At 45.9% G+C, this 56,263-nt stretch carries 62 protein-coding genes and 1 other annotated feature (2 of these 63 running past the window's edge); of the genes, 28 read left to right on the plus strand and 34 right to left on the minus strand.

Translation table 11 applies throughout. The annotated features are described in order from the left end of the window. The 5 genes in view from AC58VC_RS30515 to AC58VC_RS30535 are tightly spaced (at most 16 nt apart) and all read right to left on the minus strand, a layout consistent with a single transcriptional unit that may run on beyond the window. Positions 1-232: the start of a GerAB/ArcD/ProY family transporter gene (locus AC58VC_RS30515; protein ID WP_497374437.1), read on the minus strand. 845 nt of this gene lie to the left of the window's left edge; only the first 232 of its 1,077 coding nucleotides appear in the window; the start codon lies at positions 230-232; its stop codon lies off the left edge, out of view. Between the two features lie 16 nt (positions 233-248). After that, positions 249-476, minus strand: coding sequence for a hypothetical protein (locus tag AC58VC_RS30520; protein WP_497374439.1), 228 nt, complete (start codon positions 474-476; stop codon positions 249-251). Further along, positions 473-1,684: a Ger(x)C family spore germination protein gene (locus AC58VC_RS30525; RefSeq protein WP_497374441.1), complete on the minus strand. Its 1,212-nt coding sequence runs from the start codon at positions 1,682-1,684 to the stop codon at positions 473-475. The genes AC58VC_RS30520 and AC58VC_RS30525 overlap by 4 nt, the downstream gene beginning before the upstream one ends. After that, entirely contained in the window at positions 1,681-2,769 is a 1,089-nt protein-coding gene (locus tag AC58VC_RS30530) for a GerAB/ArcD/ProY family transporter (RefSeq protein WP_497374443.1), read from the minus strand. The genes AC58VC_RS30525 and AC58VC_RS30530 overlap by 4 nt, the downstream gene beginning before the upstream one ends. Continuing rightward, positions 2,762-4,282: a spore germination protein gene (locus AC58VC_RS30535; protein WP_497374445.1), complete on the minus strand. Its 1,521-nt coding sequence runs from the start codon at positions 4,280-4,282 to the stop codon at positions 2,762-2,764. The genes AC58VC_RS30530 and AC58VC_RS30535 overlap by 8 nt, the downstream gene beginning before the upstream one ends. Positions 4,283-4,519: 237 nt before the next feature. On the opposite strand from AC58VC_RS30535, the gene AC58VC_RS30540 reads away from it, so the two are divergent. The 8 genes from AC58VC_RS30540 to AC58VC_RS30575 all read left to right on the plus strand — a co-directional run bounded on the left by AC58VC_RS30540 (position 4,520) and on the right by AC58VC_RS30575 (position 9,511). After that, positions 4,520-5,119, plus strand: coding sequence for a TerD family protein (locus AC58VC_RS30540; RefSeq protein ID WP_497374447.1), 600 nt, complete (start codon positions 4,520-4,522; stop codon positions 5,117-5,119). 28 nt (positions 5,120-5,147) lie between these two features. Beyond that, the gene (locus AC58VC_RS30545) at positions 5,148-5,729 is read left to right on the plus strand and encodes a TerD family protein (protein ID WP_497374449.1); all 582 of its coding nucleotides are present in this window, start codon (positions 5,148-5,150) and stop codon (positions 5,727-5,729) included. A gap of 32 nt (positions 5,730-5,761) precedes the next feature. After that, on the plus strand, positions 5,762-6,349 hold the full coding sequence (locus AC58VC_RS30550; protein ID WP_145666616.1) for a TerD family protein: 588 nt from the start codon (positions 5,762-5,764) through the stop codon (positions 6,347-6,349). A gap of 85 nt (positions 6,350-6,434) precedes the next feature. Further along, positions 6,435-6,578: a TerD family protein gene (locus tag AC58VC_RS30555; protein WP_497374451.1), complete on the plus strand. Its 144-nt coding sequence runs from the start codon at positions 6,435-6,437 to the stop codon at positions 6,576-6,578. A 34-nt stretch (positions 6,579-6,612) separates the two neighbouring features. Beyond that, the gene (locus AC58VC_RS30560; protein ID WP_497374453.1) at positions 6,613-7,356 is read left to right on the plus strand and encodes a TerC family protein; all 744 of its coding nucleotides are present in this window, start codon (positions 6,613-6,615) and stop codon (positions 7,354-7,356) included. 278 nt (positions 7,357-7,634) lie between these two features. Beyond that, positions 7,635-8,243, plus strand: a complete 609-nt coding sequence (locus AC58VC_RS30565) for a sigma-70 family RNA polymerase sigma factor (RefSeq protein WP_497374455.1) — start codon at positions 7,635-7,637, stop codon at positions 8,241-8,243. Between the two features lie 33 nt (positions 8,244-8,276). After that, positions 8,277-8,921: a pentapeptide repeat-containing protein gene (locus AC58VC_RS30570; RefSeq protein ID WP_497374457.1), complete on the plus strand. Its 645-nt coding sequence runs from the start codon at positions 8,277-8,279 to the stop codon at positions 8,919-8,921. 26 nt (positions 8,922-8,947) lie between these two features. Continuing rightward, the gene (locus AC58VC_RS30575; RefSeq protein ID WP_497374459.1) at positions 8,948-9,511 is read left to right on the plus strand and encodes a 5' nucleotidase, NT5C type; all 564 of its coding nucleotides are present in this window, start codon (positions 8,948-8,950) and stop codon (positions 9,509-9,511) included. A 16-nt stretch (positions 9,512-9,527) separates the two neighbouring features. Here the strand turns inward: AC58VC_RS30575 and AC58VC_RS30580 are convergent, their stop codons facing one another. From AC58VC_RS30580 to AC58VC_RS30595, 4 genes are read right to left on the minus strand one after another with little or no spacing between them, the layout of a single operon-like run. Further along, positions 9,528-10,829, minus strand: coding sequence for an MBL fold metallo-hydrolase (locus tag AC58VC_RS30580; protein ID WP_497374461.1), 1,302 nt, complete (start codon positions 10,827-10,829; stop codon positions 9,528-9,530). Continuing rightward, positions 10,826-12,484, minus strand: a complete 1,659-nt coding sequence (locus AC58VC_RS30585; protein ID WP_497374463.1) for an ABC transporter permease — start codon at positions 12,482-12,484, stop codon at positions 10,826-10,828. The genes AC58VC_RS30580 and AC58VC_RS30585 overlap by 4 nt, the downstream gene beginning before the upstream one ends. 24 nt (positions 12,485-12,508) lie before the next feature. Next, positions 12,509-13,615 carry an ABC transporter substrate-binding protein gene (locus AC58VC_RS30590; protein WP_497374465.1) on the minus strand — a complete coding sequence of 369 codons (1,107 nt, stop codon included), beginning with the start codon at positions 13,613-13,615 and terminating at the stop codon, positions 12,509-12,511. A 35-nt stretch (positions 13,616-13,650) separates the two neighbouring features. Further along, a complete protein-coding gene (locus AC58VC_RS30595; protein WP_497374467.1) occupies positions 13,651-14,616 on the minus strand; it encodes an ABC transporter ATP-binding protein in 966 nt (321 codons plus the stop codon). 169 nt (positions 14,617-14,785) lie between these two features. On the opposite strand from AC58VC_RS30595, the gene AC58VC_RS30600 reads away from it, so the two are divergent. The 3 genes from AC58VC_RS30600 to AC58VC_RS30610 all read left to right on the plus strand — a co-directional run bounded on the left by AC58VC_RS30600 (position 14,786) and on the right by AC58VC_RS30610 (position 18,341). Next, positions 14,786-15,685 carry a LysR substrate-binding domain-containing protein gene (locus tag AC58VC_RS30600; RefSeq protein ID WP_497374469.1) on the plus strand — a complete coding sequence of 300 codons (900 nt, stop codon included), beginning with the start codon at positions 14,786-14,788 and terminating at the stop codon, positions 15,683-15,685. Between the two features lie 106 nt (positions 15,686-15,791). Then, entirely contained in the window at positions 15,792-16,655 is an 864-nt protein-coding gene (locus tag AC58VC_RS30605) for a hypothetical protein (RefSeq protein ID WP_497374471.1), read from the plus strand. A 45-nt stretch (positions 16,656-16,700) separates the two neighbouring features. Continuing rightward, complete coding sequence (locus tag AC58VC_RS30610) at positions 16,701-18,341, plus strand: fibronectin type III domain-containing protein (protein WP_497374473.1); 1,641 nt, start codon at positions 16,701-16,703, stop codon at positions 18,339-18,341. 83 nt (positions 18,342-18,424) lie between these two features. On the opposite strand, the gene AC58VC_RS30615 is transcribed toward AC58VC_RS30610, so the two are convergent. Beyond that, complete coding sequence (locus tag AC58VC_RS30615; protein ID WP_497374475.1) at positions 18,425-19,276, minus strand: transposase; 852 nt, start codon at positions 19,274-19,276, stop codon at positions 18,425-18,427. A gap of 301 nt (positions 19,277-19,577) precedes the next feature. Here AC58VC_RS30615 and yunB point away from each other — a divergent pair, with 301 nt between their 5' ends. Beyond that, positions 19,578-20,369 (plus strand): sporulation protein YunB, encoded by a 792-nt coding sequence (gene yunB / locus AC58VC_RS30620; protein WP_497374477.1) that lies wholly within the window; start codon positions 19,578-19,580, stop codon positions 20,367-20,369. Between the two features lie 8 nt (positions 20,370-20,377). Here yunB and AC58VC_RS30625 read toward each other — a convergent pair whose 3' ends face one another. Continuing rightward, positions 20,378-21,436: a M23 family metallopeptidase gene (locus AC58VC_RS30625; protein WP_497374479.1), complete on the minus strand. Its 1,059-nt coding sequence runs from the start codon at positions 21,434-21,436 to the stop codon at positions 20,378-20,380. 104 nt (positions 21,437-21,540) lie between these two features. Here AC58VC_RS30625 and larC2 point away from each other — a divergent pair, with 104 nt between their 5' ends. Next, positions 21,541-22,029, plus strand: coding sequence for a nickel pincer cofactor biosynthesis protein LarC2 (gene larC2, locus AC58VC_RS30630; protein WP_497374481.1), 489 nt, complete (start codon positions 21,541-21,543; stop codon positions 22,027-22,029). A 23-nt stretch (positions 22,030-22,052) separates the two neighbouring features. Here larC2 and larC read toward each other — a convergent pair whose 3' ends face one another. Genes larC through larE form a run of 3 tightly spaced genes read right to left on the minus strand, consistent with a single transcriptional unit; the run spans position 22,053 to position 24,551 of the window. After that, positions 22,053-22,970 carry a nickel pincer cofactor biosynthesis protein LarC gene (gene larC / locus AC58VC_RS30635; protein WP_497374483.1) on the minus strand — a complete coding sequence of 306 codons (918 nt, stop codon included), beginning with the start codon at positions 22,968-22,970 and terminating at the stop codon, positions 22,053-22,055. Beyond that, on the minus strand, positions 22,930-23,706 hold the full coding sequence (gene larB / locus AC58VC_RS30640; protein ID WP_497374485.1) for a nickel pincer cofactor biosynthesis protein LarB: 777 nt from the start codon (positions 23,704-23,706) through the stop codon (positions 22,930-22,932). Before larB ends, larC begins: the two co-directional genes overlap by 41 nt. Then, positions 23,703-24,551, minus strand: coding sequence for an ATP-dependent sacrificial sulfur transferase LarE (gene larE, locus AC58VC_RS30645; RefSeq protein ID WP_477499240.1), 849 nt, complete (start codon positions 24,549-24,551; stop codon positions 23,703-23,705). Before larE ends, larB begins: the two co-directional genes overlap by 4 nt. A 156-nt stretch (positions 24,552-24,707) precedes the next feature. Between larE and lipA the strand changes: the two genes are divergently transcribed. Continuing rightward, a complete protein-coding gene (gene lipA / locus AC58VC_RS30650) occupies positions 24,708-25,583 on the plus strand; it encodes a lipoyl synthase (RefSeq protein ID WP_497374487.1) in 876 nt (291 codons plus the stop codon). Between the two features lie 39 nt (positions 25,584-25,622). Beyond that, the gene (locus AC58VC_RS30655; protein WP_497374489.1) at positions 25,623-25,949 is read left to right on the plus strand and encodes a YutD family protein; all 327 of its coding nucleotides are present in this window, start codon (positions 25,623-25,625) and stop codon (positions 25,947-25,949) included. Positions 25,950-26,006: 57 nt separating this feature from the next. Here AC58VC_RS30655 and AC58VC_RS30660 read toward each other — a convergent pair whose 3' ends face one another. The 4 genes from AC58VC_RS30660 to ylbJ form a co-directional block, all read right to left on the minus strand. Then, on the minus strand, positions 26,007-26,819 hold the full coding sequence (locus AC58VC_RS30660) for an NAD kinase (protein WP_497374491.1): 813 nt from the start codon (positions 26,817-26,819) through the stop codon (positions 26,007-26,009). Positions 26,820-26,830: 11 nt separating this feature from the next. After that, complete coding sequence (locus AC58VC_RS30665) at positions 26,831-27,502, minus strand: PilZ domain-containing protein (protein ID WP_497374493.1); 672 nt, start codon at positions 27,500-27,502, stop codon at positions 26,831-26,833. A gap of 127 nt (positions 27,503-27,629) precedes the next feature. Then, positions 27,630-30,185, minus strand: coding sequence for an alpha-glucan family phosphorylase (glgP, locus tag AC58VC_RS30670; protein WP_497374495.1), 2,556 nt, complete (start codon positions 30,183-30,185; stop codon positions 27,630-27,632). Between the two features lie 57 nt (positions 30,186-30,242). Further along, the gene (ylbJ, locus tag AC58VC_RS30675) at positions 30,243-31,481 is read right to left on the minus strand and encodes a sporulation integral membrane protein YlbJ (protein WP_497374497.1); all 1,239 of its coding nucleotides are present in this window, start codon (positions 31,479-31,481) and stop codon (positions 30,243-30,245) included. A gap of 277 nt (positions 31,482-31,758) precedes the next feature. On the opposite strand from ylbJ, the gene AC58VC_RS30680 reads away from it, so the two are divergent. Then, on the plus strand, positions 31,759-32,151 hold the full coding sequence (locus AC58VC_RS30680) for a globin domain-containing protein (protein ID WP_497374499.1): 393 nt from the start codon (positions 31,759-31,761) through the stop codon (positions 32,149-32,151). A gap of 43 nt (positions 32,152-32,194) precedes the next feature. Then, positions 32,195-32,899 carry a DUF2225 domain-containing protein gene (locus tag AC58VC_RS30685; protein WP_497374501.1) on the plus strand — a complete coding sequence of 235 codons (705 nt, stop codon included), beginning with the start codon at positions 32,195-32,197 and terminating at the stop codon, positions 32,897-32,899. Between the two features lie 163 nt (positions 32,900-33,062). Here AC58VC_RS30685 and AC58VC_RS30690 read toward each other — a convergent pair whose 3' ends face one another. Both AC58VC_RS30690 and AC58VC_RS30695 read right to left on the minus strand, forming a co-directional pair. After that, positions 33,063-33,305, minus strand: a complete 243-nt coding sequence (locus tag AC58VC_RS30690; protein ID WP_497374722.1) for a hypothetical protein — start codon at positions 33,303-33,305, stop codon at positions 33,063-33,065. Between the two features lie 6 nt (positions 33,306-33,311). Next, entirely contained in the window at positions 33,312-33,476 is a 165-nt protein-coding gene (locus AC58VC_RS30695) for a YycC family protein (protein ID WP_145666680.1), read from the minus strand. 142 nt (positions 33,477-33,618) lie between these two features. Between AC58VC_RS30695 and AC58VC_RS30700 the strand changes: the two genes are divergently transcribed. After that, the gene (locus AC58VC_RS30700) at positions 33,619-35,439 is read left to right on the plus strand and encodes a M3 family oligoendopeptidase (protein ID WP_497374503.1); all 1,821 of its coding nucleotides are present in this window, start codon (positions 33,619-33,621) and stop codon (positions 35,437-35,439) included. Between the two features lie 74 nt (positions 35,440-35,513). Here AC58VC_RS30700 and AC58VC_RS30705 read toward each other — a convergent pair whose 3' ends face one another. Beyond that, complete coding sequence (locus AC58VC_RS30705) at positions 35,514-36,764, minus strand: methyl-accepting chemotaxis protein (RefSeq protein WP_497374724.1); 1,251 nt, start codon at positions 36,762-36,764, stop codon at positions 35,514-35,516. A gap of 286 nt (positions 36,765-37,050) precedes the next feature. On the opposite strand from AC58VC_RS30705, the gene AC58VC_RS30710 reads away from it, so the two are divergent. Next, positions 37,051-37,419 carry an O-methyltransferase gene (locus AC58VC_RS30710; RefSeq protein ID WP_497374505.1) on the plus strand — a complete coding sequence of 123 codons (369 nt, stop codon included), beginning with the start codon at positions 37,051-37,053 and terminating at the stop codon, positions 37,417-37,419. A gap of 70 nt (positions 37,420-37,489) precedes the next feature. Here AC58VC_RS30710 and AC58VC_RS30715 read toward each other — a convergent pair whose 3' ends face one another. Together AC58VC_RS30715 and AC58VC_RS30720 are read right to left on the minus strand one after the other, a co-directional pair. Next, on the minus strand, positions 37,490-38,539 hold the full coding sequence (locus AC58VC_RS30715) for a FecCD family ABC transporter permease (RefSeq protein ID WP_497374507.1): 1,050 nt from the start codon (positions 38,537-38,539) through the stop codon (positions 37,490-37,492). Continuing rightward, positions 38,536-39,558, minus strand: coding sequence for a FecCD family ABC transporter permease (locus AC58VC_RS30720; RefSeq protein ID WP_497374509.1), 1,023 nt, complete (start codon positions 39,556-39,558; stop codon positions 38,536-38,538). Before AC58VC_RS30720 ends, AC58VC_RS30715 begins: the two co-directional genes overlap by 4 nt. A gap of 182 nt (positions 39,559-39,740) precedes the next feature. Here AC58VC_RS30720 and AC58VC_RS30725 point away from each other — a divergent pair, with 182 nt between their 5' ends. Further along, a complete protein-coding gene (locus AC58VC_RS30725) occupies positions 39,741-40,742 on the plus strand; it encodes an ABC transporter substrate-binding protein (RefSeq protein ID WP_497374510.1) in 1,002 nt (333 codons plus the stop codon). Positions 40,743-40,865: 123 nt separating this feature from the next. Here the strand turns inward: AC58VC_RS30725 and AC58VC_RS30730 are convergent, their stop codons facing one another. Further along, a complete protein-coding gene (locus AC58VC_RS30730) occupies positions 40,866-41,105 on the minus strand; it encodes an alpha/beta-type small acid-soluble spore protein (RefSeq protein ID WP_497374512.1) in 240 nt (79 codons plus the stop codon). Positions 41,106-41,262: 157 nt separating this feature from the next. On the opposite strand from AC58VC_RS30730, the gene AC58VC_RS30735 reads away from it, so the two are divergent. The 3 genes from AC58VC_RS30735 to ilvD all read left to right on the plus strand — a co-directional run bounded on the left by AC58VC_RS30735 (position 41,263) and on the right by ilvD (position 44,216). Further along, positions 41,263-41,748: a hypothetical protein gene (locus tag AC58VC_RS30735; protein WP_497374514.1), complete on the plus strand. Its 486-nt coding sequence runs from the start codon at positions 41,263-41,265 to the stop codon at positions 41,746-41,748. 13 nt (positions 41,749-41,761) lie between these two features. Further along, positions 41,762-42,415 (plus strand): ribonuclease H, encoded by a 654-nt coding sequence (gene rnhA, locus AC58VC_RS30740; protein WP_497374516.1) that lies wholly within the window; start codon positions 41,762-41,764, stop codon positions 42,413-42,415. A gap of 115 nt (positions 42,416-42,530) precedes the next feature. Continuing rightward, positions 42,531-44,216 (plus strand): dihydroxy-acid dehydratase, encoded by a 1,686-nt coding sequence (gene ilvD / locus AC58VC_RS30745; RefSeq protein ID WP_497374518.1) that lies wholly within the window; start codon positions 42,531-42,533, stop codon positions 44,214-44,216. Between the two features lie 47 nt (positions 44,217-44,263). On the opposite strand, the gene AC58VC_RS30750 is transcribed toward ilvD, so the two are convergent. Then, entirely contained in the window at positions 44,264-45,334 is a 1,071-nt protein-coding gene (locus tag AC58VC_RS30750; protein ID WP_497374520.1) for a permease, read from the minus strand. A 126-nt stretch (positions 45,335-45,460) separates the two neighbouring features. Beyond that, positions 45,461-45,732: a binding site (T-box leader), on the plus strand. Between the two features lie 75 nt (positions 45,733-45,807). Here AC58VC_RS30750 and trpS point away from each other — a divergent pair. Next, positions 45,808-46,791, plus strand: a complete 984-nt coding sequence (trpS, locus tag AC58VC_RS30755) for a tryptophan--tRNA ligase (protein WP_497374522.1) — start codon at positions 45,808-45,810, stop codon at positions 46,789-46,791. A 68-nt stretch (positions 46,792-46,859) separates the two neighbouring features. On the opposite strand, the gene AC58VC_RS30760 is transcribed toward trpS, so the two are convergent. Continuing rightward, complete coding sequence (locus AC58VC_RS30760) at positions 46,860-47,042, minus strand: DUF5325 family protein (RefSeq protein ID WP_497374524.1); 183 nt, start codon at positions 47,040-47,042, stop codon at positions 46,860-46,862. A 153-nt stretch (positions 47,043-47,195) separates the two neighbouring features. Here AC58VC_RS30760 and AC58VC_RS30765 point away from each other — a divergent pair, with 153 nt between their 5' ends. Continuing rightward, positions 47,196-47,423: an alpha/beta-type small acid-soluble spore protein gene (locus AC58VC_RS30765; protein ID WP_477498664.1), complete on the plus strand. Its 228-nt coding sequence runs from the start codon at positions 47,196-47,198 to the stop codon at positions 47,421-47,423. Positions 47,424-47,551: 128 nt separating this feature from the next. Here AC58VC_RS30765 and AC58VC_RS30770 read toward each other — a convergent pair whose 3' ends face one another. After that, positions 47,552-48,535 carry a metal-dependent hydrolase gene (locus tag AC58VC_RS30770; protein WP_497374526.1) on the minus strand — a complete coding sequence of 328 codons (984 nt, stop codon included), beginning with the start codon at positions 48,533-48,535 and terminating at the stop codon, positions 47,552-47,554. An 86-nt stretch (positions 48,536-48,621) separates the two neighbouring features. Between AC58VC_RS30770 and AC58VC_RS30775 the strand changes: the two genes are divergently transcribed. Beyond that, a complete protein-coding gene (locus AC58VC_RS30775; RefSeq protein ID WP_497374528.1) occupies positions 48,622-48,915 on the plus strand; it encodes a hypothetical protein in 294 nt (97 codons plus the stop codon). Positions 48,916-48,974: 59 nt separating this feature from the next. On the opposite strand, the gene gerQ is transcribed toward AC58VC_RS30775, so the two are convergent. From gerQ to urtA, 7 genes are all read right to left on the minus strand, one after another. Continuing rightward, on the minus strand, positions 48,975-49,415 hold the full coding sequence (gene gerQ / locus AC58VC_RS30780) for a spore coat protein GerQ (protein ID WP_497374530.1): 441 nt from the start codon (positions 49,413-49,415) through the stop codon (positions 48,975-48,977). A 138-nt stretch (positions 49,416-49,553) separates the two neighbouring features. Next, positions 49,554-50,246, minus strand: a complete 693-nt coding sequence (locus AC58VC_RS30785; protein WP_497374532.1) for a response regulator transcription factor — start codon at positions 50,244-50,246, stop codon at positions 49,554-49,556. A 229-nt stretch (positions 50,247-50,475) separates the two neighbouring features. Continuing rightward, positions 50,476-51,171 carry an urea ABC transporter ATP-binding subunit UrtE gene (gene urtE, locus AC58VC_RS30790; protein WP_497374534.1) on the minus strand — a complete coding sequence of 232 codons (696 nt, stop codon included), beginning with the start codon at positions 51,169-51,171 and terminating at the stop codon, positions 50,476-50,478. Then, entirely contained in the window at positions 51,164-51,955 is a 792-nt protein-coding gene (urtD, locus tag AC58VC_RS30795; protein ID WP_497374536.1) for an urea ABC transporter ATP-binding protein UrtD, read from the minus strand. The genes urtE and urtD overlap by 8 nt, the downstream gene beginning before the upstream one ends. Positions 51,956-52,001: 46 nt before the next feature. Then, positions 52,002-53,054 (minus strand): urea ABC transporter permease subunit UrtC, encoded by a 1,053-nt coding sequence (urtC, locus tag AC58VC_RS30800; protein WP_497374538.1) that lies wholly within the window; start codon positions 53,052-53,054, stop codon positions 52,002-52,004. Between the two features lie 45 nt (positions 53,055-53,099). Next, the gene (gene urtB, locus AC58VC_RS30805) at positions 53,100-54,005 is read right to left on the minus strand and encodes an urea ABC transporter permease subunit UrtB (protein ID WP_497374539.1); all 906 of its coding nucleotides are present in this window, start codon (positions 54,003-54,005) and stop codon (positions 53,100-53,102) included. A 97-nt stretch (positions 54,006-54,102) separates the two neighbouring features. Continuing rightward, positions 54,103-55,365 carry an urea ABC transporter substrate-binding protein gene (urtA, locus tag AC58VC_RS30810; RefSeq protein WP_497374541.1) on the minus strand — a complete coding sequence of 421 codons (1,263 nt, stop codon included), beginning with the start codon at positions 55,363-55,365 and terminating at the stop codon, positions 54,103-54,105. Between the two features lie 284 nt (positions 55,366-55,649). On the opposite strand from urtA, the gene AC58VC_RS30815 reads away from it, so the two are divergent. Both AC58VC_RS30815 and ureB read left to right on the plus strand, forming a co-directional pair. Then, positions 55,650-55,952 (plus strand): urease subunit gamma, encoded by a 303-nt coding sequence (locus AC58VC_RS30815; RefSeq protein WP_145666723.1) that lies wholly within the window; start codon positions 55,650-55,652, stop codon positions 55,950-55,952. Positions 55,953-55,986: 34 nt separating this feature from the next. Beyond that, positions 55,987-56,263, plus strand: the 5' portion of a protein-coding gene (gene ureB / locus AC58VC_RS30820) for an urease subunit beta (RefSeq protein WP_497374726.1). Its footprint extends 92 nt past the window's final position; 277 of the gene's 369 nt are visible here — the first part of the coding sequence; the start codon lies at positions 55,987-55,989; its stop codon lies off the right edge, out of view.

The raw sequence follows: 56,263 nt of genomic DNA on the forward strand, positions 1-56,263 counted from the left end.
TGTATCGACCCAATAACCGCTTGGAAAATTCCATCATGGTTTGCCCTGGATGAGCCAGGTTCAACCGAGAACTAACAAATGCGACCCCTACACCTATCCCGGTTGCGCAAATGGTTGAAAGCCAGGCGTCTTGCTTCGCAGTTTGGATAGACGGATTAATCGTCAGTAGAATGGTCATACCCAGCTGCATGGTCAATATCATCCAGAATAATTGTTTCCCGCCGATCTGCATGTCCGTAAGTGCTCCTTTAACGATCTAAGAGTTTACCGAGAGGGTAGAAAATGTAATTCACGAGCTGCGTCGGACCCGGCATGCCCGGATTCATGACTAATGAGATCGCAAGAATCCAGCATAAAGCCAAGATAGAGAGATAAGCCGCTTTCTCCTTGTTTGGCGTGTTTTTCATGCGAAACCACTGAAATAGAGTGATGAGCAAACACGCGGCCATGCACATGGGAATGTCTTTGGATGTCATTTTGTATATTCCTCTTCCTTTTCTTTCTCCTCTTCGGGTCGAGAAGACTTGATGCTGGATAGTCCTGGACGCAGCATTCTGGCGTCAGATTGTACGGTGACCTCGACGTTCGGGAAGATTTCGTTCCAACGCTTTTGGTTTTGCCGCCACTGCTTAGGGTATGCTCGGTGGAATTCCCCAGCGAAATCAAAAATGTCTGCTTTGAAACCTTGCTGCACCTTTCGAAGTGCCCCCGCGACACGCTCTTCGATGTCATCATTCATAGCGGCTTCCACACGCTTAACAGCTTGATGATCGGAGGCTAGATCCAATGAAGTCGTATTTTGCAGCGCATCGTCTTCCGTATGAATCCAGACGTTCATGCGCCATTTGCCGTTTTCGATGAGAGGCTGCAGTTTCGTCTCGCTCTTCAATAGTCGAAGGGAGACATGGCCGGATGCACCCTCCGGTGTTACGGTTACAACGGCTGTTTTAATCTCGTCTCTGAGCCAAAGCAGGCCGCGGGTTGTTGGATCATCAATGGTGCCGACCATTCTGTCGTCTCTGAATACAGCTGTATAATTGGTGAAGCTTCCTGTTGTGTCATGATTTCTTGGAGTGTTTGCGGCTAAGAGTTCAATAAAAGGCAAGGCAGCTGCGCCAGACTGATTCGCTAGCATTTGTGCCAAATCAGCCAACGTTACACTCAGGATGATTCTGCTCTTGCCAATCTCCCTCATGATCTCTGAGGAGTTCCGCTCCAGCTTTGTATTCATTTCAAGGATTTCGCGCGCTTTTCCTTTGCAAACATACATAAAGGCACGCTCTCTTGGCTGAGGCGCTCTCATTAAGTAATCTACATCGTCTCGAACGCCTCTTCGTGCAGTAGACTCACCAAAAATAATAATTTCGGTATGTCCCCAGAAAATTTTGCGTGGCATCTTCTCTTGAATCTTAGAAATCGCATCAGCAATATCCACGCCAACCGCGGATTTAACGAGGGAAGTTTGAATGCTGCCCCCTTTGTTACTGCTTTCTAAGCCGCCGCCTCCTCCGGGACCTCGGGGAATAAAAATTTGTATGGTTAATTCAATCGATTTATCGTCATATTGATCAATTGCAGCTCCGGTGACGAGCGCCAAATCGTTCACTTCCGTCCGATCCCAGCAGCCTGTCAGCAAAAGCGTGAAGAGACTTGCTGTTAACAACAGATTTAGCATCGCCTTCATCCATGCTGCCCCTTTCTGAAAGAAGCCGCAATAAGAAGCATGCATGGAACACCAAGCTGCGTGATTAGTGCCAAAAAAGGGATGTTAGTTCCCAAAGCATGCATGAGCTCCTGGAAATTAGGAGAAACCCAATAGCTGAGCAGCAGCATCAGAAAGCCAACTGGAATAATGAGAGGCCGGTAATCAGAGAGACCTAGGTACTGCGCCATACCGAGCACAGTGGCGTAGTAAACCAGAGAGACTTTAATAAATATCCCAATAATCCAGATGGTCATCAGCAGCGATTCCACATGTTCCAGAAAGTCAGCGATGGAAATATACCGTACTGCAATGAGGAAAGCGTAGTTGAATTGGACCGTAAGCGATCCGAACATTAATAAGATTGTCAGATTAATCGTTAGCAAGGTGATCATCACGATGCCGACACTGAGGAAGCTCCACCGCAAAACATGCTGCTTTTTGTTCAAAAATGGAAAAAGAAACGACAACATGAAAAACTGGGAAAACCATGAGGAAGGTACAAGCGACCCCACTAGTAATGGCAGCGGGCCATCTCCCAGAATAGGAAACATCTCCTTAGGATGAAGAGTAGGTATCATCAATATAAGCATAATGAAAATGATGAGCACAGCGGAAGGGATAAGGATTTGAGAGACTCTGGCAAGCACCTCGATCCCCTCATATAAGACATAGGCACATACAGCCACCATGAAAAAAATGACGAGTGCCATCGGTGTTTCATGCAAGAAATTACCGATGACAAACTCCCCGTATTCGCGCAGAACGAGCCCATTCGTAAAGATAAAGGACACGAGGAAAAAGCCGGAGAGCACTTTCCCTGCATACACGCCTAGAATTGATTCCGTATATTGGATAAAGGTCAGATTCGGATATTTGATATACAAACGATACATGACAATCACCGACAATAGTCCTACCACTGCCGAAAGCATGGGGGTCATCCACATATCAATGCCAGCGGTTTTCATGGTTATGGACGGAACGGATAAAGTGGCGGTAGCGAGGACAGTCGGATGCATAATGATAGCTAGTTGAAGTGGGGAGATCCGTCCCTTCTCAATCATGAATGTCATCCCCTTTTGGTGGTTCTGGTTTTTGTCCAGAGGGCTGCCGAATTGCATTCATCCTTCCGGTAAATTTAGGGCGAGTCCGCATCGACCAGATTGGTGCACGAATGATCACATCTTTTAATTCTTTTGCTCTAATCGGCGCTAGCGGCTGGAGGTAGGGTACGCCAAGCGAGCGCAAGGAGCAAAGGTGGATTACGATGACAATAAATCCAAGCATGAGACCGAGCAGTCCCAAAATTCCCGATAAGATCATGATGGGAAATCTGAGCATTCGCAGAGCAATGCCTGTGGCATATTGCGGCATCATGAAGGAGGCGATTCCAGTGATAGCTACGACCATGACCATCGGCGCCGACACTAAACCCGCAGAAGTTGCGGCTTGTCCGATGACGAGTGCTCCCACGATACTAACAGCAGCACCTACCTGCTTGGGGAGCCGAACGCCAGCTTCGCGGAGCGCCTCGAAAGAGACTTCCATGAGAAGGGCTTCAACGAGTGCGGGAAACGGAATATCTTCTCTGGACTTCGCGATGCTGAGCAAGAGGGATGTGGGAACCATCTCTTGATGAAATGTCAGAATAGCCACATACAAAGACGGGAGCAGCAGTGTTATGAAAAAAAATAAGTAACGCAGCCACCGGATTAAGGTACCAATAATAAATCTTTGATAATAGTCCTCTGGTGATTGTAAAAGAGAGAACAGTGTGGCAGGCGCTATCAAAGAAAATGGCGTCCCGTCTACCAAGATCGCTGTACGTCCTTCCAATAGCGCAGCACAAACAACATCCGGACGTTCCGTTACTTGAATTTGTGGAAATGGAGACAGCGGGTTATCTTCGATCAAGCCTTCGATATATCCGCTTTCCAGAATACCGTCGATTTCAATTTCGGAGATCCGCTGTTCAACTTCCTGAATGAGCCCCTCATTGGCGATGCCCTCCATGTAAACAACGACGACTTCCGTGCGTGTGTGTTTTCCTATTTTGTACGAAACCATTTTCAGTGAAGGACTTTTAATTTTCCTCCGCAGCATAGCTGTGTTAACAGACATTGTTTCTGTAAATCCCTCGCGTGGACCGCGAATAACGGATTCTGCCGTGGGTTCTTCGATGCCTCTCTTTTCCCAATAGGCGAGACCGAGCGAGTAGGCCAAGGGCATTCCATCGATGAAAAGTCCGACATTACCTACAGATAGGTGAGCAATTATGTCTGTGAATGTCAAAGTCTCCTTGACGTCAGAGATGGAAATGATGGATGACAATTCTTTTTCCGTGTAATTCCATTCTTCAATGGTCTCGCTAAGTAAAGGGCTAAGGACGTTTCGATCCAATAATTCAAGATTAACCATTCCTTCGAAATAAACGACGAGGGCCCTTGTTGTCCCCCCAATAAGGAAATCATGGAAATTAACATCTTTGCATTTTGAATATATAACCCGAAGAGTTCGAAGGTTATCATCGAGTGAGGAGGAAACAGCTTCCAATGAATTCGACAAACTTGCATCCATGAGAACGCTCCTTAGATGTGATAATTATCTGTTTGTCCAATTAAGCTGGTTGCTAAACCAATTGATCGAGGAACGATTTAACAAAAAAATTAGCGAATTTTGGATAAAATACCGCTGTGAAGTAAAAATATGTAAGGAGCCCGAAAAATTAATCGAAACTTGTGAAACGTGATGGGCACTCATCCGTATCAAAGTAATGAGCGTACTACAAAACAAGTTGTGAAGGAGGTGGCCTGATTGACTATCAGTTTGGTCAAAGGTCAAAAGATCGATTTAACAAAAGGAAATGCTGGTCTTACTAAAGTAGTTGTAGGTCTCGGTTGGGATCCTGCAATGGTTGAGAAAAAAGGCTTTTTCGGATCGAAAAAAACAGCGGTTGAGATCGATTGCGACGCTTCAGTTATTTTATTGGATGAGAAAGGTAAACTGACAAAAGAGAAAAATGTCGTGTACTTCGCGAATTTGCAAAGTCCCGATGGCTCAGTTGTTCACTCCGGAGATAACCGTACAGGCGAAGGCGATGGCGATGATGAGCAGATTTCGGTTAACTTGAGTCAAGTGCCTGCAGACGTTAGTAAAATCATTTTCGTCGTAAATATCTACGATTGTGTGAATAGAAAGCAGGATTTCGGTCTGATCCAATCGGCTTATATACGAATTCTGAATGATTCCAATAAACAAGAATTGGTTAAATTTAGTTTAACGGATAGTTATGCCGGTAAAACTTCTTTAATCGTAGGTGAAATTTATCGCCATACCGGTGAATGGAAATTCAATGCGATTGGTGAAGGCAGTACGGATACAACAGTTGGTCAATTAGTTAAGCGTTACACTTAATCCACTATAAAAAGCGAGGTCATTATCCATGGCAATTTCATTATCTAAAGGTCAAAAAGTAGATTTGACAAAAACAAACCCAGGTTTAACGAAAGTGGTTGTCGGCTTAGGATGGGACACGAACAAATACGATGGCGGTAAAGACTTCGATCTAGACGCTTCCATTTTCTGTCTGAACGGAGCTGGCAAAGTGACTTCTGAAGCCGACTTCATTTTCTATAACAACCGCAAAAATTCCAATGGCTCCGTTGTTCATAACGGTGACAACCGTACAGGCGCTGGAGATGGCGACGATGAGCAAGTTAGCGTAGATTTGGCTACGGTTCCAGCTGAAACAGATAAAATCGCATTCTGCATCACTATCCATGAAGCGGATACAAGAAGCCAAAACTTCGGACAAGTGTCCAATGCTTATGTGCGTATCCTTAACGAAGGATCTGGCGCGGAATTGATCCGTTACGATCTTGGCGAAGACTTCTCCATCGAAACTGGCGTAGTAATCGGTGAATTGTACCGTCACAGTGGCGAGTGGAAATTCAGCGCAATCGGAAGCGGCTACAAAGATGGTCTTGGTGGACTAGCTCGTGATTACGGTTTACAAACTTCCTAATAAGTCAAAAACATTCTAAGGAGCTGTTGGATATGGCAATCAGCTTGTCCAAAGGTCAAAGAATTGACTTAACCAAAACAAACCCCGGTTTAACGAAGGCTATTATCGGTTTAGGCTGGGATACCAACAAGTATTCAGGCGGTCATTCTTTCGATTTAGATGCTTCGGCATTTCTGCTTCATGCAGACAATAAGGCCAAAGGCATTGAGGATTTCATTTTTTATAACAATTTGGTTGGTGCGAATGGTTCGGTTCAGCATACGGGAGACAACCGGACTGGTGACGGCGACGGCGACGACGAGCAAATCAAAGTTGATTTCTCGAAAATCCCTGCGCATATTCACCGCATCGGTATTGCCGTAACCATCCATGATGGAGCAAACCGCAATCAGAATTTCGGACAAGTTTCCAATGCGTTCGCTCGTCTTTTCGATGAAGTAACGGGTCAAGAAATTTTGCGCTATGATTTAGGTGAAGATTTTTCAGTTGAAACTGCGGTTGTCATTTGTGAGTTATACCGAGACAGTCAAGGTCAGGAATGGAAATTCCAAGCAGTTGGAAGCGGCTTCCAAGGTGGTCTTCAAGCATTATGTAAAAATTATGGACTTGATGCGGAGTAAAGCTTAAACTAGGTGGGGTGGTGCAGCTTAGGCATCACCCCTTTGCTAGCCAATAGGCATACTTCATCCAGGCACTAGGCATGATATGTTGGAATATGAACTGGGAAATCACTTCTCCATCGAGACAGCTATAGTTGCAGGGGAATTATATAGATACGGCGCAGAGTGGGCATTAGCGCGATTGGATCTGGCTTCTCGGATGGGGTATGAGATGGGTTGCAGGCAGTAAATAACTAGGGAAAATTACAGGAGGGTCAAGGCGCATGACGGATTTTTTTCAAAGCTTTATCAATAACTTCCTTAGCTTTTTTAGCTGGGACGTGCTATCGGAAACACTGACAGATCCCGTAAACTGGGGGATTATCGGAACACTTGTTATTTTAGAGGGCTTGCTTTCCGCGGATAACGCGTTGGTACTCGCGGTTATGGTTAGGCATTTACCGAAGGAACAGCAGAAAAAGGCTTTATTTTACGGACTTATCGGTGCTTACATCTTTAGATTTGTAGCTATTGGTGTGGGTACGTTCTTAGTTCAGATTACTTGGATTAAAGTACTTGGTGGAGCCTATCTCCTCTGGATCGCAATCAGTAATCTCTTCTTCAAGAAACATGAAGAGGGTGAGAATGGTGAAGTGAGGAACAAAGGCCTTTCCTTCTGGCGTACAGTATTAGCGGTAGAAGTAATGGATATTGCATTTAGTGTGGATAGCGTGCTTGCTGCTTTTGGTGTCAGTGAAAAGGTTTGGGTATTGTTCCTCGGAGGTATCTTGGGCGTACTCATGATGAGAGGCGTGGCACAAGTCTTCCTGAAATTAATTGACAAAATTCCAGAATTGGAGAAAACAGCTTTCATTCTTATTATCGTTATTGGTCTTAAGATGATCGCCGGCGCATTTGGTTTCCATATCTCCCATGTTCTCTTCTTCTCCGTGATTATTGCCCTGTTTGGCGGTACCATTATTCTCAGCCTACTACGCAATAAGAACAAATCGCAAACTCATAACTAAAAAGAGTGCATAATTGAAACTGTGCATCATATCTTTGAATAAGATGATATAAAGTCATTCAAAGAAGGTGCACAGCATGATAATAGGCGGGTTTATACTCTTTGGAATCATTCTCGTGCTCATTGTCGTTGCAGCCTCTGAAAAAGCAGAATCTGTCTCCAAATTTATCGATAAATAGACAACTATGAAACCTGTAAAGGTTTCTTTTTTTTGATTCGATTTGGTAGAATATAAAGATAGAATCGAAATGATGGCAGTTAAGAAAAAGGAGCTGTAACATGCTGCAATTAAGCGATAGTCAGCTTGCAACAATGTGGTCTCAAGGGGACTCCAAAGCGTTTAGCCGACTTCTTGAGCTGTATAAGGACAAAATATACCGTTTAGCCTATCGGATGCTGCGCAACAAATCGGATTCCGAGGATGTCGTACAAGAGACATTTCTACGGGCTTATCAGCACTCCCATCGCTTTGACGCAAGCAAAAATTTCTCTACTTGGATTTTTAGCATTGGAAAGAATGTGACCATTGATTTTTTGCGTAAAAAGAAGTCGGAGCTATCCATGGATACGAATCCTAATCCGTTTCAGGATGCGCTGCCTTTTTATGATAAGCTGACGAGCTTTGAGAAAACGCCTGAACTTCAATTAATTGAGCAAGAAACAGCCGAGCAAGTAGAGCTAATGATTCGCGAACTACCCGATAAATATAAAACGCTAATCGTGTACAAATACTTTTTGGATATGTCATTAGAAGACATTAGCAAAGAAGTGAACTTACCTGTTACGACGATTAAAACAAGGCTCTTTCGTGGCCGAAATTACATTAAGCGCAAATGGGGTTCGCTGTTCTTCATGCTGCAAAGCCTGACATCGGTTATTATTTTTTAAACATATCAATCTAGCAGACAGAGGAGCATCCTAATGAGCACTTCCAAAATTGAAGCACCAAAGATGCCGAAAGTGTTGCCTTCCATATCACTACCTGATGAGAAGCTGAACTCGGAAGATAGCTTTCATACTGGAATTATAAGCGATTGTACAATCGATAATCAGAAAGCGTCGAAAGTTGCTTTTGATAAAATTATTTTTCGAAATGTCACCTTTACGCGAATTGCCATGAAAGACATTGAACTGACGGATGTCATTTTCGAGAAATGTGATTTATCAAATGTAGATTTTGGAGAAGCTACGATTCACAGAACTGAATTTAGAAATTGCAAAATTATCGGGATGGATCTGACTGGAGCAACGATTCGAAATGTGCTATTCGATTCTTGCTTAGGGGATTATATTAATTTCCGGATGGCCAATTTCAGACAAGTTGCTTTCCAAGAGTGCTCACTCTTAAGCGCCGATTTCTATGAGACAACGCTGCAGAAGATGTACTTCGAGGGTTGTAAGCTGGATCGAGCTCAATTCACGGGAGCCAAGTTGACCGGAATCGATCTCAGCTCTTGTGATTTCACTAGTCTAGGCGTAGGCGTAGAAGAATTGCGCGGTTGCATCATTTCAAGAGGACAAGCTTCCGTATTTGCAAGTCTTTTTGGGCTTATACTAAAGGAATAAAGGGTTCAGTGAAATGAGGGGCAACTGTGAAATTTGGTTTTGATATTGATGATACACTCATAAATTTAAGAGAACATGCATTTCATATCTATAATCGCAAGTTGAATAAAAATATTGGCTTGGACGTATTTAATGCATTAACCACCATGGGGATTCATGAAGCTTTCGGATTGACGAAAGAAGAGGGAGGGAAGCTCTGGACGAGCCTCCGCGATGATATTTATTACTCAGACTGCGCTCCATTCCCGCATGCACGTGAGATCTTACATGAGTTAGTTAAGCAGGGTCATGAGGTTTACTATATTACGGCAAGAGCGAAAGAGCATACCGAACGGACGCGAGAGTGGCTTATTCAAAATGGGTTTCCTGTTGCGGAAGGCCATTTCTATTGCGGAATGAGTGATTCCGAGAAAGTACATATTATCGAGGCATTGAAATTGGATTATTATTTCGACGATAAGCCAAATGTGCTCGAGACTTTATCTCAATTGCCAGTGAAAGCCTATGTAAAAGACCGATCCTACAATCAGCATCTCGATTTACCGCGGATAACTTCTTGGGATCAGTTGTGGGAAGAGCTGAAATCATAGTAAGCGGTATATATAGTTACAGATTGACCGTATCACCTGGTTGTAAGGAAAGTAAATGCTCGATACCTTCAGATGCTAGCTGCTTAAGCAGGGCATCTGTTTCTTTTTTTGGAGCATGGACCAGAAGCTTATAGGGGCTGTCCAACGATTGAGTCATTTTGCGTACATCAGGCAGTCCTTGATGGATCTTGTATCGAACCATTTTTAATTGACAGCCGCGTTCCTCATCGCTCATCGCGAGAAGTCGCTGCGCTCTTGTTCCCATAGCGACATGTCCGGTTAAGAGAATTCCATTTGTAAATTTCGTGCGCAGCTGCTCGTAGTACCATTGGGATTTGGGAGATTGCATCATCCCATCACTTGTGAACCAGATAGCTGCCCGAGAATTGGCTATATCCTCGTGTAATAACCGTTTTCGCTGATCTTCATTGTGGATTACTTCAAAGCTTTCGTTGTTCAAAGCCTCCGTGAGGCTGTGTTCCATGCCTGCTTTCAGCCAACTGGCATTCTGGAGCATCAGCTCCATGGTTTGAATGAGCTCCACTTCTGCACGTATTGGCGTTTCTGGGAAACGCTGACGCATAAGCAGGAGCAGATCCTGTCCTCTTCCGCAAACAGGAACAGGCAGCAGCAACTGACCACCTTCACTTAAAATCTCCTCAGCAGTAGTGAAGAGCTTCTCCAGCTTCTCGCCTTGATGCTCGGTATCGGTACTGTAGGCGGCATCAATAATCGCAGCATCCAGAGGTATGTCTCCATTGATGATATCCTCTGGCAGATCTGTACCCAGGAGCAAGGCGTCTTCACTGTAATCTCCGGAAAAGAACAATCGCTTCCCATCGATTTCCAGAAGCATCCATATCGAACCCAGCATATGTCCGCTGCGCCCCCAACACATGCGAAGCGTAGGTGAGAGTTCAATCCATTGCCGAGGCGGAGCCATGTCTTCGATGAAAACGTATTGGATACGAGTGATATCCGTTTCATCATAGGGCAGCGCTCCACCTTGCTGTTTGACGTGTTTCTCCCAAGCGGCATAATACCCAGGAAGCTGTTGTGCGGTTAATCGGGTCGTCCATACCTTGCCGGAATAACCTAGGTTGTATAACCAAGGGATGGCGATCGAGTGATCCTCATGCGCATGAGAAAGAAAAACAGCGTCCAATTCCGCGACTTTGGACGGATCGATCAGCGGGTATTCTCCGCTTCCTTCGCGCTTAACACCACAATCGAGCAAAATCGATGTTTGTTCATTGCCTATCCAATAACAGGAGCGGCCGTGTTCGCCAGCGCCGCCCCAAATGTTCAATTGCATCATTCCACATTCCACTTTCTGTTTGTATTCATGTTGTTCACGATAAGCAGCAGTACAGTTGTGAGACCGACGGAAACGACGGCCATCGCCATACCGAGCGAAATTTGACCTTGTTCAAATTGAGCGAAAATATAGGTGGCCGACGTTTGCATCGACGGCGGAAGCACCATCAGCGAGGCGACAAGCTCTCTGAGCGAGATGGTGAAGGTCATCATCCAGCCGGCAATAATGCCCGGCAGCAGCAGTGGCAGCACAATACGTCGGAACACGTACAAGGGCCGCCCGCCGAAGACTTGCCCGGCTTGCCGCAAGGATTCGTCCAGCTGGCCGTTACGTGCCTTGACGTATTGCACGGTATACGGCAGGAAGAACACCACGTAAGTGAGGACGACCATGCCATAGGTGTTGTAAAGATGCAGCGGCATCCATGGCGCATTCCATAACATAATGAGTCCAACGACAAGGACCATATCGGGCACTGTGTTCGGCAGCAGGCTGAACATGTCCGTTATGCGCTGCGGCAGTCGCTTGGCGCGGCCGATCGTTAAGGCGAACCAAGTGCCAAGCGCGGCTGCTAAGCAAGCGGCGAGCAGGGCGAGCCCTAGGCTGTTCAGCAGCGCTTTCATGCTCGGTGAGCCCCATTGCAGCAGCTCGCCGTAATGAAGCAGCGTCAGATTGCTCCACGCCAGCCCGCCTCCCCGGAGCTTCATCAGTGAAGCTGAGATGATGGAGAAATATGGGATGCCAATGGATGCGGCTAGTAGCAGAGCTACATAGAGCCAGGCTAGCGCTTGCTGCCAGCCCAGATAGAAGACGACTTTGTCGCGAGTGCCTTTGCCGCCGACAAGGTTATAAGAATTCCGGCGGACGACTACGGATTGTATGTACCAAAGCACAAGACAGGCCAGTAACAGTAGGGAGGCCAGTGATGTTGCTTTCCCGAAGTCGACAGGCCAACTGGAGATAGAGGCCTGGATTTCGGTGGTTAGGACGAAATACCCGATGCGTCTGCCGAATGTTGCCGGTGTACCGAATTCAGCCAATGTTTTGACGAAGATGAGTAGAGCGCCCATGACATAGCTTGAGAACACAAGCGGCAGCATGACGCGGCGAAGTGAATAGAGAAAGCTCGCTCCGTGAACAGCGGCAGCTTCTTCTTTGTTGCTGCCTACCTGGAGAATCGCATTGCGTAAGATTAAGTAAAGAAACGGAAACAAATGAAGGCTCATAATCGTAATCATTCCAAATAAGCTGAAGAAATGACTGCTGATCCATTGCGCGCCTGGAAAAAATTGTTCAAGATACCCGCGAGGCTGCATAAATAAAATCCATCCCATGGAGCCAATGTACGGCGGCGTCATGAAAGGAATCAGCAGCACAATATCCAGCCAGCGATGCTTACGAAGCGGCGTTTTGGCCATGATCCAAGCTAACGGCAGGGCAAGGAGTGTGCAACCAACCACAACCCATATACCGAGCATTAAAGAGTTACTGAACACACCAGTCAGATCTTTCTCCAGCACGACCCGAATGGGTGCCAATAAATCGAGTGAGCCCTTAACCCAAATGCTTTTGAAAGATACAAATAAAAGAGGAAGGACGACCAGCATGGCTAGAAGCAGCAATGCCAGAAACGTCCCCGTACGTTTGAATATCATGTAATCGTCATCCCCGTCCGGAGCTTACTTTTTGAACAATTGCGTGAATTTCTGTGTCACACCGGCTTGATTATCATTCATCCAATTCCAGTCAACTTTAATTGTAGGAATGTCTTTTGCGCTTACTCTTCCTTGTACTTGGATATCGCTGCGACCGGAAAGTAGGTAGGAGTCAGTAACCATTTTTTGCGCTTCGTCAGAAAGCAAATATTCAATAAATGCCTTAGAGCTGTCTACATTTTTACTCGTTTTCATAATCATGGCAGGTCGTGGAGAAATGACTGTTCCACTTGCAGGATAAATTAAGTCAATTGGCTCGCCTTTCGCTTTGGAGGCATAAGTCATGTAGTCAACACTTGCCATTACGATGCTTTTAGCGCCTGATATGACAGGATCCATGGCTTCTTGGTTAGCACCTGCAATAATAGCGCCATTAGCTTTCACTTTACCAAATAAGTCCCAAGCGGAATCGCCGTTTTTATTCGTGTAGCCGGTCATGAAATCGAGTGCAGAACCAGACTGAGCAGGATCCGGAATATTTACTTTATCTTTCCACTCTGGATTAGTTAGATCGCTCCACTCTTTTGGAGGGTTGGTAACGGTTTTGGTGTTGTAGGCAATACCTAATGCCGATAGGCTGTAGCTGAAATAATTCCCATCTTTATCGGAGTAATCAGTAATCAGCTTGTCGGCATTTTTAGCTTCTTTGAAAGGGAGTGTTAATCCGCTTTTTGTCATACCAATAGCTGAAGGGAGGGAAGCTAATACGACTACGTCTACAACTGGATTAGCTTTCTCAGCTTCCATACGAGCTAAGATTTTACCTGTTGTGCCTTGGAACATTTCAACTTCTACACCTGTTTTAGCTTGAAAGCCTTTTTGAATTTTTGTAGCGAGATCAGCTGGTCCTGCACTGTATACAACAATTTTTCCGCTAAGCTTTTTAGCTTCAGGCGTTGGTGCTACTGTTGCTGCAGCCGTTGAAGCTGTTGGGGCAGCTGGAGTAGCTGTGGATGGGTTTGAATTTGAGGTCTTGTTAGCTGTGCCACAGCCTGTTAAGCCAACACCTAATAGAACTGACATCAAAGCTATAGTACTCACTTGAAAATTTTTCTTCATTTTCGTTTTCATTTTACATGCACCCTCTCAATTTGTTTGATTTCAACTCACTTTAATTCATGAATGTGCTCTTTTGAAATATAAAGGTTTACATTTTCTCCTATAGCCAACCTTGATGGATGATACGCCATCCAAACTTCCTTTTCACCAATGTCTACACTGATTTCATATCGCTCGCCGATATAGCTGACAGCTTGTATGACACCTGAATACATAAGGTCTTGCTCCGTCAAGCGTTCCCAGCGGATATGCTCAGGGCGAATGAGCCGCTTGTCCGTCTCCAGCCAATTGGTTTTACCAATAAAACGGGCTGTGAACGGGTGGGTAGGCTTGCGATAGATGGCTTCAGGTGTGTCTTTTTGCAAAATGACCCCGCTTTGCATGACGACAATTTCATCTGACATGGACATGGCTTCGATCTGATCGTGCGTCACATAAATGGCCGTGAAGCCGATATTTCGTACCAGATTCATAAGTTCGATACGCATTTCCTCGCGCAATAGAGCATCCAAAGCACTCATGGGCTCATCGAATAAGACAAGCTGTGGACGGACCACAATGGCCCGAGCAAGCGCGACTCGCTGTTGTTGGCCGCCTGACAGTTGATGGGGATACCGCTTCTCCATTCCCATCAGTTGAACCAGATCAATAGCTTCCATTGCACGTTGACGCCAATTTGTTGTATCGCCCTTTGCCTTGAGTCCAAAAGCAACATTCTCTAAGACCGTCAAATGCGGCCAAAGAGCAAAATCTTGAAACACCATACCAAAATCTCGTTGATGAACGGGGCGGTTAATTCTGCGGCTCTTAGAGAAGAGACAAACATCTCCTAGAAGAATCTCACCTTGATCAGGAGATTCGAGACCTGCAATAATTCGAAGCAATGTTGTCTTACCGCACCCGGATGGACCTAACAAAGTTGTGAATTTCCCTTTGGCAAGGGTTAGTTGAATGTCCTTGAGCGCCGGCGAGGCACCGAAGGATTTGTTGATACCGTGAAGTAGTAAAGTCATCTCAAGCTTCCTTCCGTTCTTAGGAACAATCTTAGTTTAGGTGAGCAAAATTAGCGGAGTGTCAACGTAAGGTAAATCTATTGTTAAGTTTTTGTTGGGAAACTATTATTCTCCATAGATTTTTTCTATAATGGTTCTGCGAGCAATGAATGATAAGGAGAGTCCTACTATGAACTGGAATCTAATTAAGCTGCAAATCGTTGAACTACTGGATAAACATAAAAGAATTACCACGGTTGCCGATCAATTAGGTTTAAAGCAGCCGACGGTCTCCTTCCATATGAAAAGCATGGAGCAAGAGTTAGGCGTGGGTCTATTTTACTCCAAAGCAGGAAAAGTACATTTGACAGAAGCAGGGCAATCCTTAAACCACTATGCGAAGAAGATTAATGCGCTGGCTCAAGAAGCGGAGAGAGTTGTGAAGGAGTTTGATGAGAGAGGGAGCGGACATTTGAAAATTGGAGCAAGTTATGTGCCTGGCACGTATGTGCTTCCAAGCATTCTGAGCGGATTTTCTAAACTGTACCCGAAAATTTCGATTTCTCTCACCATCAGGACCTCTCCTGTCATTCAAGAAATGCTTTTGAATCATGAAATCGATATAGGCATTATGTCAGCGGAACCATTTCAGTGGGCGCCACTGATTGGGGAAACGTTATGTGAAGACGAGTTGGTCTTCTTCTTTAACCCGAAACATCGCTTGGCAAGGCAAGCGATACTTCATCCAGAGGTGTTAAAGGATATACCTTTTATTTTGCATGGACAAGAGTCTAGTACGCGTACCATGACATTGAAATGGGCTAAAAGCTTAGGCATTGAACTTAAACCCGTCATGGAAATGGACTCCCTGGAGGCCATTAAGCAAGCCGTCTTAACCGGCGACAGCGTCTCGATCATTTCTAAAATAGCAATAGCAAAAGAGATGCAGAGAGATGAGCTGGTGTATCGTGAAATCCCTCAAAATCCCTTTAAACGCTACATTTATTTCACATATAACGAAGATCGAATTCGGTCATCATTCTTTGATAGTTTTTTCCAATACCTACGTGATTCTGTCCAGAGTGAGTAAATTCTTTTACAAAAAACACATGTTCAGCTGACAATCCAATGACAAAACTTCTTTATGCTCTTGTCTGAGAGGGAAACCTTTCCAAAAACGTAGAGGAGTTGAATTAATGTTTAAGAAAAAGGCATTAAAGTTGGTCATGGCTGCACTCGTTGGAACAAGTGCATTAGTTGGATTCGGAGGAGTACCCCAATCTGTATCCGCTGCAAGCAACATGGTTCCGGACTATGAGGTCAAACTTCTTCTGAATCCGAATGTCGTTCTTGGGTCAGACTTCAAGCTAACAAGCAGCGTGAGGACAGCGTTTGGTATGCCGGAAACCGTGACGAAGATGAATGTTCAATTTCTCGACACGAATGCCAAGGATATTTACAACAATGGATGGAGTCCGAGAATACGCAAAACAGAAGGTGAGAACGATTTTGAGCTCAGTTATAAAAAACGTTATGCCATCACAGGCAATGATATCAATGGCGCGCTAACTTTAGCTAACCAAGAGGGCTTTAATTCAGGGGATACTGGGTATGAAGCTCAAATTGAATGGGGATACCAAAAGAAAACTTTGAGTATCACTCGTTCCAAGAGTGGTAGCAAATCAGGTTACAGTGGTATGGATCTTCCTAACCAAGCCGATTCACGTAGTCTTCTTATCAACAATGCACCTGATAAATTTAATAACTGGGTCTCAAGTGGATGGGGAACAAGCAAATTGTCTTCCTCCCGTATTTACGGTCCAGTGTTAGCCAAACGCTCGGTTGGTACTTGGAGTGGTCAGCAACTATACATCGAAGTGTGGCCAATTCGAAATGCAGCAGGTACGGGGACAGAATATGTTGTGGAAGCATCGTTCAAAACGACTAGCCAATCGACAGCCTCAGCCAAACATGATGAACTCGTCACGTATTTGCAGGGTAAAGGATGGTTTCTAGCTCAAGATTCTTTGAAAACTCAGCTGATTATGGATCGTTATTAATCATTTAAAACTATGGTAATCATGGGAGATGAGGAAGTGATTCAAATGAGAAAGGCGTCTAAAGCTATATTAGTCACAACGGCTGCAGCTATTCTTTTGACTGGCGGAATGATTTCGCCTAAACAGGCTTCTGCTGCAAATGGAACTCCAAGCTATGAAGTTAAACTAAATTTGGCACCAAGTATTGTTGTAGATTCGAGCCATAACTTAGTGAGCAGTGTGCGTAGTGAATTCTCAACGGGTTCCTCGGCAAAAAGCTATCGTGTCCAATACATGGATACTGCAGGACGTACGATGGATGGTCAAGGCTGGAGTGATCGAATCCGTAAGAGAAGTGACGAAAGCACGCATCAGCTCCAATTTAAGAAGAGATATCCGGTAACTGGCGGAGATGTTAACGCTGCATTAACGACAGCAGCTAGCGAAGGGCTGGACAGCTCAGCCTCCGGGTTTGAGTTTCAAGTTGACTGGACGCTTAATAAACAAACATTAAGTGTACAGTATGAGAAAGACCTAACGGTTTCCGGGTACAGCGGTAGTGGATTAAATGCACCTAATCTGACAAGCTCTCGCTCCATTTCTGTTGCTAATGCACCTAGCAAATTTGCGAATTGGACTAGTGCGGGCTGGGGAACTGCGCAGTTAAACAACTCGGTCATTTATGGGCCTATCGATTTCAAAAGATATAAGGGAGATTTTGATGATCTAGAATTAGATATTGAAATCTGGACCATTTTGAATGCAGCTAAGACAGGAACGGAAGACATCGTTGAAGCCTCATTTAAAACGGATAGTTTAAGTGAAGCAACGAGTGCGCGAACTAATTTAATTAACCTGCTTCGTACGAAAGGTTGGTTGGTTGAGTCCGATGTGCTTAAAACCAGCTTGATTATGGAGCGTTATGCGCCAGTGGCACCAACCCCAGATACAACTGCCCCATCCGTCCCAACAGGATTAACTGGTTCAGCACTTACCAGTACCCAAGTGAAGCTCGGGTGGACGGCTTCTACAGACAATGTGGGCGTTACAAGCTATGATGTTTACCGCAACGGTGCTTTGGTTGGTTCAATGAACTCCAACTCGTATACAGATACAGGACTCACCGCCTCTACGTCATACACTTATACGGTTATTGCTAAGGATGCGGCTGGTAACGTGTCAACAGCAAGTACAGCAGTAAGTGTAACTACGCTAGCCGACGGTGGCTCTGGAACAGGCGCTCTTTACTACAACGTAAATGGAAGTACTGTATCCTATATTGAAGCTGAGCAATTCACGGCTAAAAACGGCACATTTATCGAAGCAGCCTGCTCTGCCTGTTCAGGAGCAGTGAATATGGAAACACCTAACGGCTCTAGCGATAGTGAGACGAACTACGTCAAATATGATCTTGAGGTCACAAATGGTGGTTCATTCTACTTCTTCTTACTTTCACAAGGTCCTGATAGCAGTTCAGACAGCTTTAATTTGGCAGTCGATGGTGGCAGCAGTAAACAAGTGACAACAGGAAGCTCCAGTTGGGCTTGGAAAAAACCTAGCAGCTCGATTTCGCTATCAACAGGTTCACATACGCTCTATATCAAAGTGAGGGAAGATGGGGCTAAAGTGGACAAAATAGCCATTAGCAAATCAAGTAGTACACCATCTGGTCTAGGTGGGACAGCTCTAGTACCTTCCTATCACTAATACATGTAAATCCCTGAACCACCTTCTACGAAGGTGGTTTTATTCATGATGGCACCTTGACACTACCCCCGTGACTCAGATCATCATGTGTATTCCGTTCTAGAGAAACAAAGCTCGCTTAAATGAACGAAAATAGAAATATTTCTTGTGGTGAGATTTTTACGATAACAATATTCGTCTAAATAAGCTTGCAAGTGTTTGGCTCCAAGGCCATGGAAGGTGTGGTTAATCCAGTGGCTAGCTTGTCTGGCAATCTCGAGCAACGGACGAAGACGTTTGGGGGTATAGAAACCAGTAATAATCTCGACATTCTGAGTATCTGTTTCAATATGCTGCTTGCGAAATGTATGAATTTCGTTACGAGAGATATGTCTTTCCTTTGGGGTTGAAAGCTGTATGTGCTTTATTTTGAGATAGTTAGATTCACATGCTTCACTACTTGATGAACCTACGAGAAGAAGGTGCTCTTGCGGGTGTCTATGAACAGATGGATTGAATGGACGGCCATAGATGGCTGAATGAATACGAACGGAGCCTGAGAGGGGAATCTGGGTGTCGGAGTTTTGAATCAATAACCGAATCTTATGTAGGATTAGCCAAGCGGTTTTGTAAGTAACCTGAATGAGACTGGAAAGACTTGTAGCTGAAGTTCCTTCATCGGTGCGGGAGACTAGAAAAATTGCTAACAGCCATTTGTACAGCCCCGTTCGGCTGCCTTCCATTATGGTTCCTGAGGTTAGGGAAGCTTGATATCGACACTGGCTGCATTCATATAGAGGAAGTCTGCGTGTTTTGGTTATATAGGCATGTCGATGGCTGCACTTCGGGCAGATAAAGCCCTTAGGCCATTTCACATGAAAAATATATTGTACGCAATGATCTTCAGTGGAGAAGCGACTCTTAAACTGCTCGAAAGACATATCAGAGAAATTCATTTAGCCTCCCCTAAAATAAAATATAGAACTAGTGTTCCTGTCAAAATAATAACAAACATATGTTCTTATTTCAATACACTTCTGGAAAAAATTATATTTAAAATCATTTTTATACTCCTGAGTGAATGGGATAGTGCCCATAGCATATGAACATAAGAACAGTGGAGGGGGGCAGAGGGACAGCTCGGGGCAGCGGGTGATAGTGGGAAGCAGCGGGAAGAAGAACCGCACATTGGCTTCTTTTTCACTTCATGTCCGCATAAGGTAGTACTAATGACAAGCGGGGCAAGGGGGGAATGGGATGCTGCAAAGGCGACGGTGGAGAAGCAGACCTACAGGGAAGTCAAACCGCAAAAAGGTGCTGTTGATCAGTCTTCTCATCTTTGTCTTATTTTGTGTGCAGTTTTTTATCTATGTTGAACGTAATCTTAGACCTCCACTGATGAACTTAGCAAAAGTAAGAATTAAGCAGATTGCAACACAAGCGATTAACAGTGCTATTGCGGATCATGTGGCAGGGAATACGAAAGCAGAGCAGCTCATTGATTGGAAAATGGACAAAAACGGAAAAATAACAGGTTTCATGTTAAACTATAATGAACATATGCGTATCACATCGGATACGATAAAAACCGTGCAGGGAGAGCTGGATCATTTACAATCCATATCTGAGCATATCCCAGTTGGGCAGGCGATGAACAGCGCGATCCTCTCTTCATTTGGTCCAGATATTCCAATTAGGCTGCTGCCGGTCGGCAATGTGAAGGTTGATCTAAATACACGTTCGCAAAACGCGGGAATCAATATGGTGATGTTTGAAGTCTATGTACGCATTATTGCAGAAGTGTCGGTCATTATTCCCTTTGATTCGGATACAGAGATCGTAGAAACAGAAATTCCAATTTCTTACTCCCTTGTGGTAGGGGATGTACCTACTTATTATTACGATAACAAAGGGAATCCTGTGGGTAGTAATAAGGACGCAGGTCTACCCAGCCTATCTCTTCCACAGATTCCAAATGTCGGAACAACCACACCAAAGGGTGAAGGAGTTCAGTTACAAGAAACGATACAAAAAGAGCCGACCCCATAAGGGACGGCTTATTTTCTTCTTTTATTTCGATCTTCACGTTCCCATTTTCGGAGAGAGGGGTAAGGATCGAAGCTCCATTCCGTTAACCCATTATCCCGGTAAAGGCCAAAATGGAGATGTGGTGGAAATTTTCCTGATGTTCCAGGTTTACCGTATCCAGAACTGCCAACCCAACCAATGGTTTGACCGGGTTTGACGATATCATTTTCTTTGAGACCTTTTTGGAAGCCAGAAAGATGGGCGTAGTAGTGATAAATATTATTCACATCGCGAATACCAATTCTCCAACCGCCGTATGGATTCCAGCCTTTCACTTCGACTATGCCATAGCAGGTACTTCTAACCGGCACTCCGTGCCTAGCAAATAAATCCGTTCCTTCATGAGAGCGGTGCCCTCCCCAACCGCGGCTGTCTCCCCAAGTACTGCGATAGGAGTAGTCTGCACTCACTGGTAGTGGGAATGCATGCTCCCCAAGGTCAAGTGTATCAAGAGTGTTAAAAATAGTAGCGAATTGTTTGATGCGCTCGACACTGCGCGAGTTTTGATAATAATTCCATAAGTTAATGAGTAAATTTTCCTCTTTGGTTCCATTTCTACTCATGAGAAAGGCCATTGAAGCTAATAGATCCAAATCGTTGGTTCGTTCTGCGATTCCATCCCCCGAGCCATCTCGTCCATAGCCGTGAAAAAAGGAGATGCTTTTCGGATTCGTATCCTGTTGGTCTGGATTTAGCATGCCGGCCCAATCCGATTCAGGAAAATAGATGCTTGTAATTCCTTTGTGCACGGGTCTTTTCTTAGCAATATTCATTGTTCTTTCATATTGATCAACAGCGGCTAAGTAATCCCAGGGTATATCAGAGATTATACTCGTTTTTTCAAAAAGTTCTTTCCGCTCAGCGTTCAGGTTGGGGTTAACCTTCGACGGAGCTGGGGCATAAGACTGTTCAGATGCAGCAGTTTGGGAAGCCGCCATACGTGAGTAAGTCCCTGACTCGGCTACTGATAGGAGGAGGCAACAAGCTAGAACCCGCGCCCAAAAAGGTTTGCTTTTCATCACTATCATCCTTCCTGAAATGTTAGTTCTTAGGATGTACTCTTCCGTGGATGTTTATCCTTACAACTTTCGTTGTTAACCATTTTTTGCTATGATGCCTGTATGAGGTGAGAATGGTGAGCTTTAATCACAGGGAAGAGCATATTGACGATGGGATGCTGTTAATTCAAGCGAACCTGGATGATATGAATCCAGAGTGGGTCTCTTATATTATCGAAAAGCTCTTCGATGCTGGAGCTAATGATGTCTATGTGGTGCCGATTATTATGAAAAAAGGACGGCCAGGCATTATGTTGAATGTGCTGGTTGAAGCGACACGACTTTCTTTCATTGAGGACATTATCTTTAGCGAAACAACGACGCTGGGCATTCGATATATGCATGCTTCCTGTCATAGATTAGCTAGAGAATTCGAGCAAGTGGATACCAAATGGGGATTGTTAACGATAAAAGTAGGTTATCACCAAGGTAAATTAGTGCAGTATGCCCCTGAATTTAAAGAATGTGAACAGGTAGCTAGAGAGCACCAAGTACCGTTGAAATTGGTCTATGAAGAAGTTAGAACGCAGTTTATGCTGCAGCGCAAAAAATCCTCCTCCTAATGTTCAGGAAGAGGATTTTGTTGTTATTGATGATCGTGAGTATGCGGGTGATGATGATCATGATCATGGTGGTGATGGTGATCATCATGTGAATGGCCATGATTATGGTTATGCTCATGAGCGATGTGCTCATGACCGACTTGCCATTTTCCAATGAAAGGATCCACTTTACCGACTACGACACGAAGAACATTAGGTTGATTCGGCAAATCTCTTGTACCTGCCCCGTATCCGATTGTGTCAACGATCATTGGCGGAAAGCTTTTGGAGAACTCGTCCACAATTCCAGAAATAATACCTGCGCCAGTCGGTGTGGTCATCTCCAGACTATGGTTCGTTGAAGCGATGGGTAAACCACGCATCATTTCCAAAGTTGCAGGAGCGGGAACTGGATAGGTTCCATGATCAATATGAATGATTCCTGAGCCAAGTGGTACAGGAGATGCAAAGATACGCTCGATTTGCAAAGAGTCGATAGCTAAGGCTACCCCTACGATATCGACAATAGAGTCGATAGCTCCGACTTCGTGGAAATGCACTTTTTCAACTGGAATCCCGTGGATTTTCGCTTCAGCGATGCCAATTTTCTCAAAGATGGCTAAGCTGAGTGATGTGACACGGTCATTAAATCCAGCTTCTTGAATGACTTTGACAATTTCTGAGTAATGACGATGTTTCTTGGGTGGATGCTCCGGATCTAGGATTACGTCCAATTTAAGTGCGGAAATTCCTCGTTTAATCACACGTTTCCATTCCAGCACATAAGGTTCAAGCTTAATTTTGGTAAGCTCACTTTCAATATAAGTCCGGTCTGCCCCTGCATCAACCAAAGCGCCAAGTGTCATATCGCCACTGATTCCGGAGAAGCAGTCCAAATATAGAATACGCATGGTACGAATCTCACGCTCGTTTCGACATATTTTTGTTAATGAGACCTGCATAATAGCCAGCTCCAAAGCCGTTGTCAATGTTCACGACAGAGATACCTGGCGAACAACTGTTTAACATCGACAGGAGCGGAGCCACACCTGCAAGGTGTGCGCCATAACCGATGCTCGTCGGCACAGCGACGATAGGTTTGGATACGAGCCCGCCAAGCACGCTAGCGAGTGCGCCTTCCATGCCGGCTACGCACACAATCGCGTTTGCACCGCGAATAAGGTCTAGCCGGCGGAAAAGCCGGTGAATGCCGGCAACACCTACGTCGAACACACGTTCGACATGGCTGCCTAGGCATTCTGCTGTAAGAGCGGCCTCCTCCGCCACGGGGAGGTCGGAGGTGCCTGCGCACACGACGGCGATGTAGCCGTCGTGGACTTTCAACATCGGTCGCTTGAACCAAGTGAGCGACCTAGCTGTTTCGTGGTAGGTGACACCTTCCACGGCAGCGACAACATGGGCGGCTTTGGCCGCGTCGACCCGCGTAGCAAGCACGCGGTCGGTGTGCTCCATCAGCCGCCGAAAAATAGCCTCGATCTGCTCGGCGGTTTTGCCTTCCCCGAAGATGACTTCGGGGAAGCCAGTGCGCTTCTCGCGATCGATGTCCAGCTGGGCAAATCCAAGATCAAGGTTGCCAGGGCCTTCGCCGCCGCCATCCTTGATGATTTGCCTTTTGGCTTCTTCGACGTCGAGATCGCCCGTCTGTACGAGCTTCAAAATCTTTTCCAAGTCCATCATAAGGATGCTTCTTTCACCTTTTCTTTGGTTTCCTTAGACAGCACTTCGTTCATGCTGCCAGTTCGGTAGCCTTGCAGATCCAGCGTTACGTAAGTAAAGCCGAGCTTACTGAACTTTTCGTAGATCGCGTCGCGGTGCTCCACCACTTTATGTATTTCATCCGGCATGACTTCGATCCGGGCAATTTTCTCATGGTGACGCACGCGTACCTGATATAAACCAAGCTGTGAAAGGAAGTACTCGCCTTCGTCCAGTTGGTCAATCTTCCACTTCTCAATTTGTGTTCCGTAGGGGATACGGGAGGACAGACAAGCAAAAGACGGTTTATTCCAAGTCCGTAAACCTAGTTCTTTGGAAAGTTGTCTGATTTCATCCTTGGTCATCCCAGCCTCTTGTAGCGTACTGCGGACACCTTGCTCGTTCTTGGCTTGCAGCCCCGGCCTGTAATCGCCGAGATCGTCCATATTTGAGCCATCCAGAATGTAGGGATATCCTAATTCTTTGGCTAATTGCTGCAGATGCGAATAAAGACCCGTTTTGCAATGGTAGCAGCGGTCCGGATTATTGGCGACGAAATTAGCGTTCTCCAATTCTTTGACCTCTGTTTTGTACATTGGGACACCAATCTGTTCAGCAAGCTCGACGGCTGCATCGAACTCCCGTGAAGGGAAGGTTTCGGATGCGGCTGTGACCGCTAGGACTTGATCGCCAAGCTCTTGCTGCGCACGCTTGAGGACAAAAGTACTGTCTACTCCGCCTGAGAAGGCGATCAATACACGGCCCATGCCTCTCAAAATTTCGCCAAGCTTGCGATCCTTCTCGCGCGTTACTTCTTGTATGCTCATGTTTCTTTCCTCCCATACAGCCTATATGTAAATAGCTGAGCTGTTTTGGTCCATCTAGATAAGTGTATCACAACTGGCTGGCAAAGTGGATTGTTTTGTCAGGCATTCATGATATAATAACAACATTGAGAAACCAAATAAAAGGCGGGAAATATAATGCCTACAAAACCATTAGAGAGAAAACCAGACTGGCTGAAAATTAATCTGAAAACAGATGAAAATTTCAAAGAAATAAAATCAATGATGCGTTCGAAGACGCTGCATACGGTTTGTGAAGAAGCCAAATGCCCGAACATTCATGAGTGCTGGGCGAATCGAACCGCTACGTTCATGATTTTGGGTGACATCTGTACGCGTGCATGCCGTTTTTGCGCTGTGAAAACAGGTCTGCCTACGGAACTTGATCTGCAAGAACCGGAACGCGTGGCTGATGCCGCTTTACAAATGGGGTTGCGTCACTGCGTTGTAACTTCTGTTGCACGTGATGATTTGCAGGATGGCGGCGCGATGATCTTCGCGGAAACCATCAAAGCGATTCGCCGCAAACTACCACTTTGCACGGTAGAAGTGCTGATTCCTGATTTCTTGGGCCGTGAAGAATCTTTGGCTACTGTTCTCGAAGCGAAGCCTGATATTCTGAATCACAATATGGAAACCGTGGAGCGCATGTCAGACCGCGTCCGTTCCAAGGCGAAATATCGTCGTTCGCTGGAGCTGCTTCAGCGATCCAAACGTATTGCCCCAAGCATCCCAACCAAATCTAGTGTCATGATTGGCGTAGGGGAAGAATGGGACGAGTTATTGCAGACGATGGATGATTTGCGTGCTGTCGACTGTGATATTATGACGATTGGGCAGTATTTGCAGCCATCAACAACTCACCTGGCCGTGTCCAAATATTACACGCCTGAGCAATTTGCTCTTCTAAAAGAAGAAGGCATGAAGCGCGGATTCAAGCATGTGGAGTCTGGGCCTTTGGTACGCAGCTCTTACCATGCCCATGAGCAGGTTAAATCCGCATCTAGCGTATAGAACACGAACGGGTCATAGAAAGGAGAGCTTCCTACCATCATGATTCATATTGCCAATAAAACATATGAGCTCGTTACCGACCATAAAAATGGCTGGAACTTTGAAGTATTCAAAGAACGCTTCAGTGAAGTATTAGAGCGTTATGATTATATTGTTGGCGATTGGGGGTACAGCCAATTAAGGCTGAGAGGTTTCTTCAAGGAAATCCATCCCAAAGCAACGAAGGAATCCTCCATTGCTGCTCTTCAGGATTACTTGAATGAGTATTGCAACTTTGGTTGTGCTTATTTCATTATTGAAAAAGTAAATGGAAATAAGCAGCAACAGCAGGTACCTTCAGAGCCTTCGACGACCACGTCATCGTAGATAATAAAAAGACGCCTTTCCCACTCGAAAGAGGAGGGAAGGCGTCTTTTTACTGGTTTATTTTAATTCTAATCCTACGAAAGCTTCACGAACCCTGTTCCAGAAAGGGAAAGGACGGAATCTTGCAAATTTAACTTTGACATGGGAAGCAACTCGGCAGCGAATGGAAACGACATCGTTGCGCTGCATGTACTTATGATCAAGGGAAAGCAGCATATTCTGATGTGCTTTCGGATAAATGTCACAATGATGGTGCGCTGGCAAAATCATGGACGAGCCTAAAGTTCGGTAAACTCTATTGTTGATTGAAGCAATCTCTGCAACCTGAATGGCTTCCAAAGATGGATGCACCATCGCTCCGCCTAAGCTTTTGTTGTAAGCTGTACTCCCCGCTGGCGAGGAAATGCAGATGCCATCACCGCGGAACATTTCGAACATTTCGTCGTTGATATGCAGTCGTGCAACGAGCGATACTTCGATGCCTCGCAGTGTAAATTCGTTGAGAGCCAGATGCGTCTCGACGCCATTTTCGGTCGTTATTTCAATTTCAACAACGGGATACTGAACAACGTGAAGGTCATCAGGGGTGCTCACGTTGAACACTAGTGAAGCTAAATGATCTAATTCGTGCGGTTTCCAATCTGCGAAAAAGCCCAGATGTCCGGTATGAAGCCCGACGAATGCAATGTCATCTAGTCGATGTACATAATTATGAAAGGCTTGCAGCATCGTCCCATCTCCACCAATGGAAAGGACAATGTCGGGATTCTCTTCATCCCTTGGCATACCGTTCTCAGCGGCGAGCGCATGGAACCGCGCAGTCAGCTCTTTGGAGATATCATCGCCTCGTTCAATGACGTTGTATTTCAATCGTTTTCCTCCTATTGAAGCGTGCAGTATTTGTCAATTTCTTGCAGAATGGATTCAGGCATATGCCGAAATTTGGCAGCTACACGATAAGAATCGTTGCTGAAATTTGTCACCCTTATGATCTCACCATATGCGGTAATGGGGTGGGGGAACCCTGACAGAATGAAGCTGAATTCCAGAAATAAGGGATAAATAAGTCGATTTGTCGTAACAAAAGAAAGACCTCCTGCACTTATATCAAGCAGCTGTCCAGAGAAAGCGACGCCCTTGCGTGCGGATAAGCCGCGAATGCCGACAATTTGAAGGGTAATTGGTGTTCGAAGGGAGATCTTGGCCCGGTTGTGCTGTCGGTTCTGATGCTGTTGAATGTCTTCCGGAATAGATAGCGTGAGGTAACAAATCGATTTTTTTAACTCTAGTTGAAGTAACTCCACGTGCGTATAGTATAAAATTCCACGGTCTTTAAAAGAAAATTCAATAAAAGAAACATGTTCAAGTTTGTCGAATGGAAACACGCCTGAGAGCTCTAAACAAACAGTGAATGAATCTTCACTAATTTTATCAATGTAGAAATTATCTTCATAGCAAAAAGGCTGTCCATCTTTAGACTCACCGACAACAATCAAATGACAGTCGGAGTTCGGTGCGATATATGCCAATTCTAGTGCCTTATTCCAATCCATAGCATCACCAAGTGGTTAGATTTGCATTCATGAACGCATGCACATACCGTAAGTTCTCTTTTCATAATAATTTATAAAAGAAAATAAGAAAAGCCCCAAAAGGGGCTTAATCGAGGGAATCATACATTTATTGCCACGATAATGTGCTAGTTACTAGTGAAAGCTCAAAAGAATGTGCGAAATTTGTCGAAATAGGTCGAACTCGAATGGAGAAGTGCGGCCCATGGACGAGATGCCCCGGTATTCTTGCTTTATAGCTCTGCACATGCTCTACTAGTTCACCTGATGACTCCATGGGGATGATTCGCTGTTCCCATTTGTCACCATTGTCTTCGTAATAAATAATTTCTACAGCTGTATCCTGCGGCCAAATAGGGCCGAAATAGATCTGTGCAGTTACTTCCTTGATTGAAGGTTTGATTTCACTTAATGGCACTTCCGTAGACAATTTGGCGGAACGGTCATCGATACCAATGATTTTTACTTGATACCAGTTATTTCGGATGAATTGCTTATAGTCGGCAACCTTCGTCGCAACCTCGTATTGATTAGCCACAAATAAGCGTGCTCGATCTGCTGTCGGCAAGTAAGTTTCTTCCGTGTAATCCTGTACCATACGATGTGTATTATACAAAGGACTAAGCGATTGGATAGATCGCTTCATTCGGCTAATCCATTGATGAGGGAGATCTCCCTGGTTGTAGTATAGAGGGATAATTTCTTTCTCCAGAATGTGATAAATAGACTGGGTATTTTCTTTCTCCTGCACAGCCCAATCGGCCGTACCCGTTGAACCAATAGCCCAACCGTTCGTCCCGTTATAGCCTTCCTCCCACCAACCATCAAGCACGCTGAAATTAAGAACGCCATTCATTGCCGCTTTTTGCCCGCTAGTGCCGCTGGCTTCAAGGGGTCTTCGAGGGTTGTTCAACCAGACATCTACCCCCTGAACGAGATAGCGAGCCATATTCATATCGTAGTTTTCGAGCATAACGACTTTGCCTTCGAATTCTTTCATTTTAGAAACACGGTAAATTTCACGGATAAGCTCCTGACCTGGATAGTCGGCTGGGTGAGCTTTACCGGCAAAAATGAACTGTATCGGCCGTTCAGGATCATTAATTAGTTTCTTAAGCCGGTACAAATCGTTAAAGATCAGATTAGCCCGCTTGTAGGTTGCAAAACGTCTAGCGAATCCGATTGTCAAGGCTTTTGGATTCAGATAATGTCTAACTTCCTCAATCCGCTGCTCAGATTCTCCATTGCGTCTACGCTGATCCATCAAGTTCTGGCGAGCGAAGTTGACTAAATCATCTTTCAACTGCTGGTGCACCTTCCAGATGGATTCATCGGGGATGACTTCAACTTGCTGCCACTGATGCTTATTGGCTTGTTCTTCTCGCCACGTGCCAGGCAGGAAGCGGTCTAGCAGCTCTTTCCAGCTAGGTGCTGTCCATGTGTCCAAATGAACACCATTTGTGATAGAACCGATTGGAACTTCACTAGCATCAATGTTTCCGTGAAATTCTTTGAACATTTCACGGGAAACTTGCCCATGCAGTTTACTGACACCATTGCGCAGTCCGGCTGTATTCATGGCCAAATGAGTCATATTAAACTGGCCTGTGTGATGGTCAAGTCCCAGAGCTATAATCGCTTGTTTGTTGCGTGACAGCTCATTAAACAGCGGTCCGAGATAATGTTCTACCATCCCGATGGAGAACGTGTCATGGCCCGCTGGAACGGGCGTATGGGTGGTAAAGACGGTAGCCGAACGGATAGTTTCGACTGCTACGTGGAAAGGCAGTCCCAGATGCAGCAGTTCCTTCAAGCGCTCCAAAGTAAGGAAAGCTGCGTGACCTTCGTTGATGTGATACACATTGGGATAAATGCCCAGCGCGCGAAGCGCCTTGACGCCGCCAATCCCAAGCACGATTTCCTGGGCAATGCGCGTATCCTGATTTCCGCCATATAGCTGTGCGGTCAGTTCTTTATCCGCGGGCTGATTTGCTTCATGATCGGCGTCGAGTAAATAGATCCGGTTGCGACCGACTTGCACCTGCCAAACCTGCAAAGTGATAGCCCGGCCCGGCATGTCAATCGAAATCGTAAGAGGAGCACCTTGATGAAGAACAGGTGCAATCGGAAGTTTCGTAAAGTCATAATCGTATAAATGGCTTTGTTGTCCGCCTGAAGCATCGATTTTTTGCGTAAAATATCCTTTTTTATAAAGAAGGCCAACACCGACTAAAGGAATCCCTAAATCACTTGCCGATTTGGCGTGATCGCCTGCCAAGATGCCAAGGCCACCCGAATAAATCGGTAAGGACTCATGGAAGCCGAATTCGGCGGAAAAATAGGCAACTTTGACGTAGCCACGATCTCCGTGCTTTTCTTGAAACCAGGTCGGACCGTTTAAATAGGCATCAAACCTGTCGATGACTTGTCGATACTGGGTTAGAAATTCCGTGTTATGACTTAAAGCATCTAGTCTAGCATCGTCCAAATCGTAAAGGAGACGAACGGGATTATGGCCGGTTTGAGCCCATTTTACAGAATCCATTTGTGCAAAAAGCTGTAAAGCATCATAGTTCCAACTGAACCATAAATTAATGGCTAGCTCGGATAAGCGCTCAATCGCAGGAGGCAATGTTTTGGCTACTCGGAGGACGGAGTTTTGCATACGGTATGTTCACTCCCTTTATGATCATGATTGTCATTATTATTGTAATTACCCATATTATCTTGTTCCACCAACCTTTTCATACACGAGTCTAAGTAAGGAATATGCAGCAAAGAGCCCCGCAATGACAGTAAAAGCAGCCAAGATAACGGTTCCGCTCACAGGGAGCAGGAGCCTGAGATAACTGAGAACGGGAGATGATGGATCATACTGCGGCATGAAAACCGTTTTGGCATCTCGGAAGACCTGCATAGGCTCCCAAATAACGAGTACAATAGCTGCGGAGAACAAGGCATGGATAAAACGGGAGATCAAAAACGGCATATAGCGCAAGTTGGTATGACTCAAAAGGCTGACGATTTGTGCATGCACCGACATGCCGCCCCATGACAAAATGAACGCCCCGATGGCAACCTTGCTGGAAAGTGCCAGTTCTGCCGGAGCATTGCCAGCAGCCTTGGCCCCAATTGTCACCTCGAATAGGCCATTCATGACGGCTTGTGACAACTGAGGGGGAAGCCCTGTGAAACGTAAGAGATAATCAATGAGCAGGTACATGGCATTCATGACCTTGGCTTCTGTTAAGACTTCCAGTACGACGGAGAAGAAGACAACTAGTCCACCTACAACGAAAATTAAATTTAACGATTGAAGGATGGATTGGCTGAGAAGTGTGCCTATAGATCTCCCATCGGCCAAGCGTGCATGGTGCATGGAATCAAATGCGCGTTTCCATATCCAGCCTTGGCTGGCGCTCTTTTGCTGGGTAGGCGGGCTTTTCCGGCCATGGAATCGCATCATTAATCCGATCATGAGGGAGCCTCCGTAGTGTGCTACAGCCAGAATGATAGCCAAAGAGGCGTCATGGAAGAAGCCTATCGAAACAGCTCCAATCAAGAAGATTGGGTCTGAGCTTGTAGTAAATGCAACGAGCCGCTCGCCTTCCTCGCGGTTCACGAGCTTCTGAGACCACAGCTGGGCTGTCAACTTAGCACCAACAGGATAGCCAGCTGCGAAGCCCATAGCCACGACGAAGCCGCCAATGCCTGGTATACGGAATACAGGGCGCATCATCGGATCAAGCAGGGTGCCGAAGAAATGAACGATGCCGAAGCCCAGCATAATTTCGGAGATCACGAAGAAGGGAAAGAGTGCGGGAAAGAGCACATCCCACCAAATGGAAACGCCGCGCAAGGCTGCTTGAAGTCCGGCATGAGGGAAGGTAAATAAGCATAGAATAATGGCAATAACAACAAAGGCCATGAGTAACGCCGCGGTAAAGTTTCTTTTCTCCATGGAACTCTACACCTCCTCCTCAACTATATGAAAGGAATGGGACATACATGCCGGCCTAAAAAACTTAGACTTTGGTACTGTTATGTAAGTGTATTTATGGTAAAATAGGACTAGTAATAGTCTTATATCCTAGGCCGCGGGAGTGATTCAAATGACAAGTGTCATCGTCGGTTTGGTCGTTTGTATGTTCGTGTTTGTCATTCGAGAAACGCTCATGCATACAGGGGATGAGGATATAGAAAACTATTAAGTAATTAAGAGCAGAGAGGTTCTCACCATGTCAGAGCAAGAACGCAATACGTTGTTTGAATTGATGGGGGGAGCAGAGACGGTTCGCCGGATTGTGGAGGCGTTTTATCCCAAAGTGCTGAATAATCCTTTATTAGCGCCCCTGTTCCCTTCGGATATTGAGCCCGTTATGGATAAGCAATATATGTTTTTAAGCCAATTTTTCGGAGGTCCTACTCTGTATTCAGATGTCCATGGACATCCCATGATGAGAGGAAGGCATATGCCTTTTCCCATCACAGTGGAACGTGCAGATGCATGGCTAGGCTGTATGGCTGAAGCTATGGAAGAAGTCGGTTTGCCACAGGAACTTCGGGAATTTTTGCTGCAGCGCTTGAAAGGTTCCGCTTACCATTTTGTGAACACACCTGAAGGAGAATAGTTCTTATTTCCTAGACTTTCCAGAGAAGAGGCGGGGTTTCAAGATGGTTGAGCCTTTATACGAGATTTCAGTGAAATGTACGTATTGCGACAATGCCTTCAAATCCATGAAGGTTCGTCCAAGTTTCAAAAAAGCGATTAAGACAGACGCGGATTTCTGCGTTCATTATAAGGATATTAACCCTGATTACTATATCGTGAGGATTTGTCCTTACTGCGGTTATGCGCATACAGAGAACTTTTCAGATAACTGGAAATCTGCTCAACGTGAAGCTTTTCATGAGAAGATTGCCAAGAACTGGACGATGCGCGGCTTTGGCGGTGAACGAACGTGGGAGGAAACGCTGCAGAGTTATAAGTTGGCGCTGGTCAGCGCACAAATCAAAGAGGAGAAATCCCGCGTGGTAGCAGGACTTCTCCATCATTTGGCGTGGCTGTACAGAGCTAAGGGCGATAGGGAGCAAGAGAAGCGATTCTTGACTTTTGCTTTGGAAGCGTATGTTCATGTATTTGAAAATGAAGGTATGGATCTGAACAATGCCAGGCTAATGTTTCTAATGGGCGAGCTGAGTCGCAGATTGGGCCGTTTCAATGAGGCAGTCAAATGGTTCTCACGCATCATTAATGACCGTAAGATAATGGATGCTGCGATGATTCGAGCAAGCCGTGAACAATGGATTGTAACTCGCGAAGATATGCTCGCCATTCGTATGGAACTGCCGGACGAAATGAAACAAGCAGCAACTTAATTATTTTATTATAAAAATGAAATGAACGCTTGACTATGTGTTGAGGTGATTGCTTGATGGCGATCCCTTGCTTAGTTAAGCGTTCATTTTTTGGTCAAGCACTGAGAGTTCCTTAACGAGATACTCATTCATAGGAACTCTTTCTTCTCCTTGTGCTTGAAAGCTACGATTGTTTCGTTCGTATAGCGGTGTCCGCCAATAAATAATCGCGGTCTGTGTCAACGAGCGTCAGCTTGTTATGACAGCAAGGAAACACAAGCAGCTTTTTTCTACCTTCGTGAATGGATTTCAGTTCGTGGACTTTCAGCGGCAGCAGCACATTGGAGCTATGGCAAAACGGACATTCGGCCACATAAACGTCCTTCATTACAATGTCATAAGGCCATGTGTTAGCAAAAGGAAACAACACGGGTTACTTCGATTCCGGTTCGCTTGTTTCCGAAGTGGAAGTTTTCGCGAGCTCAGCTAATTTTTGAAGTAAAATATGTTGTGGCATATGCATGAGATGTTCCAACGGTACTTTAAGCTGCTCAGCCAGTTTGACGGCTGTTTCTGGAGAAATTTGTAACGGTTTCATAATTGTTATCACACCATTCTGTTCCGATTTTTTGGCTGGAACTTTATTTTATTGAATCATACTTCTTACCTATAAGCAATGAGTAAGATTACGATGATTGCTCCTGATATACTCTTTATGATTTAATAAAAGAAGGAAAGGAATGGTGATAGCTTTGCTTCATTTACCTCTTAATCAAACGTGGAATTTAGAAACTTTTTTTCCTGGTGGAAGTGAGTCTCCTGCCTTCGCAGTACATCTGAAGGAGCTTCAAGCTTCGATTGCGGCTTTCCAAGAGCAGGTGCGGAACACACCACCCCCACAGCAAGCTGCAGAAACGGATGGTCTTGCCAAGCTAGTTGAGTTGCTCCAAAGTAATTTGAAAAATATTCACGAGGCTGATTCTTTTGTAGGCTGTCTGCTCGCCGATAATCAGAAGGATAAGAAAGCACCGGTATTGAATGGACAAGTCAAAAGCTTGTACGCTGAGCATCTGTCTTCACTCACGCATTTTGACCAAGTGCTGACAGGTATTCCGGATGGAGTTTGGTCAGAAATTCTGATGAATGAACCGTTCCAAGCTATCGCATTTCCGCTTCATGAACGTCGTGCCTTGGCCCAAGAAAAGCTGTCGCCTGAACAAGAAGCATTAATCAATGATTTGGCCGTAGACGGTTATCATGGGTGGGGCGACTTGTATAATTCTACCGTAGGTCAATTCCGTATGCCTGTAGAGGTTGACGGTGAGACGGTTGAGCTTTCGGCAGGCCAAGCATTTAACAAGCTGCATACTGAGAATCGTGAAGAACGACTTGCTCTGTTTGAGAAATGGGAAAATGCCTGGACGGACAAGGAAGATTACTGCGCAGAGGCACTGAACCATTTGGCCGGATTCCGCCTTCAAGTGTACAAATATAGAGGCTGGAAAAGTATACATAAAGAGCCGCTGGCGATTAATCGCATGGAAGAGAAGACGCTGAATGTGATGTGGGACGTCATTGACCGCAACAAATCAATCTTCGTCCAGTATTTGAACCGAAAAGCGAAGCTGCTTGGCGTTGAGAAATTGGCTTGGGTGGATGTCGATGCACCGCTGGGCGACTCCTCCAAGAAAATTTCTTATGATGAAGGCGCAAGCCTCATTATTGAGCAGTTCGAGCGTTTTAGTCCGAAGCTGGCGGCCTTTTCGGAGCAAGCTTTCGAGAATCGCTGGATCGAAGCTGAAGACCGCGCTGGGAAGCGCCCAGGCGGCTTCTGCACATCGTTCCCGGTAGCAGGAGAGACGCGTATCTTCATGACATACGGCGGCACGCTGAACAACGTCTCAACGCTTGCGCATGAGCTTGGCCACGGCTACCATCAACACGTGATGACAGATATGCCGGCACTCGCTCAGGAGTACGCCATGAACGTCGCGGAGACCGCGTCTACGTTCGCAGAGATGATCGTTGCTGACGCTGTTGTGAAAAGTGCTTCCACGGACGAAGAGCGCATCGTGTTGCTTGAAGACAAAATCCAACGGGCGATTGCGTTCTTCATGAATATTCATGCGAGATTCATATTTGAAACGAACTTCTACGCAGAACGAAGTCAAGGACTCGTCAGCGTGGAGCGTCTGAATGAGCTTATGGTGGATGCACAGAAGGTTGCTTACCAGGATGCGTTAAGCAGCTACCATCCGCATTTCTGGGCGGCAAAATTGCATTTCTATGCAACGGATGTGCCTTTCTACAATTTCCCATATACGTTTGGTTATATGTTCAGTGCTGGTATTTATGCGAGAGCTGTGCAAGAAGGCGCGGCTTTCGAAGATAAGTATATCTCTCTGCTCAGAGATACAGGCAGCATGAACGTGGAAGAGCTTGCGCAGAAGCATCTCGGCGTTGATCTGACAGAGCCTGACTTCTGGCAAAGCGCTGTGGACATGGCCGTTCAAGATGTGAAGGAATTCATGAGGCTGACAGAAGCGAAGATTCAGGTTTAATAAGAAAAGGGGATGTCCTGGAAGTAGATCATATCTACGTCAGGACATCCCCTTTTGTGATGATAAGGTTAGGCTTATAGCTTGAACACTTGAATTGTCTGCTGCAACTGTGTGACGACGCGGGTCATTTCCTCGGCTTGTGAGACGATGCCTTGAACGGTAGCGATCTGTTCGTTCATGGATGCGGAAACTTCTTGCGTACCTGCAGCAGACTCCTCTGTGATTGCCGAGATGTTCTCCATGGCAGCAGCAATCTGCTCAGAGCTGACAAGCATTTGTTCGCTTTCTTCTGCGAAGCGGTTAATTTCTTCCGAGATAAAACCAACGCTATCGACAATCTGGGAGAAGACTGTTTCCGTTTGATCGATGAGCACGGTTTGTTTTTTTACAACATCTTCGTTGACTTGAATGCTGCGGATCGCTTCCTGGATCCCCTGCTCGATGCTTTTCACAAAACCAAATACTTCACGGGTAAGGGAAGTAGATTCCTCAGCAAGCTTGCGCACCTCTTGTGCGACGACTGCAAAACCCCGGCCATGCTCGCCAGCTCGGGCTGCTTCAATAGATGCGTTGAGGGACAGCAGATTCGTTTGCTCGGCAATCTCCGAGATGGAGCGGGTTACGTTGGTGATACCAGCCGCTTGACGGGCTAACATGTCAATGGTTTCGGAAACCTGCTGGGTAACTTCCACATTTCGCTTCATGCCGACGCCCTGGCTCTCAACGGAAGTACGTCCCTTTTCCACTAGAGTCATCATCTGATCTGAGCGATCTTTCATTTCTTTGGCAGAACCTGCATAGTTAACAATCTTCACTTCTATGTCTTTGGTCGTAATAGATACACCGGATACTTCTTCTGAAATTTGCCCTGCACCGGATGCTAGCTCATGGGCCGAAATACTCACTTGTTCCAGGACTGTGCGAAAATTTTCATTTTTGGAATAAATATCACGGCTTGTTTGGAAAACTTGCTTGGAGATAGTGCCTGTGTCGCGAAGAATATCACGAAGTTTATCGATCATTTTGTTGAAGGATTGGCCAAGTTGACCCAGCGTATCGTCGGAAGTTACCGTCACTTTCTGAGAGAAGTCGCCTTTGGAAATGTTGAGTGCAATGCGGGATAGATCAGCCACGGGCTCCGTCAATTGGGTTTCAAACCACTTAATGAAAGGGTAGCTCAAAGCAAGAAGAAGAACGAGAAAGATAATTCCTAGTAAGCGGTTCCATTCTGACGAAAATGTTAGAACAAGCAGAAATACACAGTTTAATCCGATTAACCCATAGCAGCCCAACTGTAATTTCTTTCTAAAAGATAAAGTTGACATTTTATCCAAATTGACCGACTCCCTTGCGAAATTTGTTATGTATGCAGGAATAATGGACTATGTTTGAAAATTATAACATTGAATCTGGAAATATTCTACACAAATTCGACAAATATCGCTTGTATTCGATTCATGCATAGGGTGTACATAAAGGAAGTATTAAGAATAATAAAAATTGTACGAATATTTAAACAAATTGTTGAAATTTGTAAATTATATGGATATAATAGGTCTACAGTCGCATTTTACATAATAAGTAAAATTTTAAAACTTAAGGGGGAAGATGATGAGTTTAGATCAAATGTCACTTGCAAGACAAATCGATTTGGTGTTTAGAAGGATTAAAGATGAGCTATCCCATGTAAGTTCAGGTACGGTGTTTGTGCATATCAGGAATAATGAAATAGGGAAATTCGGAGTGAAGCATCTACCGTTTGAGAGTAAGGACGGCATGCTCCCAGAGACTATTGACAAAGGCCTCACAGAGATTCAGTATCAATCTTTTCGTCAGATGGGGCTTGAATCGTTGAAGCGGAAGAAAAGTTGGACACATGGCGAAATTTACTTTGATTTTACGGTTAGACAAGGAATACTGTCGGCAAGCATCACTTTTGAAACGAATTATAATATGGCTAGCTTAGCCAAAACGATTTAGCACTTATCTTAATATAAAACAAGCACCCCCGGTCGCGTTGATGAACAGGGGTGCTTGTTTATTTAACGTGTTAACCGCGATTTCTGCTGCGATACAAAACATAGATGAACAATGGAGCTCCAATGGCAGCTGTGAAAACGCCTGCTGGAATATCGAGCGGTTTGAATACGAATCGTCCTGCTAGATCAGCAAGAAGTAGGAGTAAGGAACCGGTTAGTGCGGAAACGGGAATAAGTGAACCGAAGCTGGGTCCTACAAATTTGCGAGCGATATGTGGAGCCATGAGGCCAATGAAATTAATGGCTCCTCCGAATGCGACAGCAGCTCCTGACAGGGCGACGCTCAAAATGATGAGTAGAAAACGCTGGCGTTGTACGCTGCTGCCCACATTGCGGGCGATGTCTTCGCCTAAGGACTGCACCGTAATGTGACGCGCATATAAAAAGATGATTGGGATCAGCAGGCATACCCAAGGAAGAAGCGGGTAGACCGCTTTTTGCCAAGAGACACCATAGATGCTCCCTGTCATGAAGGTCAGCGATTGATTCGCAAGAATAATGGGTCCCGAGATCATCATCAGATAGGAGAGCGCGCTCATCGCGGCTGTGAATCCTGTCCCGATAAGGACAAGGCGGAGCGGGGTAATCCCATTTTTCCATGAAAGGGAGTAGACCAGCAAAGTGGCAATGAATGCGCCGAGAATGGCGGCAACAGGCAGCCAGTGAATGCTGATTTTATCCGCGAAAAAAAAGAAAAAGGAAACCGCTCCAAGCGTAGCTCCACCCGTTGAACCAATCGTATCCGGTGAGGTTAACGGGTTACGAACGATCCCTTGCAGGATGGCACCGGCCACGCCGAGGGATGCGCCGATCAATACGGCGACAATCACCCTAGGCAGACGCAGAGACCTAACAATCATGTTGCTGGGATCCGTCCCGTAGCCGAAAACGGCACGTACAACTTCAATTGGCTTGATATAAATGCTGCCGATTCCTGTACTTAGAATCATGACAATAATGACGGCTAAGAGCAATACCAGGGTTATAAGGACGGATTTCTTACTGACCCTGTAGGAAAAGCCTTTGTTTCGAATCGTAACATGTTGATTGGAATCATTCATTTCAGCAGTCCCCCTTTGCGAGCGATGTAAATGAAGAAGGGAACTCCGAGAATGGCTGTCGTTACGCCAACATGAACTTCCTTGGGCATAACGATGAAACGGGCGATGACGTCAGCGCCAACGAGCAAAATGCCTCCTAGAATAGCGCTGTAGGGTATGACCCAGCGATAATCGATGCCAACAAGGAATCGGACAATATGCGGGATGATAATCCCGACAAAAACAATCGGGCCTGCGACGGCGACAGAGCCTCCCGCCAATAGGACGATAACGACTGCGGTAATGAATTTCACGTAAATCGTGCGTTGTCCAAGCCCTTTAGCTACATCATCTCCCATGGACAGGATATTGATGTGCGGCGCAAGCAAAAACGCGCCAACCCATGCAATTAAAATATAGGGATAGACTGATTGGAGCATGGCCATGGTTCTGCCTTCGACGGATCCAACAAGCCAATAGAGGACTTGGTCAAACGCTTTACCATTTCCTAGCAAAATGCCTTGGGTAAGCGAAGCAAAGAAAGCTGTCATTGCTGAGCCCGCAAGTGTAATTTTCATTGGCGTTAAGCCGTCTCTGCCTAAGGAACCAAGTCCATAGACGAGGGCTGAGCTCACAGCAGCGCCAAGAAAAGCGATCCATGTGAACTGTGTCAGACTAGACACGTTGAAAAATCCAACAGATAGCACGATGGCAAAGGCTGCGCCTGAGTTAATGCCAAAAATACTTGGCGATGCGAGTGGATTCCGTGTCATTGCTTGCATAAGCGCTCCCGCAACAGCTAGGCTTCCGCCTACGAGTGCAGCGATTAACGCTCTTGGTATACGAACGGTTTGGATAATGATCGATTCGTTCGTAGGCTTGAGGTAGTGGTCAAATGATTGCATGACCTGTGTCCAGGTATAGCTATGTAGGCCGAATCTGACGCTGCAAACCATCATCCCGGCAAGCACGATGAGTGCCGCTAGCAGTCCAATACCTTTGTATACGGGATATAGACGTTCGTTGTTTGAATAATTCATAGATAAGTGCCTGCTTCCTTAATAGATGCTTCGTTTATTTTAATGAGAAAGGCAAGGGAAGTCAACGATTTTGAGAATCATTATCAATTTCGATTGACAGAATTCGCGGAAGCGAGTACCATGTACTTTAGATAATGATAATCGTTATCATCAATTGAAATGTGTGGAGGGAACAAAGTAAGATGTTTGGAAAAAGAAGACAACTAAGAAGAGCTTGGGCTCTTGTTGCCATTATGTTTGTAATATCTATTGTTTTAGCTGCTTGTGGAGAAAAGCCTAGCGCACAACCATCCGCATCTGCATCTGCAGCACCGCAAGAAGCTGCTAAATCCGATGCTCCTCGTACAATTAAACATGCGATGGGGGAAACCGCTGTACCTGCACAGCCGAAGCGTGTTGTTATTTTGACGAATGAGGGAACAGAAGCCCTTATAGCTCTTGGAATTAAACCGGTTGGTGCCGTTGAATCTTACTACGGGAATCCATGGTTTGACCATATCAAAGCAGATATGCAAGGTGTAACAACAGTTGGTGGAGAATCACAGCCAAACCTGGAGTTAATTGCATCATTGAAACCAGATCTAATCATTGGTAACAAAATGCGTCATGAGAAAGTGTACGACCAACTTAAAGCGATTGCTCCAACGGTTTATTCGGAGACATTACGCGGTGAGTGGAAAAGCAACTTCTCACTGTATGCTGACGCGCTTAACAAGAAAGCAGAAGGCGACAAAATTATTGCTGACTTCGATAAACGCATTGACGATTTCAAAAGCAAAGCCGGCGATAAGCTGAAAGAGAAAATCGCTGTTGTCCGCTTCATGGGCGGTAAAACGCGTTACTACTATGGAAATATGTTCACTGGTGTAATTTTCAAACAAATCGGTTTCCCGCGTTCGGATCCAAAAAGCGACGAGAAAGCATTTGAAGATATTACCAAAGAGCGCTTGACTGAACTAGATGCTGCAGACCGCGTGTTCTACTTTACATATGAGCTTGGCGATGGTAAAGGAACGAAGCAAGAGCAGGAATGGATGAATGATCCGCTTTGGAAAAACCTCAAAGTTGTGAAAGACAATAAATTAGTTAAAGTTAATGATGCGACATGGAATACAGCTGGCGGTGTGAAAGCAGCTAATCTCATGCTTGATGATCTGTACAAGATCTATGACGTAAAACCTTAATAAATGAGGGGACTGCTTCTTGTGAGCAGTCCTTTTTCGTTCCAGACGCAAAAAGGAGGGCCTCCTTTCAGTAGCGTAGCTACTTGAAGGAAAGCCCTCACTTGCTTAAGTATGGGAGAGATGTTATCTGCTAAATCTGTTACCGCTGTTGCCGCCTGCTAGCTGTTGTTCAGCAATTTGAACGAGGCGACGAGTGATGCTGCCCCCAATGGAGCCTGTATCACGGGACGTCATGTAGCCATAGTAACCGTCTTGAGGAATCTGGATACCTAGTTCTTGAGCAACTTCGTATTTCATTTGATCCAAAGCTGCTGTAGCTTGTGGAACAACTAAAGAGTTGCTGCTGCGAGATTGTCCTGCCATCTGATATCACCTCCAGTAATAGGTAGTATAATCTCTTTTCTAAAATATACTCATGAATTTTACTGGAAATTTTAGTTAATATTTTGGAAAGCGGAAAAGCAGGATTGGACAGTCTTTGTTATAATAAGAAAAGCAACGGGAGAGCGGAGGCGAAATCATGTTTGAACTATCTGTAAAGGGCTGGTCCCTTGATAAGGACTTACAAATCATACAAGCGGATGTCCGCATGGCGGTGGACGATAGTGTTATTATCGAGGAACCGCTATGCGTCGATGTGGGACTCCCTGCGCTACTGTACAGCGCGCTGAAGGACACGGAGCCGAATCGTTTTGCACCGCCGGATCAATGGGAGCAAATGCCATTTTTTGTTTGCGGCTGCGGAGACCCGGAATGTAGAGGTTTCTCATTTGTTGTGCATCATTTGCCGGAGGAACAAATACAGCTTATCTCGGTTGAGGAGCGAACGAACGGCACGTACCGCGAGCTTGAGACCCATCATATACCTGCCGCTCATTACAGGAAAGAGGTCCTGGAGATCGGGGAAACCTATTTGGCTTTTATCAAAGGGTTGGATTATAAGCCCTATTTTGCCGATACGGTTAAGGTAGTTGAAGGTCTGGTGCATCAATTACATCAACAATGACGGAGTGAATAGAATGGCAGCAGTGAAATATTATGTCGTTTGGGTAGGGCATAAGCCAGGGATCTACCGATCGTGGGCGGATTGTCAGGCGCAGACAAAAGGATTTCCACAAGCGAGATTTAAATCGTACGAATCGGAGGCGGAGGCGCGTCAAGCTTTGGAGAAGGGCTGGCAGAAATCACTGAATTTCGGAGGGAAGCCAGGATCGTCGTCTGCATCTGGTTCCGGCAGTAAGTCGGCTACCCCTGAGACAGCTCCAGAAGTCGACTATGACAGCCTCTCTGTGGATGTGGGTTGTTCCGGGAATCCGGGGATTGTGGAGTACAAAGGAGTCGATACGCGGACGGGGGAGATCCTTTTTTACCAAGGTCCAATTTCCAAGGGTACGAATAATTTGGGCGAGTTTCTAGCGATCGTGCATGGATTAGCGTATTTGCAAAAGCAGGGCAGCGGCAAAACGATTTATACGGATTCCGTTACGGCTTTAAGCTGGATTCGTAAAAAGGAAGTTTCGACCAATTTGGTTCGGGACGCTTCGACAGAAGAAATTTGGACGCTGGTTGACCGCGCGCTGAAGTGGCTTCGCACCAACAGTTATCCGAATAAGATTGTGAAATGGGACACGAAAAAGTGGGGAGAAATCAAGGCTGATTTTGGCAGGAAATAATCCTATTGCTTTTACATTGACGCGTCAGTACACTAAAGGGAGAAATTTGACGAAAAGTGTGATATGATAGATTCATTGTTTTTACAAAAGAATTGTAATCTAGGAGGAATAGAGTATGGCTCATCCAAAACAGCGTAGCGACATGATTAAAAAAGGATTCGACCGCGCTCCGCACCGCAGTTTGTTGCGTGCAGCCGGCGTTAAAGAAGAAGATTTCGGCAAGCCGTTTATTGCGGTTTGTAACTCTTATATAGACATTATCCCTGGACATGTGCATTTGCAAGAATTCGGTAAGCTGGTGAAAGAAGCGATCCGTGAAGCAGGCGGCGTTCCTTTCGAGTTCAACACGATTGGTGTTGACGATGGTATCGCTATGGGGCATATCGGTATGCGTTATTCCCTGCCAAGCCGTGAAATTATTGCGGATTCCTTGGAAACAGTCGTAAACGCGCACTGGTTCGATGGTCTTATCTGTATTCCTAACTGTGATAAAATTACACCGGGCATGATCATGGGTGCGCTTCGCGTTAACATCCCTACGATGTTAGTCAGCGGTGGCCCAATGAAAGCTGGTAAAGATAAAAATGGTAAATCCATTTCCTTGTCCTCCGTTTTCGAAGGCGTAGGTGCTTTCCAAGCAGGTAAATTGGATGAAGCCGGTCTAGAAGAGCTTGAGCAATACGGTTGTCCGACTTGTGGATCTTGTTCTGGTATGTTCACAGCGAACTCCATGAACTGTTTGGCAGAAGGTTTAGGACTTGCTATGCCAGGTAACGGTACAATCCTGGCTGTTGCCGAAGAGCGTAAGCAATTCGTGAAAGACTGCGCGAAACAGTTGATGACATTGATCGAAAAAGACATTAAACCGCGTGATATCGTAACAATTGAAGCGATTGACAACGCGTTTGCACTTGATATGGCGATGGGTGGTTCCACGAATACGGTGCTTCACACATTGGCTATCGCTGCTGAAGCTGGCATCGAATACCCGATCTCCCGTATTAACGAAGTGGCAGAGCGCGTACCTCACCTTGCCAAAATCGCTCCTGCTTCCGATTATCACATTGAAGACGTGCATTTAGCTGGTGGTGTTAGCGCGGTTATTAACGAGCTTTTGAAAAAGCCAGGAGCTTTCGATGGCGATCGTCTTTCCGTAACTGCACAAACCATTCGTGAAAACGTAGCTGGTTGTGAAATCCAGAACACAGACGTCATTCGTCCGTTGAGCAACCCGCACAGCGAAAGAGGCGGACTGGCTGTTCTGTTCGGTAACCTTGCTCCTGAAGGCAGTATCGTTAAAGTCGGAGCGGTAGATAAATCCGTTGGCGGGCGTCACGTAGGTCCTGCGATCTGCTTTAACTCCCAAGATGAGGCTCTCTACGGCATTGCCAATGGCAAAGTTAAAGAAGGCCACGTTGTTGTAATCCGTTATGAAGGGCCAAAAGGCGGACCTGGTATGCCGGAAATGTTGGCACCTACCTCCCAAATCGTAGGTATGGGTCTAGGCGCGAAAGTTGCCTTGATTACAGACGGACGTTTCTCGGGCGCATCCCGCGGTATTTCCATCGGACATATGTCTCCAGAGGCTGCTGAAGGCGGACCACTTGCTTTCGTTCATGACGGTGACATTATCGATGTCGATATGGATGGCCGCAAAATCAATTTGCAAGTCAGCGATGAAGAGTTGGCGAAGCGCCGCGAAAGCTGGGTAGAGTTCCAACCGAAAATCCAAACTGGATATTTGGCGCGTTACACGAAAATGGTAACGAATGCGAGTGCCGGAGCTATTTTGAAATGGTAAAATAATAAAAGGCCAGGGCGTATAGCTCTGGCCTTTTTTGTGCGCTTTTAAAAAAAGAAATGCATAAAGAGCAAGGAGCCGGTCAAAACCGTAATTGCGACAACAATGGAGAGCATGAGCACGAAACGGGCTTTGAAGATGGATAACAGCATCAGCGTGCTTTTGACATCGATCATTGGGCCGAAGACGAGGAAAGCCAGCAGAGAACCTGGAGAGAACGTCTTGGCGAAAGAGGCGGCTACGAAGGCATCCGTTGTGGAGCACAATGACAGTAAGTAGGCAAAGCCCATCATAAAGACATGAGAGATGAATGTCCCTTGGCCAATGGCGGATAAGCTGTCTTGCGCGACAAAGGTTTGGATTAATGCGGTCAGGAATGCGCCGAGCATTAAGTATTTGCTCATTTCAAATAGCTCGGACGTGCCGTGACTGAGCATGGTTGCTAACCGGCTGTCACCGTGGGAGTGGCTGTGGCTGTGGTCGTGCTGATGAGCATGATCATGCGTGTGGGCATGGTGATGCTCATGGTGATGCTCATGTGTGTGGATATGCTCAGCCGCATGCCCGCTATTGGCGTGGCGCAGCGGGCTGCTTTTCAGAAAACGCGTCAACAGGAGACCGACAATCAGCGCGACACCGAAGGTGAGCCCCATGCGCGAATAGGCCATTTCCGGTTCGCTGTGGAAAGCCATGAAGGTGGACGCGAACACGATCGGATTCAGAATCGGTCCGACGAGTATGAAAATAACGGCAATGTAGACAGGCATTCCTTTGCGCATAAGCCGGCGAACGAAAGGTATCATGCCGCACTCACAGAGTGGGAACATGATGCCAAGCACGCAGGCGAACAGAACGCCGCCAAGCGGATGCTTGGGTGTCATACGCCGGATGAAAGCTTCCGGGATGAAGTTTTCGACGACGGTAGAGAGCAGGACTCCCATGAACATAAAGGGCAGGGCGTCGAGGAAAATGTCCATAAAAGCAGCAAACACATGCTTAATATCATTCAGGATCAGCCCCATCGGCGGAAGCTCTCTCGTCGTTAGTATGAGGATGAGAAGACATGCGCAGATCACCGTGGAGACGGGAAGACTCCACCGGTATAGTGTTGATGACAATTCATTGACACCCCTTTGTCCGTTGATGATAGGATCGTATGTTATCTATCCTATGTCCATGCAGGGAAAGATAGGACAAAGACCTTGGTTGACAATGGAAAGTCAAGGTGTATAATTATATAAAATCAATAAGCGATGACAGGAACAAGTACGTTTGTTTCCCGTTTCTCAGAGAGCCGGTGGTTGGTGCGAACCGGTGAAACGAGCAAACCGAATGGATCCTTGAGCTTGAGGCTGAACACAGTATGAGGTTGCCGGAACCTAGGCCGGAAGAACATCCGCATCTGACAAGTATGCCAAACGGCTGCTCTCCGTTACAAGAGCCTGAAGGTCTATGCGGCAATTATATGCTCATACATGGACAAATTAGGGTGGTACCACGGTCTCTCGTCCCTTGCGGGGAGAGGCCTTTTTGTTGTCTTTTTTAACTGTTCAAAAGCTAATTTGATATTGAATTTGGAGGGGTTTTCACAATGAAACGAGTACTATCAGGCATGCAGTCAAGCGGTCAGCTGACAATTGGTAATTATATTGGTGCTCTTCGCAACTATGTGAAGCTGCAGCATTTGCACCGTTGCTATTTTATGGTGGTGGATATGCACGCGATCACGGTTCCGCAGGATCCTGCTGCGCTGAAAGAACAAACGGAGTCGATCGCTGCGCTTTATATTGCGGCGGGACTAGACCCGAATAAAGCGTCTATCTTTCTGCAATCCCATGTTCACGCCCACGCGGAGCTGGGCTGGATTATGACGACTCTAACGCACATGGGCGAGCTTGAGCGCATGACGCAGTTCAAAGATAAATCGGAAGGCAAGGAATCCGTTGGTGCAGGTCTCTTTACGTATCCATCCCTCATGGCGGCAGATATTCTCTTGTACAATGCCGACCTGATCCCGGTTGGGGACGACCAGAAGCAGCATTTGGAGCTTACTCGCGATTTGGCTAACCGTTTTAACAATCGTTTTGGCGATATGTTCGTGATGCCGCAGCCTTATATGCCTGAGATTGGCGCAAGAATCATGTCACTAGACGATGCATCCAAGAAGATGAGCAAAAGCAGTCCGAATGCAGGCAGTTACATCGCTATGCTGGATGAGCCGTCTGTTATCCGTAAGAAGCTTAGCCGTGCAGTGACCGATTCTGGCCGTGAAGTGAAGTATGACCCGCAGAACAAGCCAGAGGTTAGCAATCTGATTTCGATCTACTCGCATTTTGCCGAAATGAGCGTAGCAGAGATTGAAGCCAGATACGATGGCCAAGGTTATGGACCGTTCAAAAAGGATCTGGCTGAGCAGATCGTGGCAGTCCTTGAGCCGATTCAGCAACGTTATCAGGAGATTCGCCGTTCGGGAGAAATTTTTGATATTTTGAAAAAAGGTGCGCAAGAGGCTGCTGAGGTCGCTAACGAAACCTTGCTTGAAGTGAAGAAACGGATGGGTTTCGTGGTCATCTAAAAGAAAGCGAAAAGAGCTCAAACAGCAATTTAAGGCTGTTGAGCTCTTTTTTTGTGCAGCCGTCATGGTTACGGCCGGGAATTTTTCTTACGAATCTTCGCCTTAACAGCAAAGCCATAACCGATAAAGCCTAACGCAATAATCGTACAGACGAGAACCATCCAAGGCTGCCGGAGTGCGATAAACAGGGAGATGGAGGCAAGCAGAAGCGTGGCGACTAAAGCAAATAAAAGCGCGAGCGGTTTACTCATGAACGTGACCTACTTTCTAGAAGTTTGAACGGTGTAGTCTTATTTTAAACTTTTTTGATCGCTGTGCATATAAATTCATTTCCTCCACATACTATGTTTGCAAGCTTGCAAATACATCAAAGATCATAGCTGACTGAAAGGAGTCTGATCCTTATGGCACAATCTCGTAACAGCAACACTTTGGCAGTTCCACAAGCTACAGCAGCTCTAAATCAATTGAAATATGAGGTAGCTCAAGAACTGGGCATCCAAATTCCTCAAGATGGTTACATGGGCTATATGGCTACTCGCGATGCAGGTTCAATCGGGGGTAACATCACTCGTCGTCTAGTGCAAATCGCTGAGCAATCGTTGGCTGGTCAATCTGGCTTCCGTAGCTAAGAAGCGATAACCCGTTATTAGTTTTTCCCGATTGTTGTAATATAAAAGCTCAGGGGCCTAAAAAACCTCTGAGCTTTTTTTTGGTGGAATATAAATAAAAAAGACGCGTAATTGCACGCGTCCTCTTCTTAATAAAGATCTACTCGAAGTTTCTTTTCTAGTCTGGTGTCGTTGACCCAGCCTACGTAAGAATCGAGTGTTTTGAAATTGTGGTCCATATGGATGACACCTACGAATGGGTACTGCTTACGATGGCGATAGCGTACATCCGCCCATCTAACTTCGTAGCCCCAACGATGTTCTTTCACTTCCGCGCAGGTGAACGATGAGAAGTACAGCAAAGCTTGAATATCTTCATGCTTTTTGGAAGCTTCGACGGCTGGGTGGTCCTCACACCTCACTGTATCTAACCATTTCAGCTTGGAATTCTTAAGCTCGCCTAGTTGGAAGGTACCGTCTGCTCTTCTTTTTACGACATTCCAGACATAGAGGTTGAATGTTACAATAAGTGTGTATTGATCGCCATGCTGGAAAGTCGGATCTTTGCGGTAAAGGCCTTTTTCTACAATGTAATGGTCAAGCGTGCGCCAAATGTAGTAAAGGGCGATAACACCATATAAAGTTGGGAAAACAAGCTTTGGACTTGCCACGTGGAAGGACCACATGAAGATGGCAGCAATGTGGCTCGAAAAGATAAAGGGATCAAAGATGTGAATAATGTTCCACGATACCCACTTCTCAGAAAAAGGCCGAATGGCTTGTGTACCATATGTGTTGAAACAATCGCTGAAAACGTGAAAACAAACCGCGATCCCTACCCACATTCCTAGATGCAGCAGAGGGATTCCATGAAAGAATAGAGCGAGGGCTCCAGTGATGAGTAACGTCCAAAGCAGTAAAGCTGGCAAAGAGTGGGAGCGACCGCGATGATTACGGATATACGTGGCATTATTCTTGAAACGTAGCAGCCCGTCCACATCCGGAATCTGTGAACCGATAACGGTTCCGATGAAGACAGCAGTCGTAGCGGCTGAATCCGCGGAAACGCTGGGATCAATTTGCGACAATCCTGCTAACCCTAAGCCAATAACAAGATGTGTACCTGTGTCCAAGTGGGTTTCTCCTCCTAAGGTCAATTTCCGTCTTCTTATTAGTTTACCATTTTGGAGCAAAAAATAAATCAGAGGGAGATCTAAAAATGTCTAAAGTTTTTGTAGAGTATGCCATAAATCCCGAATATCGGGAGTCTTTTCTCATCTATATGCAGGAGTGGCAAGAGCGGGAAGGGCGTTTGGAGGTATTGGAGGGAACGGATCAACCAGGACTATTTGTAGAAATTTGGAATGAAGTGAATCATGTTGAGTATATCCAGTTGAAGGAAGAACGATTCCAGCAAGGCGGGGGAACAGCGAACAGTCAGGCAGCGTGGGAAAAGTGGGTGAAAGGCGGCTTAAGCAAGCTGCATATGTGGCATTTCACACCTGTTGATTAACAAAAAGAAACCGCAGCCTTGGTTAAGGTTAGCGGTTTTGTGGAGGTGAAATGTCCGTATTATCTTCTGCTGCCATAGGGATAGTAGTAATTTAATTCCTCGTCGAATGTAATGTAGTCCAGATTCACCATAAGCAGTAAGTAGCGCATGCCTGTAGCTGGATCGCTGATGATGATATGGTCGCGTCCTGCGGCTTCCAATTTGCCTTTGAAAATTTTGGCATTCCATTGCGAGTTATTCTCGTATGTCATGTAAAGTGTAGCCATTTTGCCAAGATTGAGCCGTAGAATATTCTCGATATAAGATTCTTCCATCGGTAGGCCAGGCACGTTTACACCCGTTTGCAGGCCTGTTCCTGCAGGTGGCAGCGTGGAGCCGCTAGGCTGCATCGGAACCATTTTGTTCGTAATTGCTGTCGGAACCGGGTAGGCCGGATAGGGACTTCCGCCAAATGTTGGCATTTGTGCTTGGTTGCCAATTTTATAAGGGTTATTCAACATAACTGTAAATCCTCCTTGGAGCTTTCCTTGTGGAAGCTTTCTTCTTGTGAAGCATACACCTCATCATATTGTGCATTCGCCTATTTGGTGACTGATTTCCCTGTTCATCTGCAAAATAAAAAAGCTCCCAAAGGGAGCTTAGTTCAGCAAAAATTTATATCCGACACCCCAGACCGTTTTGATATATTTCGGTTCTTTCGGGTCGGTTTCTATTTTTTTTCGAAGGTTTGCGATATGTACATCTATGGCGCGCTCAGTCACATAGGAATCGAAACCGCGGACCCGGTTGAGCAGCTCCTCGCGGCTGTATACACGGCCCTGATTTTGCCATAATAGCTTCATAATCTCGAATTCGGAGAAAGTGGTCTCAATCAATTTATTATGTACAAAAAGACACCGTTTCTCGAGATCCAGGTGGACGTTCTGATTGGTTGAGGTATCGGCTGCAGTGGCCGCTACATGGGCAAAAGCGGTTGAACGTCGCAGCAAGGCTTGTACCCTGGCGGCTAGTTCTCTCATGGAGAAAGGCTTGCATAAATAATCGTCTGCTCCTGTTTGCAGACCTTTGATTCGGTCGGAAACTTCACTTTTGGCCGAAACCATGAGAATAGGAATGGTGGAAGCGGTTCGGAAGTAAGTGCAAAGCTGGATTCCGTCAACATCAGGCAGCATGATATCAAGAACAATGACATCAGGATGGAAGTCGCGGAATAGGGTTTCTCCCTGACGGCCGTTCTCCGCCCGCATGACTTGATACCCTTCTTCGTACAAATAAATGGACATCATTTCACCAATGCTTAGATCATCTTCAATAATTAATACTTTAGACATAAACGTTCCCCTCCTTTTCCTTCAAAAGGCTCGGTGCTCGATATGCCGGACGCAACATTCGATCCTATATTTAACATGTTATCATTATCCATTTTGTGCCGTCCAGTTTTAAGACAATAATTCGTTTACTTTTCAAAAAAGAAAAAAAGAAGCTGGATGGTACTTGATGCCTAAAGATTAGGTCAAGTAATCCAGCTTCCTTTGGTAGGGTGAGCATTCGGGAACCAAATCATACGGTTAAGTGCTTTCGAACTTGATCTTCGCTCAGATGCTCGGCATGACCTTCGGCGGCTATCGTCCCACGGTCTATGACATAGTAATAATCAGCTATGCTCGTAGCGAATTCTAAGCTTTGCTCGACCAATAAGACGGCTATCTCCCTTCTTCGTTTGATGGATTCGATAATGGCTTCAATCTCCATAACAATGGAAGGTTGTATGCCCTCCATGGGTTCATCCAGCAGCAGAAGTTTCGGACCTGCAGCTAAGGCACGGGCGATAGCTAGCTGTTGCTGCTGACCGCCGCTGAGGTCTCCCCCTTTGCGGAAGAGCATTTCCCGCAGAACAGGGAAGGTGTCGAAGAGGGAATCGGGCAGTTTCTTTCTCCCATCTGTCGCCGCTTCAAGTCCAAGCAGCAAATTCTCCTCTACAGTTAACTGTGGGAAGATTTCACGGCCTTGCGGCACATAGCCAATGCCTGATTTCGCGCGCTGATCTGGAGGGCTGGTCGTGATGTCCCGTTCGTTATATTGAATGGAACCAGACTTCGGTTTAACGAGACCCATGATGCTCTTCATGAGCGTTGATTTCCCCACGCCGTTACGTCCCATCAGACAAACGATCTGTCCAGGTTTCACGAGTAAGTTCACTTGGCGAACAACCATACTTTCCCCATAGCCTGCTTCGATGTTTTGAAGATTAAGCACCGCGCTCCACTCTCCTTCCCAGATAAACCTCAGCAACCTTATCGTCATTCTGAATATCTAGCATCGTACCTTCGCGAAGGACGGTGCCTTCATGAAGCACCGTGACTGTTTTGGCAAACTGGCGAACAAATTCCATGTCGTGCTCGACTACAATAATCGTTTGATCCGCAGCAATTTCATGAAGAAGCTCACCCGTTTTCTCTGTCTCGCTATCGGTCATTCCGGCGGCCGGCTCATCGAGCAGAAGAAGATCAGGTTCCTGCATGAGCAGCATGCCGATTTCGAGCCATTGTTTCTCCCCGTGAGAAAGGGAGCCAGCGCGCTCCTTGGCTTTGCCTTGCAGGCCAATCATGCCAAGTCTTTGGTGCAGGCGATCCCGCTGCTCGCTTGTCGTTTTGGCCCAGAGTGCACTGAGAAGACCGCGCTTTTGTTTCATGGATAAAGCTAGATTTTCAAATACCGTTAAGGTTGAAAAGACAGAGGGTGCCTGGAATTTCCGTCCAATACCGAGCTGTGCAATTTGATGCTCTTGATGCTTGGTAAGATCAATGGAGTCTTTGAAAAAAACTTCCCCTAGCGAAGGTTTCACTTTCCCGCAAATGACATCGAGGAGCGTTGTTTTTCCGGCCCCATTGGGTCCGATGAGAAAGCGAAGTTCGCCATATTCCAAGGAAAAGTCGAGATTGCGCAAGGCTTTAAAACCGTCGAAGCTTACCTCTAGCCCTTTTACGCTTAGTATTTTAGCGCCAGGCACAGGTTGTTGCTCTGCTAATTGTCCGAGCATGGGATGTTCCTCCTTCTTTTATTCATGAAACAAATAACTTGTAAGTTTATCTAGCTTCTTGCGAGGAAGAAATCGGCTTAGGCAGCACGGGCTTTTTCCAATTGGATGTGTAATGGGTAATGGTGCCGACGATTCCTTTGGGCAGTAAAAGCACAACAATAATGAACATCGCACCGAGAATGAAGGGCCACCAAGTTGGATAGGCTTCACTGAACGTAGTTTTGGCAGCGTTGGTCACTAGAGCTCCTAGAACAGCGCCTCCGATGGTAGAGCGTCCACCGATAGCAACCCATAGGACCATTTCAATCGAAGGAACAATCCCCATCTGTGCGGGGGAAATGATGCCTTCTTGAAGTACGAAGAGCACGCCGGCAAGTCCGGCCAATCCTGCGGATGCACAGTAGATGAATACTTTGTACGTTACTGGATTGTATCCGATGAAGCGTACCCGATTCTCTCCATCGCGTATGGCCGTTAGAATATTCCCCATACGGCTGGTGACGAGCAGGCTGCATAGGATTAGGACGACGGCAACGACCGCTAAGGTGAGATAGAAGAAGATTAGCTTTGTTGACTGTGCTTGCAGGTTTAAGCCTAAAAAAGAGTCAAAGTTGGTGAGTCCATTCGTTCCGCCTGTGTAGCCTTGTTGGCCAACAAACAATGTCACTGTAATAATGACAAGGGCCTGCGACAGGATGGAGAAAAAGGCGCCTTTAATTCGGTTGCGAAAGGTAAAATAACCTAAAATGAAGGCGACAATCATAGGAATGATGAGGGCTAGCAGAAAAGCAGCGCCTGCCGAATGGAAGGGAACCCAGAACCAAGGCAAGCTTTCTACGCCGCTCCAGGACATGAAATCAGGCAGCTCGCCGGGATTCGCGGCTAGTTTCAGATGCATCGCCATACAGTAGGCGCCGAGTCCGAAGTACACGCCATGACCGAGACTCAATATGCCGGTGTAACCCCAAATTAGATCAATTCCCATGGCAATAATGGCATAAGCGAGAAACTTGCCTAGAAGCGAAAGGCGGAAATCAGACAAAAACAGTGGAGCAAGTGCTAACAGGATTAAAAAAACGGTATAAACCATCAGTTTCATCTTGGATTGTCCGGCGAAGAGCATGGAAGAGGCCACATCCTTTCTTCAGTCTAAGGATCTTGAACGGATCGTCACAAGTCCCATCGGTTTCCATTGCAAGAAGGCGATGATGAGTGTGAAGACGAGTACTTTCCCAATCGTCGCACTGGTTGTATACTCAAGCGCTGTATTGAACACGCCAATGCCCAAAGCACCTGCAACCGTGCCGATTAGCTTCCCGATGCCGCCAAGTACAACAACCATGAAGGCGTCGACGATGTAGTACGTGCCGATGGTCGGTCCAATGGGTCCAACCAAGGTTAGCGCACATCCGGCAATGCCCGCCATGGCAGACCCGAATGCGAAGGATTGCGAATCTACTCTGCGTGTAGAAATACCGAGACAGGCAGCCATTTCGCGGTTCTGCATAACGGCTCTCATCCGTCTGCCGCCAGCAGAGTGGTATAAGTACATGTAGATAATGAAGATACACAAAGCGACCAAGGCAATAATGAAGAGGCGCTTGTAAGGAAGAATGAGATCAGCTGTCAGGTGGAGTCCGCCTTCCAACCACTCAGGAGCTTTTACTGCGACGTTGGGTGCGCCGAATATGGATCTGGCAAGCTGCTGCAGAGCTAAGCTGACGCCCCATGTTGCAAGCAGGCTGTCTAACGGTCTGCCGTACATGAACCGAATGAGGCAGACCTCTAGCAACCATCCGACGAGGAAGGCTACGGCGAAGGCGACGCCAAGCGAAACGATGAAATACCAGCCGAAGGCGGATGCCGGCAGGAATTGCTGGAACCAATGCTGGACCAGATAGGCCATGTAGGCTCCGATCATAATAAACTCGCCGTGAGCCATATTCATGACATTCATAAGCCCGAATGTAATGGCGAGCCCAATGGCGATCAGGAGCAGGATGGAGCTTAGACTTAAGCCATTGAATAATTGAAGCAGCAGCAAACTCATGACGATGCTTCCCCCTTAGTGAATCCCGAGTAAAATACTGAAATCCAGGGCTGCCGTTAGGCAGACCTGGTTTCAAGAACGATCCTATCGGTGAGCTTTATTTCTTCGTTACTTCGCCGCCCCATGGATACGTTTTGAGGAAAGGATCCGGTTTGAGCGGTTGACCAGAATTCCATACTTCTTTAATTAACCCGTCAGCGCCAATTTGGCCGATACGCGCTGTTTTGGAAATATGCTGGTTCTCGCCATCGATGGTGACTTTACCCTCCGGTGAATTCCACTCTATGCCTTTGGCTGCTGCTTTTACTTTCTCTACCTCAAAAGAGCCTGCTTTTTTGACGGCTTCCGCCCATAGGTAAACGGCTGTGTAACCGGCTTCGATCGGATCATCCGTTACGCGGTCTTTGCCATATTTAGCTTTGTAGGCTTCAACAAATTTTTTGTTCTCTGGTGTATCCGTTGTTTGGTAGTAATTCCAAGCTGTGTAGTGTCCATCCAAAACAGATGCTCCAATTCCGCGAACCTCTTCTTCGGCGATACTAACAGACATAGTTGTTAAATCTTTGGCTGTAATACCAGCGTCTTTCAATTGCTTGAAGAAGGCTACGTTACTATCGCCATTCAGCGTATTGAAAACAACATCCGGTTTCTCTTTTTTGATTTTGCTAATAATTGTGTTGTAATCGGTGTGTCCAAGCGGCGTATACTCTTCAGCTACCAGTGTGCCGCCTTCGGCTTTCAGCTGCTCTTTAATAATTTTGTTGGCTGTTCTTGGGAAAACGTAGTCTGAGCCTAAGAGGTAGAATTTCTTGCCTTTGTTTTGGAGGAGCCAGGTTACAGCGGGGATAATTTGTTGGTTCGTTGTTGCGCCTACATAGAAAATGTTTGGTGAGGATTCTACGCCTTCATACTGAACTGGATACCACAGTAATCCTTTGTTTTGCTCGACGACCGGAAGTACCGCTTTACGGCTGGCTGACGTCCAGCAACCGAAAATCGTCACAACACTGTCTTTCTGCAGTAACTTCTTAGTTTTCTCTGCAAAAGTAGGCCAATCGGATGCGCCGTCTTCAATGACGGGCTTTAGTTTCTTGCCTAAGAGTCCCCCAGCTGCATTAATTTCATCAATCGCCATAAGCTCCGCATCTCTTACAGATACTTCACTAATGGACATCGTGCCCGTTAGAGAGTGAAGAATACCAACAGGTACAGTCTCGTCTTTTGTTTCCGCTTTGACTTCTGTCGCTTTCGTTGTTGCCGTGGATGCAGTAGGCTCCGACTTTGCACAGCCAGTTGCGACCATCATCAATGCCATGCTTAAAGCGACGGTGAGTTTCCCTTTGTTTCTTATCTCTCTCATTAATCGTCCCACTCCCTTACTTACAAGATTTGGATTACAAGGCTTATGATAAAGTGGGCAAAAGGATAATGTCAATATACATGACATGTATTGGTTTTTATTTTGTTATTATTGCACAAATGGATGTAGCCTCTTTGTGCTTCGTGCATAAAATAGGGAAAATAATTGGGAAAATCACTTGTTTTATGTTAATTAATATGACATTACAGATTTACAAGCAAGGAATATCCGAATATAATAAGTGTAAAAGAATACCATTATTCGGTTTTTGAAGAGGTGATGATGTGCATTTAACCGAGCGCGAGAAAGAAAAGCTCCTCATTACAGTAGCGGCAGACTTAGCAAGGCGAAGATTGGCGAGAGGCTTAAAGCTGAATTATCCCGAAAGTATTGCACTAATTACATCTGAAATTATGGAAGGCGCCAGGGATGGCATGACGGTCGCTGAGCTTATGACCTTCGGCACCACCATTTTGAAGGCAGAGCAGGTTATGGAAGGTGTTCCTCAGATGATTCATGATGTACAGGTAGAAGCAACGTTTCCAGATGGTACGAAGCTGGTGACCGTTCACGAACCCATCACCTAACAATATGGATGAATCGACCGAAAGGGGCGAGAAGATGGTTCCGGGAGAATATCGCATTAACCGAGGTTACATAGAAATGAATAAAGGCAGACAAACAGTCGAAATCATTGTCACGAATACAGGAGATCGCCCAATTCAGGTGGGCTCCCACTATCACTTTTTTGAGGTGAATCGAGCGTTAGCCTTTCCCAGAGAACTTGCCTTTGGCATGCATCTGGATATTCCGGCGGGGACAGCCGTTCGGTTCGAACCGGGAGAGCAAAAGCCGATTCAGCTGGTCGAGCTGGGCGGAGCCAAGTTATCCTATGGGC

Source organism: Paenibacillus sp. J22R67 (assembly GCF_059692175.1).

Bases quoted from the DNA above. Each gene is read 5' to 3' on its own strand.
- AC58VC_RS30565 (WP_497374455.1), top strand. From the start codon at position 7,635: ATGCTGCAATTAAGCGATAGTCAGCTTGCAACAATGTGGTCTCAAGGG.
- glgP (WP_497374495.1), bottom strand. From the start codon at position 30,185: ATGCAAAACTCCGTCCTCCGAGTAGCCAAAACATTGCCTCCTGCGATT.
- AC58VC_RS30785 (WP_497374532.1), bottom strand. From the start codon at position 50,246: ATGTCTAAAGTATTAATTATTGAAGATGATCTAAGCATTGGTGAAATG.
- AC58VC_RS30580 (WP_497374461.1), bottom strand. From the start codon at position 10,829: ATGATGCAATTGAACATTTGGGGCGGCGCTGGCGAACACGGCCGCTCC.
- ilvD (WP_497374518.1), top strand. From the start codon at position 42,531: ATGGCTCATCCAAAACAGCGTAGCGACATGATTAAAAAAGGATTCGAC.
- trpS (WP_497374522.1), top strand. From the start codon at position 45,808: ATGAAACGAGTACTATCAGGCATGCAGTCAAGCGGTCAGCTGACAATT.
- AC58VC_RS30590 (WP_497374465.1), bottom strand. From the start codon at position 13,615: ATGAAAACGAAAATGAAGAAAAATTTTCAAGTGAGTACTATAGCTTTG.
- AC58VC_RS30730 (WP_497374512.1), bottom strand. From the start codon at position 41,105: ATGGCAGGACAATCTCGCAGCAGCAACTCTTTAGTTGTTCCACAAGCT.
- AC58VC_RS30775 (WP_497374528.1), top strand. From the start codon at position 48,622: ATGTCTAAAGTTTTTGTAGAGTATGCCATAAATCCCGAATATCGGGAG.
- AC58VC_RS30625 (WP_497374479.1), bottom strand. From the start codon at position 21,436: ATGATAGTGATGAAAAGCAAACCTTTTTGGGCGCGGGTTCTAGCTTGT.
- AC58VC_RS30555 (WP_497374451.1), top strand. From the start codon at position 6,435: ATGTTGGAATATGAACTGGGAAATCACTTCTCCATCGAGACAGCTATA.
- AC58VC_RS30710 (WP_497374505.1), top strand. From the start codon at position 37,051: ATGAGTTTAGATCAAATGTCACTTGCAAGACAAATCGATTTGGTGTTT.
- AC58VC_RS30530 (WP_497374443.1), bottom strand. From the start codon at position 2,769: ATGATTGAGAAGGGACGGATCTCCCCACTTCAACTAGCTATCATTATG.
- AC58VC_RS30545 (WP_497374449.1), top strand. From the start codon at position 5,148: ATGGCAATTTCATTATCTAAAGGTCAAAAAGTAGATTTGACAAAAACA.
- larC2 (WP_497374481.1), top strand. From the start codon at position 21,541: ATGGTGAGCTTTAATCACAGGGAAGAGCATATTGACGATGGGATGCTG.
- AC58VC_RS30715 (WP_497374507.1), bottom strand. From the start codon at position 38,539: ATGAATGATTCCAATCAACATGTTACGATTCGAAACAAAGGCTTTTCC.
- AC58VC_RS30700 (WP_497374503.1), top strand. From the start codon at position 33,619: ATGGTGATAGCTTTGCTTCATTTACCTCTTAATCAAACGTGGAATTTA.
- AC58VC_RS30760 (WP_497374524.1), bottom strand. From the start codon at position 47,042: ATGAGTAAACCGCTCGCGCTTTTATTTGCTTTAGTCGCCACGCTTCTG.
- gerQ (WP_497374530.1), bottom strand. From the start codon at position 49,415: ATGTTGAATAACCCTTATAAAATTGGCAACCAAGCACAAATGCCAACA.
- AC58VC_RS30525 (WP_497374441.1), bottom strand. From the start codon at position 1,684: ATGAAGGCGATGCTAAATCTGTTGTTAACAGCAAGTCTCTTCACGCTT.
- AC58VC_RS30595 (WP_497374467.1), bottom strand. From the start codon at position 14,616: ATGACTTTACTACTTCACGGTATCAACAAATCCTTCGGTGCCTCGCCG.
- AC58VC_RS30520 (WP_497374439.1), bottom strand. From the start codon at position 476: ATGACATCCAAAGACATTCCCATGTGCATGGCCGCGTGTTTGCTCATC.
- AC58VC_RS30720 (WP_497374509.1), bottom strand. From the start codon at position 39,558: ATGAATTATTCAAACAACGAACGTCTATATCCCGTATACAAAGGTATT.
- yunB (WP_497374477.1), top strand. From the start codon at position 19,578: ATGCTGCAAAGGCGACGGTGGAGAAGCAGACCTACAGGGAAGTCAAAC.
- AC58VC_RS30725 (WP_497374510.1), top strand. From the start codon at position 39,741: ATGTTTGGAAAAAGAAGACAACTAAGAAGAGCTTGGGCTCTTGTTGCC.
- rnhA (WP_497374516.1), top strand. From the start codon at position 41,762: ATGGCAGCAGTGAAATATTATGTCGTTTGGGTAGGGCATAAGCCAGGG.
- AC58VC_RS30655 (WP_497374489.1), top strand. From the start codon at position 25,623: ATGATTCATATTGCCAATAAAACATATGAGCTCGTTACCGACCATAAA.
- AC58VC_RS30600 (WP_497374469.1), top strand. From the start codon at position 14,786: ATGAACTGGAATCTAATTAAGCTGCAAATCGTTGAACTACTGGATAAA.
- urtD (WP_497374536.1), bottom strand. From the start codon at position 51,955: ATGCTCGGACAATTAGCAGAGCAACAACCTGTGCCTGGCGCTAAAATA.
- larE (WP_477499240.1), bottom strand. From the start codon at position 24,551: ATGAGCATACAAGAAGTAACGCGCGAGAAGGATCGCAAGCTTGGCGAA.
- larC (WP_497374483.1), bottom strand. From the start codon at position 22,970: ATGCAGGTCTCATTAACAAAAATATGTCGAAACGAGCGTGAGATTCGT.
- AC58VC_RS30705 (WP_497374724.1), bottom strand. From the start codon at position 36,764: ATGTCAACTTTATCTTTTAGAAAGAAATTACAGTTGGGCTGCTATGGG.
- AC58VC_RS30735 (WP_497374514.1), top strand. From the start codon at position 41,263: ATGTTTGAACTATCTGTAAAGGGCTGGTCCCTTGATAAGGACTTACAA.
- AC58VC_RS30570 (WP_497374457.1), top strand. From the start codon at position 8,277: ATGAGCACTTCCAAAATTGAAGCACCAAAGATGCCGAAAGTGTTGCCT.
- urtA (WP_497374541.1), bottom strand. From the start codon at position 55,365: ATGAGAGAGATAAGAAACAAAGGGAAACTCACCGTCGCTTTAAGCATG.
- larB (WP_497374485.1), bottom strand. From the start codon at position 23,706: ATGATGGACTTGGAAAAGATTTTGAAGCTCGTACAGACGGGCGATCTC.
- AC58VC_RS30560 (WP_497374453.1), top strand. From the start codon at position 6,613: ATGACGGATTTTTTTCAAAGCTTTATCAATAACTTCCTTAGCTTTTTT.
- ylbJ (WP_497374497.1), bottom strand. From the start codon at position 31,481: ATGGAGAAAAGAAACTTTACCGCGGCGTTACTCATGGCCTTTGTTGTT.
- AC58VC_RS30680 (WP_497374499.1), top strand. From the start codon at position 31,759: ATGTCAGAGCAAGAACGCAATACGTTGTTTGAATTGATGGGGGGAGCA.
- urtC (WP_497374538.1), bottom strand. From the start codon at position 53,054: ATGAAACTGATGGTTTATACCGTTTTTTTAATCCTGTTAGCACTTGCT.
- AC58VC_RS30535 (WP_497374445.1), bottom strand. From the start codon at position 4,282: ATGGATGCAAGTTTGTCGAATTCATTGGAAGCTGTTTCCTCCTCACTC.
- AC58VC_RS30685 (WP_497374501.1), top strand. From the start codon at position 32,195: ATGGTTGAGCCTTTATACGAGATTTCAGTGAAATGTACGTATTGCGAC.
- lipA (WP_497374487.1), top strand. From the start codon at position 24,708: ATGCCTACAAAACCATTAGAGAGAAAACCAGACTGGCTGAAAATTAAT.
- AC58VC_RS30585 (WP_497374463.1), bottom strand. From the start codon at position 12,484: ATGATATTCAAACGTACGGGGACGTTTCTGGCATTGCTGCTTCTAGCC.
- AC58VC_RS30665 (WP_497374493.1), bottom strand. From the start codon at position 27,502: ATGGATTGGAATAAGGCACTAGAATTGGCATATATCGCACCGAACTCC.
- AC58VC_RS30615 (WP_497374475.1), bottom strand. From the start codon at position 19,276: ATGAATTTCTCTGATATGTCTTTCGAGCAGTTTAAGAGTCGCTTCTCC.
- AC58VC_RS30605 (WP_497374471.1), top strand. From the start codon at position 15,792: ATGTTTAAGAAAAAGGCATTAAAGTTGGTCATGGCTGCACTCGTTGGA.
- AC58VC_RS30765 (WP_477498664.1), top strand. From the start codon at position 47,196: ATGGCACAATCTCGTAACAGCAACACTTTGGCAGTTCCACAAGCTACA.
- AC58VC_RS30695 (WP_145666680.1), bottom strand. From the start codon at position 33,476: ATGAAACCGTTACAAATTTCTCCAGAAACAGCCGTCAAACTGGCTGAG.
- AC58VC_RS30610 (WP_497374473.1), top strand. From the start codon at position 16,701: ATGAGAAAGGCGTCTAAAGCTATATTAGTCACAACGGCTGCAGCTATT.
- urtB (WP_497374539.1), bottom strand. From the start codon at position 54,005: ATGAGTTTGCTGCTGCTTCAATTATTCAATGGCTTAAGTCTAAGCTCC.
- AC58VC_RS30550 (WP_145666616.1), top strand. From the start codon at position 5,762: ATGGCAATCAGCTTGTCCAAAGGTCAAAGAATTGACTTAACCAAAACA.